The 57671-nt window shown below is 69.3% G+C and carries 44 protein-coding genes and 1 other RNA gene (2 of these 45 only partly in view); 12 read left to right on the top strand and 33 right to left on the bottom strand.

The window, feature by feature from the left end; translation table 11 throughout:
- Both FWJ24_RS04005 and FWJ24_RS04000 read right to left on the bottom strand, forming a co-directional pair.
- On the bottom strand, positions 1–2361 hold the 5' portion of the coding sequence (locus FWJ24_RS04005) for an AsmA family protein (protein WP_166443577.1). Its footprint begins 1326 nt before the window's first position; 2361 of the gene's 3687 nt are visible here — the first part of the coding sequence; its start codon is at positions 2359–2361; its stop codon lies off the left edge, out of view.
- Positions 2362–2442: 81 nt separating this feature from the next.
- On the bottom strand, positions 2443–3846 hold the full coding sequence (locus FWJ24_RS04000; RefSeq protein ID WP_150286454.1) for an FAD-binding oxidoreductase: 1404 nt from the start codon (positions 3844–3846) through the stop codon (positions 2443–2445).
- A 176-nt stretch (positions 3847–4022) separates the two neighbouring features.
- Between FWJ24_RS04000 and FWJ24_RS03995 the strand changes: the two genes are divergently transcribed.
- The 4 genes from FWJ24_RS03995 to FWJ24_RS03980 all read left to right on the top strand — a co-directional run bounded on the left by FWJ24_RS03995 (position 4023) and on the right by FWJ24_RS03980 (position 8086).
- Positions 4023–6425: an ATP-dependent helicase gene (locus tag FWJ24_RS03995; RefSeq protein ID WP_150286453.1), complete on the top strand. Its 2403-nt coding sequence runs from the start codon at positions 4023–4025 to the stop codon at positions 6423–6425.
- Between the two features lie 130 nt (positions 6426–6555).
- Positions 6556–6753 (top strand): type II toxin-antitoxin system HicA family toxin, encoded by a 198-nt coding sequence (locus FWJ24_RS03990; RefSeq protein WP_150286452.1) that lies wholly within the window; start codon positions 6556–6558, stop codon positions 6751–6753.
- Between the two features lie 9 nt (positions 6754–6762).
- The gene (locus tag FWJ24_RS03985; protein WP_150286451.1) at positions 6763–7059 is read left to right on the top strand and encodes a type II toxin-antitoxin system HicB family antitoxin; all 297 of its coding nucleotides are present in this window, start codon (positions 6763–6765) and stop codon (positions 7057–7059) included.
- A 64-nt stretch (positions 7060–7123) separates the two neighbouring features.
- A complete protein-coding gene (locus FWJ24_RS03980) occupies positions 7124–8086 on the top strand; it encodes a 50S ribosomal protein L11 methyltransferase (RefSeq protein ID WP_150286450.1) in 963 nt (320 codons plus the stop codon).
- Positions 8087–8158: 72 nt separating this feature from the next.
- On the opposite strand, the gene FWJ24_RS14905 is transcribed toward FWJ24_RS03980, so the two are convergent.
- Both FWJ24_RS14905 and FWJ24_RS03975 read right to left on the bottom strand, forming a co-directional pair.
- Complete coding sequence (locus FWJ24_RS14905; protein WP_281291937.1) at positions 8159–8284, bottom strand: hypothetical protein; 126 nt, start codon at positions 8282–8284, stop codon at positions 8159–8161.
- 12 nt (positions 8285–8296) lie between these two features.
- Complete coding sequence (locus FWJ24_RS03975; protein WP_150286449.1) at positions 8297–8533, bottom strand: hypothetical protein; 237 nt, start codon at positions 8531–8533, stop codon at positions 8297–8299.
- 327 nt (positions 8534–8860) lie between these two features.
- On the opposite strand from FWJ24_RS03975, the gene FWJ24_RS03970 reads away from it, so the two are divergent.
- Both FWJ24_RS03970 and FWJ24_RS03965 read left to right on the top strand, forming a co-directional pair.
- A complete protein-coding gene (locus FWJ24_RS03970) occupies positions 8861–10705 on the top strand; it encodes an aminopeptidase P family protein (protein ID WP_246155497.1) in 1845 nt (614 codons plus the stop codon).
- Positions 10702–11898, top strand: a complete 1197-nt coding sequence (locus FWJ24_RS03965) for a multidrug effflux MFS transporter (protein WP_150286448.1) — start codon at positions 10702–10704, stop codon at positions 11896–11898. The genes FWJ24_RS03970 and FWJ24_RS03965 overlap by 4 nt, the downstream gene beginning before the upstream one ends.
- On the opposite strand, the gene ligA is transcribed toward FWJ24_RS03965, so the two are convergent.
- The 21 genes from ligA to rnpB form a co-directional block, all read right to left on the bottom strand.
- Positions 11879–13978, bottom strand: coding sequence for an NAD-dependent DNA ligase LigA (ligA, locus tag FWJ24_RS03960; protein ID WP_150286447.1), 2100 nt, complete (start codon positions 13976–13978; stop codon positions 11879–11881). The genes FWJ24_RS03965 and ligA overlap by 20 nt on opposite strands.
- Entirely contained in the window at positions 13979–15688 is a 1710-nt protein-coding gene (gene recN / locus FWJ24_RS03955) for a DNA repair protein RecN (RefSeq protein WP_150286446.1), read from the bottom strand.
- A 15-nt stretch (positions 15689–15703) separates the two neighbouring features.
- Positions 15704–16597, bottom strand: a complete 894-nt coding sequence (locus tag FWJ24_RS03950) for an outer membrane protein assembly factor BamD (protein ID WP_425468891.1) — start codon at positions 16595–16597, stop codon at positions 15704–15706.
- Positions 16598–16827: 230 nt separating this feature from the next.
- On the bottom strand, positions 16828–17781 hold the full coding sequence (gene lpxC / locus FWJ24_RS03945) for a UDP-3-O-acyl-N-acetylglucosamine deacetylase (protein WP_150286445.1): 954 nt from the start codon (positions 17779–17781) through the stop codon (positions 16828–16830).
- Positions 17782–18064: 283 nt separating this feature from the next.
- Positions 18065–19777 carry a cell division protein FtsZ gene (gene ftsZ / locus FWJ24_RS03940; RefSeq protein WP_150286444.1) on the bottom strand — a complete coding sequence of 571 codons (1713 nt, stop codon included), beginning with the start codon at positions 19775–19777 and terminating at the stop codon, positions 18065–18067.
- A gap of 49 nt (positions 19778–19826) precedes the next feature.
- Positions 19827–21155 carry a cell division protein FtsA gene (ftsA, locus tag FWJ24_RS03935; protein ID WP_150286443.1) on the bottom strand — a complete coding sequence of 443 codons (1329 nt, stop codon included), beginning with the start codon at positions 21153–21155 and terminating at the stop codon, positions 19827–19829.
- Entirely contained in the window at positions 21152–22039 is an 888-nt protein-coding gene (locus tag FWJ24_RS03930) for a cell division protein FtsQ/DivIB (RefSeq protein ID WP_166443575.1), read from the bottom strand. Before FWJ24_RS03930 ends, ftsA begins: the two co-directional genes overlap by 4 nt.
- Positions 22036–22962, bottom strand: coding sequence for a D-alanine--D-alanine ligase (locus FWJ24_RS03925; RefSeq protein ID WP_150286441.1), 927 nt, complete (start codon positions 22960–22962; stop codon positions 22036–22038). Before FWJ24_RS03925 ends, FWJ24_RS03930 begins: the two co-directional genes overlap by 4 nt.
- A gap of 18 nt (positions 22963–22980) precedes the next feature.
- A complete protein-coding gene (murB, locus tag FWJ24_RS03920) occupies positions 22981–23922 on the bottom strand; it encodes a UDP-N-acetylmuramate dehydrogenase (RefSeq protein ID WP_206110775.1) in 942 nt (313 codons plus the stop codon).
- Positions 23922–25331 carry a UDP-N-acetylmuramate--L-alanine ligase gene (gene murC / locus FWJ24_RS03915; RefSeq protein WP_150286657.1) on the bottom strand — a complete coding sequence of 470 codons (1410 nt, stop codon included), beginning with the start codon at positions 25329–25331 and terminating at the stop codon, positions 23922–23924. The genes murB and murC overlap by 1 nt, the downstream gene beginning before the upstream one ends.
- Positions 25332–25413: 82 nt before the next feature.
- The gene (gene murG, locus FWJ24_RS03910) at positions 25414–26514 is read right to left on the bottom strand and encodes an undecaprenyldiphospho-muramoylpentapeptide beta-N-acetylglucosaminyltransferase (RefSeq protein ID WP_150286440.1); all 1101 of its coding nucleotides are present in this window, start codon (positions 26512–26514) and stop codon (positions 25414–25416) included.
- Positions 26507–27685 carry an FtsW/RodA/SpoVE family cell cycle protein gene (locus FWJ24_RS03905; protein ID WP_150286439.1) on the bottom strand — a complete coding sequence of 393 codons (1179 nt, stop codon included), beginning with the start codon at positions 27683–27685 and terminating at the stop codon, positions 26507–26509. Before FWJ24_RS03905 ends, murG begins: the two co-directional genes overlap by 8 nt.
- 35 nt (positions 27686–27720) lie before the next feature.
- Positions 27721–29109, bottom strand: a complete 1389-nt coding sequence (gene murD, locus FWJ24_RS03900; RefSeq protein WP_150286438.1) for a UDP-N-acetylmuramoyl-L-alanine--D-glutamate ligase — start codon at positions 29107–29109, stop codon at positions 27721–27723.
- A 46-nt stretch (positions 29110–29155) separates the two neighbouring features.
- Positions 29156–30238, bottom strand: coding sequence for a phospho-N-acetylmuramoyl-pentapeptide-transferase (gene mraY, locus FWJ24_RS03895; RefSeq protein ID WP_150286437.1), 1083 nt, complete (start codon positions 30236–30238; stop codon positions 29156–29158).
- 12 nt (positions 30239–30250) lie between these two features.
- Positions 30251–31693: a UDP-N-acetylmuramoylalanyl-D-glutamyl-2,6-diaminopimelate--D-alanyl-D-alanine ligase gene (locus FWJ24_RS03890; protein ID WP_150286436.1), complete on the bottom strand. Its 1443-nt coding sequence runs from the start codon at positions 31691–31693 to the stop codon at positions 30251–30253.
- Positions 31690–33183, bottom strand: coding sequence for a UDP-N-acetylmuramoyl-L-alanyl-D-glutamate--2,6-diaminopimelate ligase (locus FWJ24_RS03885; RefSeq protein ID WP_150286435.1), 1494 nt, complete (start codon positions 33181–33183; stop codon positions 31690–31692). The genes FWJ24_RS03890 and FWJ24_RS03885 overlap by 4 nt, the downstream gene beginning before the upstream one ends.
- 31 nt (positions 33184–33214) lie before the next feature.
- A complete protein-coding gene (locus FWJ24_RS03880; protein WP_150286434.1) occupies positions 33215–35044 on the bottom strand; it encodes a peptidoglycan D,D-transpeptidase FtsI family protein in 1830 nt (609 codons plus the stop codon).
- A 10-nt stretch (positions 35045–35054) separates the two neighbouring features.
- The gene (gene ftsL, locus FWJ24_RS14700; protein WP_206110774.1) at positions 35055–35633 is read right to left on the bottom strand and encodes a cell division protein FtsL; all 579 of its coding nucleotides are present in this window, start codon (positions 35631–35633) and stop codon (positions 35055–35057) included.
- Positions 35630–36682: a 16S rRNA (cytosine(1402)-N(4))-methyltransferase RsmH gene (gene rsmH, locus FWJ24_RS03870; protein WP_150286433.1), complete on the bottom strand. Its 1053-nt coding sequence runs from the start codon at positions 36680–36682 to the stop codon at positions 35630–35632. The genes ftsL and rsmH overlap by 4 nt, the downstream gene beginning before the upstream one ends.
- The gene (locus FWJ24_RS03865) at positions 36679–37176 is read right to left on the bottom strand and encodes a division/cell wall cluster transcriptional repressor MraZ (RefSeq protein ID WP_342788596.1); all 498 of its coding nucleotides are present in this window, start codon (positions 37174–37176) and stop codon (positions 36679–36681) included. Before FWJ24_RS03865 ends, rsmH begins: the two co-directional genes overlap by 4 nt.
- Before the next feature lie 318 nt (positions 37177–37494).
- An RNA gene (gene rnpB, locus FWJ24_RS03860) (RNase P RNA component class A) lies at positions 37495–37871 on the bottom strand.
- 214 nt (positions 37872–38085) lie between these two features.
- Between rnpB and FWJ24_RS03855 the strand changes: the two genes are divergently transcribed.
- Together FWJ24_RS03855 and FWJ24_RS03850 are read left to right on the top strand one after the other, a co-directional pair.
- Positions 38086–38376, top strand: coding sequence for a glycine zipper domain-containing protein (locus tag FWJ24_RS03855; RefSeq protein WP_150286431.1), 291 nt, complete (start codon positions 38086–38088; stop codon positions 38374–38376).
- Between the two features lie 107 nt (positions 38377–38483).
- Positions 38484–39317, top strand: a complete 834-nt coding sequence (locus FWJ24_RS03850) for a peptidoglycan recognition protein family protein (protein ID WP_150286656.1) — start codon at positions 38484–38486, stop codon at positions 39315–39317.
- 9 nt (positions 39318–39326) lie between these two features.
- On the opposite strand, the gene metH is transcribed toward FWJ24_RS03850, so the two are convergent.
- The 4 genes from metH to ettA form a co-directional block, all read right to left on the bottom strand.
- Entirely contained in the window at positions 39327–43064 is a 3738-nt protein-coding gene (metH, locus tag FWJ24_RS03845; protein ID WP_150286430.1) for a methionine synthase, read from the bottom strand.
- A 13-nt stretch (positions 43065–43077) separates the two neighbouring features.
- Positions 43078–43986 (bottom strand): methylenetetrahydrofolate reductase [NAD(P)H], encoded by a 909-nt coding sequence (metF, locus tag FWJ24_RS03840; RefSeq protein ID WP_150286429.1) that lies wholly within the window; start codon positions 43984–43986, stop codon positions 43078–43080.
- Positions 43986–45044, bottom strand: a complete 1059-nt coding sequence (locus FWJ24_RS03835) for an ArsR/SmtB family transcription factor (RefSeq protein WP_425468890.1) — start codon at positions 45042–45044, stop codon at positions 43986–43988. The genes metF and FWJ24_RS03835 overlap by 1 nt, the downstream gene beginning before the upstream one ends.
- Positions 45045–45275: 231 nt before the next feature.
- Positions 45276–46928: an energy-dependent translational throttle protein EttA gene (ettA, locus tag FWJ24_RS03830; protein ID WP_150286428.1), complete on the bottom strand. Its 1653-nt coding sequence runs from the start codon at positions 46926–46928 to the stop codon at positions 45276–45278.
- A 179-nt stretch (positions 46929–47107) separates the two neighbouring features.
- Here ettA and fliK point away from each other — a divergent pair, with 179 nt between their 5' ends.
- Both fliK and FWJ24_RS03820 read left to right on the top strand, forming a co-directional pair.
- Positions 47108–48514, top strand: a complete 1407-nt coding sequence (fliK, locus tag FWJ24_RS03825; protein ID WP_150286427.1) for a flagellar hook-length control protein FliK — start codon at positions 47108–47110, stop codon at positions 48512–48514.
- On the top strand, positions 48511–48792 hold the full coding sequence (locus tag FWJ24_RS03820) for an EscU/YscU/HrcU family type III secretion system export apparatus switch protein (protein ID WP_150286426.1): 282 nt from the start codon (positions 48511–48513) through the stop codon (positions 48790–48792). The genes fliK and FWJ24_RS03820 overlap by 4 nt, the downstream gene beginning before the upstream one ends.
- Positions 48793–48795: 3 nt before the next feature.
- Here FWJ24_RS03820 and FWJ24_RS03815 read toward each other — a convergent pair whose 3' ends face one another.
- A complete protein-coding gene (locus tag FWJ24_RS03815) occupies positions 48796–49221 on the bottom strand; it encodes a GlcG/HbpS family heme-binding protein (RefSeq protein ID WP_150286425.1) in 426 nt (141 codons plus the stop codon).
- 234 nt (positions 49222–49455) lie between these two features.
- Between FWJ24_RS03815 and FWJ24_RS03810 the strand changes: the two genes are divergently transcribed.
- Entirely contained in the window at positions 49456–51186 is a 1731-nt protein-coding gene (locus FWJ24_RS03810) for an ethylbenzene dehydrogenase-related protein (RefSeq protein WP_150286424.1), read from the top strand.
- A gap of 13 nt (positions 51187–51199) precedes the next feature.
- Positions 51200–52297 (top strand): 2Fe-2S iron-sulfur cluster-binding protein, encoded by a 1098-nt coding sequence (locus FWJ24_RS03805; protein WP_150286423.1) that lies wholly within the window; start codon positions 51200–51202, stop codon positions 52295–52297.
- Positions 52298–52300: 3 nt separating this feature from the next.
- On the opposite strand, the gene FWJ24_RS03800 is transcribed toward FWJ24_RS03805, so the two are convergent.
- The 3 genes from FWJ24_RS03800 to FWJ24_RS03790 form a co-directional block, all read right to left on the bottom strand.
- Positions 52301–54364 (bottom strand): HAMP domain-containing protein, encoded by a 2064-nt coding sequence (locus tag FWJ24_RS03800; protein WP_150286422.1) that lies wholly within the window; start codon positions 54362–54364, stop codon positions 52301–52303.
- Complete coding sequence (locus FWJ24_RS03795) at positions 54361–55158, bottom strand: PstS family phosphate ABC transporter substrate-binding protein (protein WP_150286421.1); 798 nt, start codon at positions 55156–55158, stop codon at positions 54361–54363. The genes FWJ24_RS03800 and FWJ24_RS03795 overlap by 4 nt, the downstream gene beginning before the upstream one ends.
- Before the next feature lie 71 nt (positions 55159–55229).
- On the bottom strand, positions 55230–57671 hold the 3' portion of the coding sequence (locus tag FWJ24_RS03790; RefSeq protein ID WP_150286420.1) for an efflux RND transporter permease subunit. The gene runs 702 nt beyond the window's last position; only the last 2442 of its 3144 coding nucleotides appear in the window; its start codon lies off the right edge, out of view; it ends in the stop codon at positions 55230–55232.

Here is a 57671-nt window from a genome sequence, read left to right as displayed (position 1 = left end):
CGCAAAATCGAGGCTGATCTCGCCGCTGGCCGGCGCCGCGTCGAGCCGTGCCTCGAACCGGGTGAGCGTGATCTTCGCGCCCTCGGAGAAGACGCGGCCATGGATTTCCGCCGCAACATTGTCCGCCACGGGCGGGCTTGTGCCGAAAGCCGCGAGAAGACGGCGCAGATCGGCCGTTTCGGCGCTCAGCCGGCCTTCGAGCGGGTTGGCGCGGAAGGGGTTGTAGCCGCCGTCGAAGCGGAAGCCGAGCCCCGCGACCTCGCCGCCGACCGAGCCCGTGATCTCCCGGCGCGGATCGCCGCCGGCTTTGAAACGCAGCGTGCCCTGCCCCGCCGCCGCGCCGGATGATCCCGACTGGCCGCTGATCTGGGCGAGCAGGCGCGCGCCGTCCGGCGCCGCGATCTCCCCCTCCGCCTCCACGGCGAGGTCGCCGCTCCGATTGGTCGAGCGCGTCCGGGCCGAGACGCGCGTCCCGCCGAGCACCCCGTCCACCGCGAGGTCCCAGGCGCTCGCGCCGCTTTCGCCGGTCAGGCGGATATTGGCCACGGCCAGCGCCGGTTCGAGCAGCGCCGCCCGGCGTTGCAGCGCCGCGATCTCGGGCCGCGGCAGCACCGCGCCGGCGAGCCGCGCGAGATCGCCAAGCCGCTCGGCGTCAAGCTTGGCTGTCAGATGGGTGGCGCCCGGACCGATCGTTCCCGAAAGCGTGAGCACCTCTCCCGCCCGGCCGGTAAGGCGGAATTCGTGGAGCGACACCGTACCGCCTGAGCGGTCGAGCGCGACCCGCAGACCGCCGAGTTCGGCCTGGTCGAGCACCAGCCGCTCCACCGCGAGCCGCGTCGCGATCTCGAGGCCGGCCACCGGCTTCAGCGGTTCGAGCGCGGCGAGCACGCGGGCATCGAAGCGCCGCGCGGCGAGGTCGAGCGTCAGCCGGGGCAGTGCACTCTGCCCGGCGGCGGCCGGCCGGACATCGCCGCGGCCGGCAAGCGCGCCGGCGCTGCTGTCGAGCGTCAGTGTCTGGATCGCGATTCCCTCCGCCCCCCCGGCAAGCCGTGCCGCGAGACGGCCTTCTGCGGGCAAGCCGGCGGCGATATCGGCCCCGCGCAGCCAAGCGATGAGCCCGCCGAGTTCGCCGCTTTCCACCGCCAGCTCGCCCTCCAGCGGCTGGGTCGCATCCGGCGTACGGGCGAAGCGCAAAGCCGTCGCACCCGGCAGCCGCGCCGTCAGCCGATGCAGGATCGGCCCCGCACTGCCGACGGATATCGCCGCTGCGAGATCGTGGACAACCGCGCCGCCGGCCTGAAGCGCGCCGATATCGAGAGCGAGATCGAGATCGAAGGGCAGCGGCCGGCCGCCACCCTGCGCCAGGGCCAGCAGCGCGGCGCGCAGATCCACCGGTCGCGCGCGCGGCGGCAGGTCGGCGGGCGGCGGCGTCAGATCGAGGCGCTTGGTCGCGAGCGCCAGGCTGAGGCGCGGCCGTGGCGCGGCGAGATCGGCCTCGCCGCGGCCGGTGAGTTGGAGCGCGCGCTCGCCGTCGCCGATCGTCAGCGTCACCGGCTCGGCGCTGACGCGGTGCGTGTCGGCAATTACGCGCAGCGATCCCTGCACCGGCACCTGTGCCGCGCCCGCACCGCTGCCGAGAATCGGGTTGCCGTTGAGCGTGACGAGCCCGTCGTAAAGCGGCCGCCCCGGCACGCCGGGCAGCGCGACGATTCCGTCGATCCCGGCGCGGAGCGCGAGGCTGCGATCCTCGATCAGGCCCTTGATTCGCGCCCGTCCCTGCTCCAGACGCCCGATCTGGGCGTGGAATTCCCGCCCGAGGCCGGGATCGGTCACGTCGATCCGGAACGGTCCGGCAAGGCTCGGCGCCTCGATCGTCACGTCATGGGGCGCGCCCCGCGCGCCCACCGCGCCCTCGACGAGGCGGAGCCCGCGCAGCATGAGCCGCTCGATTCCGATCTGCCCGAACCCCGGCCCGGCGCCGGCCTCCGGCCGCGCCGCGATCTCCCCCGCAAGCGCGGCAAGCGCCGAGCGGTCGATCTCGGCATTGTCGGCGCGCGCGCTCGTCACCGTCACCCGGCCGGAGAGGAGAGCCGTGGCCGAGAGCGTCACCGTCAGCCGCTCGGCTCGTGCGACCGGCGCGCCTTCCGGCCCGAATTCGACCCCGCCGGCATCGAGTTCGGGCGTCGGTAGCAGCGAGACCTGGAGCGGCCCGGCGATGCGCGCCTCGATCCCCGTCCGCTCGCGGATCAGCGCGGCGACGCGGCCGCGCTGGCTGTCCCAGTCGATCACGAAAGGGCCGACCATCAGCGCGATGAGCGCGATGGCGACAAGCGCGGCGACAGCGGTCACGATGTCACGCACGGCGATGCGGCCTCCGTTCGCCCCCTCCATAGCGGCATCGCGCGCCAAGCGGAATGCGGCGGCGCCGAGAATCCTGCCGGATCACGGCCGAAGCGTGACGATCTTGCCGGGGTTGAGGATTCCCTCCGGATCGAGCCCGCGCTTGATGACACGCATCGCCTCGAGCGCGCCGGCGCCCAGTTCGGCATCGAGATATTTCATCTTGCCCTGGCCGATGCCGTGTTCGCCGGTGCAGGTGCCCTCCATGGCGAGCGCACGCGCGACGAGGCGGCCGATGAACCCTTCCGCCTTGCGGATTTCCTCGGGATTCGCCGTGTCGATCAGCGGCAGGCAATGGAAATTCCCGTCCCCGACATGGCCGACGATCGGCGCGATCAACCCGGTTTCAACGATATCGGCCTTGGTCGCCTCGATGCATTCCGCGAGCCGCGAGATCGGCACGCAGACATCGGTCGAGATGCCGCGCGTGCCGGGCCGCAGCGCCACCGCCGCCCAATAGGCATCATGCCGCGCCTGCCACAGCCGCGTGCGCTCCTCGGGCCGGGTCGCCCATTCGAACGGGCCGCCGCCGCATTCCGCCGCGATCTCGCCGAACCGCGCCGCCTGCTCGGCAACGCCCGCCTCGGTACCGTGGAACTCGACGAACAGCAGCGGCGTCTCCGGCAGCGCGAGCTTCGCATGCGCGTTGCAGGCGCGGACCTGCACCTCGTCGAGCAATTCGATCCGCGCCACCGGCAGCCCGGTCTGGATGGTCATGATCGTCGCGTCGGCGGCGGCGCGGATATCGGGGAAGGGGCAGACCCCGGCCGAGATCGCCTCCGGCAGGCCGCTGAGCTTCAGCGTGATGCGGGTGACGATGCCGAGCGTGCCCTCCGAGCCGACGAAGAGTCGGGTCAGGTCGTAGCCGGCGGAGGTCTTCTTGGCGCGCTGCGCGGTGCGGATCGTCTCGCCGGAGGCGAGCACCGCCTCGAGCGCCAGGACATTGTCCTTCATCGTCCCGTAGCGGACGGCATTGGTGCCCGAGGCGCGGGTCGCGACCATGCCGCCGAGCGAGGCATCGGCGCCGGGATCGATCGGGAAGAACAGCCCGTGGGATTTGAGATGATCGTTGAGTTCCTTGCGCGTCACCCCCGGCTCGACCACGCAATCGAGATCCTCGGGATGCACGGCGATGATGCGCTTCAGGGCGGAGAGATCGATCGAGACCCCGCCATAGGGCGCGTTGACATGCCCTTCGAGCGACGAGCCGGTTCCGAACGGGATGACCGGCACCCGCCGCGCGGCCGAGAGCCGCACGATCTCCGCCACTTCCGCCGCATCCTCCGCGAACACGACGATGTCCGGCGGCTGGTTTTCGAGCCAGGTCAGCGTATGCGCATGCTGCCGCCGCACGGCCTCGCTGGTCACGGCGCGGTTGCCGAACCGGGCCTGGAGGTCGCGCGTCAGCGCCGCGATGGTCGTCGGGTCGGGACGCGTGGTGATCATGGAAAACTCCTTCGCGCCGAGCTTGGCGGAAGCGGCACGCGACGGCAAGCTCGGCGGCGCAATCGCATCGAGGCGGCATGCACAGGCGTTCGCGCTGCGAATCAGCCAGAATGGTTGCATGTGCCGACATCCCGCGCCATGTCCGGCGGGCGGATGCGCTATCGTGAAGGTTGGCCGTGTCGAACCCGTTCTCGCTTGATCGCTGGTCGGAAGACCCCGCCCCCCGCGCGCCGGATCCGGACGGCGGCGGCATTGCCGCGCGCGCCCGCGCGGCGGCGGGCCGGCAGGCCGGACATCTCGAAGGGCTCAACCCCGAACAGCGCGCCGCGGTCGAGACCACCGAAGGGCCGCTCCTCGTGCTTGCCGGCGCCGGCACCGGCAAGACCAAGGTGCTCACCGCCCGCATCGCCCATATCATTGCCGCCGGGCTCGCGCGGCCGAACGAGATCCTGGCGATGACCTTCACCAACAAGGCCGCGCGCGAGATGAAGGAGCGTGTCGGCCATCTCATCGGCGGCGTGGCCGAGGGCATGCCCTGGCTCGGCACCTTCCACGCGATCGGCACCAAGCTCCTGCGCCGGCACGCCGAGATCGTCGATCTCCGGCCGGATTTCACCATCCTCGACACCGACGACCAGATCCGCCTCCTGAAGCAGATCCTCCAGGCCGAGAATATCGACGAGAAGCGCTGGCCCGCCCGCGTGCTCGCCGCGATGATCGACGGCTGGAAGAACCGGGCGCTGCCGCCGGAAAAGGTTCCCCACGGCGAGGGCATCGGCTTCGCGGGTCGCGGCAGCGCGTTCTACGCGCTCTATCAGGAGCGGCTGAAGACGCTGAACGCGGTCGATTTCGGCGATCTCCTTGTCGAGACCATCCGCCTGTTCCGCGACAATCCCGAGGTGCTGGCGCAATACCAGAAGCGTTTCCGCTACATTCTCGTCGACGAGTATCAGGACACCAACACCGCGCAATATCTCTGGCTGCGGCTGCTGGCGCAGGGGCGGCGCAACATCGCCTGCGTGGGCGACGACGATCAATCGATCTATGGCTGGCGCGGCGCCGAGGTCGACAACATCCTGCGCTTCGAGAAGGATTTCCCCGGCGCGAAGGTCATCCGCCTCGAGCGCAATTACCGCTCGACCGGGCATATCCTCGGCGCGGCCGCGCATCTCATCGCCCATAACGAGGGCCGGCTCGGCAAGACGCTGTTCACCGAGGGCGAGGCGGGCGAGCGCGTGAGCGTCGCCTGCGCCTGGGATTCCGAGGAAGAGGCTCGCCAGGTCGCGGACGAGATCGAGGCGAGCCAGGTCAAGGGCCACCGGCTCGACGAGATGGCGGTTCTGGTGCGCGCCTCGTTCCAGATGCGCGAGTTCGAGGAGCGCTTTATCACCAACGCGATCCCCTACCGCGTCATCGGCGGCCCGCGCTTCTACGAGCGCGCCGAGATCCGCGACGCGCTCGCCTATCTCAAATGCGTCGCGAGCCCCGCGAACGACCTCGCCTTCGAACGCATCTTCAACACCCCGAAGCGGGGTCTCGGCGATGCCGTGCTGGCGACGCTGCACGCCCATGCGCGCAGCCAGCGCATCCCGCTGATGCAATCGGCACGCATGCTGATCGAGACCGAGGAACTGAAACCGAAGCAGCGCGCCACCCTGCGCGACCTGATGGCGGCCTTCTCCCGCTGGTCTGCGCAGATGGAAACCCTGCCCCATCACGAACTCGCCGAGCTGGTGCTGGAGGAATCCGGCTATACCGACATGTGGAAGAAGGACCGCTCCGCCGATGCGGCCGGCCGGCTCGAGAACCTCAAGGAACTCGTCCGCTCGATGGAGGAATTCGAGAATCTCGCCGGCTTCCTCGAGCATGTCGGCCTCGTGATGGATGCCGCGGCGAGCGAGGGCGGGGACCGCGTCTCGATCATGACGCTGCACGCCGCCAAGGGCCTCGAATTCGAGACCGTCTTCCTCCCCGGCTGGGAGGAGGGCGTCTTCCCCCATCCGCGCGCGCTCGACGAGCAGGGCAAGGCCGGCCTCGAGGAGGAACGCCGCCTCGCCTATGTGGGGCTCACCCGCGCCAAGCGGCGCGCCAAGCTCTATTTCGCCGCCAATCGCCGCATCCACGGCCTGTGGCAGGCCTCGATTCCCTCGCGTTTCATCGATGAGCTGCCTGCGGCCCATGTCGAGGTGCAGGATGGCCAGGGCACCTATGGCGTGCAGGACCGCCGGATCCATGGCGGCGGGCATTCCCGGTTCGACCGCGCACAGCCATTCCAGGCTTCGAGCTATTCCACCCCCGGCTGGCAACGCGCGCAGGCCGCGGGCCATGCAGGCTTCCGCCCCTCCTCGGCGCCGCCGGACCCCGCGCGCTTCGGCGCACGCGGCGGCCCCAGGCAGATCGAGGGCCGCGTCCTCGCCTCATCGACCGGCGAGCCCTCGCGATTCGCGGTCGGCGATCGCATCTTCCACATCAAGTTCGGCCCCGGCTCGGTAGCCGGGATCGACGGCAACAAGCTCACGGTCGATTTCGACAAGGCCGGCCGCAAGATGGTACTGGAGAGTTTCGTGCAGGCGGCGTGAGGCGACAGCAAGAGAACACCTTATTCACAGTCAAGGACGGCGCGCGTATTATTTTTCGCGTTTTTTCTTGTTTCTCATCGCTCTGTGTCGTGTCAGTTAGTAGACGCTTCGTCGAATCAGGAGCGTCGCCATGCCCTCCGTCCCCACGAGTTCCCGCGACATTATCCGTCGCCTTCGCACCGAGGGCTGGAAGTTGCTGCGGATCGAGGGCTCGCACCATCACTTCGGCAAGCCGGGCCTGACGCTGATCATCACGGTGCCGCATCCGAAGAAGGATCTGCCGATCGGCACTGCGCGGCGTATCGCCAAGATCGCCGGCTGGGTGTAAACAGCGGCCATGAGTCACTACCTCGCCCTGATCGAAGAAAGTGACGGAAACACCGCCTTTGGCGTGTGGTTTCCGGATGTGCCTGGCTGTTTTTCGGCGGGGGACAGCTTCGAGGAAGCCTTGCACAACGCGCCGGAAGCTCTCTCCGTGCATCTCGTTCTGCTGATCGAGGCCGGCGGCGAGTTGCCCCGCCAGCGCTCCCTCGCCGAATGGCGGGCCGACCCTGCGCTGGCTCAGGAACTCGGAACCCACATCGTTGCGGCGATCCCGCTGCCGCCCCTCGCCTTCCGCCCAGCCGCCGAGTAAAGCGCTGCCGAAGGCCTCATGGCCGCCCGAACCGATTGCGAGGATGCCCCGGAGGCGCAAAGCCATGCCCCCCCCCCTCATCGCCCGCCTCCTCACCGACGAGGCCACCGCCACCCGCCTCGCGGACGAATTCTCCGAGCGGTTCGAGCCCGAGGAACTCGCGGCCTCCGCGTTCGAGATCGCGGATGACGCGGCCCTACCGGTCGCCTTCCGGCGGCCGGACCGGCCCGCCGCCGGCCGCGAGGGCCCCATGGGCACGCTGCTGCCCGACAGCGCGGCGCCCTGGCAGGCGGAACTGGTCTTTGCCGGCGCCATCGACGAGGCGGCGATCCGCGCGCTGGTCGCCGAGATCGCCGGCGCGGAAGCCGGTCAGGCCCTCGTTTTCGAGCGGATCGAGGCGCGGGACTGGATCGCGGCGTCGCTGGAGGGGCTGGAGCCCGTTTCGGCCGGGCGCTTCACCATCCATGGCGCGCATGACAGGGCCGCGCGCCGGCCCAACCGCGTCAATATCGAGATCGAAGCCGCCCTGGCCTTCGGCACCGGGCATCACGGCACCACGCGCGGCTGCCTCCTCCTGCTCGATTCGCTGCTGAAGCGGCGGCGCCCGGCGGCAATCGTCGATATCGGCTCCGGCACCGGGGTGCTGGCCATGGCCGCCGCCGCAATGCTGAAGCGCCGCGTCCGTGCCGGCGAGATCGACCCCGATTCGGTGCGGATCGCCCGCGCCAATGCCCGGCTGAACGGCGTGCCGCATCTCGTCCGCCCCGTCGTGGCCGCGGGGCTCAAGCACCCGGCGCTGCGGGCGCGCGGCACCTATGATCTCGTCTTCGCGAATATCCTCGCCGGTCCGCTGAAGCGGCTCGCGCCCGAGATCGCCGCGGCCACCGCGCCGGGCGGGCATGTCATCCTTTCGGGCATGCTCGCGGGCGACGTGCCGGGCATGCGCGCGCGCTACGGCGCCTTCGGCTTCCGGCTGCGGCGCCGCATCGATCTCGAAGGCTGGTCGAGCCTGCTGCTCGCCAAATGAAAAGGCCCCGGAGAACCGGGGCCAAGTCGCCATCGCTGGCTGATCAAGTCGCCGTTGCCGGCCGGGCCGGGCTTACTCGCTGCCGAGCAGGCCGGGATGGGCCGCGTTGAGCCGGCGCTGCAGCGCGCGCGCCTCGACGATCACGTCGCGGACGAAGCGGCTCTGCGCCAGGACCCAGGTGAACAGGGTCATGAGCATGGGATATTCCTTTCAGCGGTTGAACGGCAGGTCGCGCGCGGCGATGTCGCTCTCGGAAGCGGTCTCACGCAGCCGGAGACCATAGGCGATCTCGAGCCGGGCAATCTCGCGCTCGGCGCGGCGGCGGCGGCTCTCGATCATCGCCTCGCCGATGCGGGCCCAGAAACCCTTGCGCGCGGCGGGAGCGGTTTCGGCGCCATCGGTGCCGGCAAGCGGCAGGAGGGCGTTGGAAAAAGTCAGGCTGGCCATCATCATCTCCTGTGTCAGGGCGCCGGATCGGGGGGAGACCGGCGCATCGGACTAGGCACTGGGTATGCAACCAAAGTAGTTGATTGTTGCGCTGCAACAAGAGAGGATCCTGCAGGCTTGATATGCGCTAAACGCAATTCTTTGTTAATTTCCTTAACCGGCTGCGCGTTTTTTGCATATTTTCGTCACAATCTGCCCAGACCGCACGCCCCCTGCCCTGCATGCGGCAAGAGAGGCGCATCGGAGCCACATTCCCGCCCAAACGCACCGGACCGGCTTGAAGCGGCCGGACGAAGCCCCTAGTTTCGCGGCAACGAAGAGGCACGCTTGGCCGGTTCCCGTTTCCAATCCTTCACCGCCGCCGGCCGGCCCGATCTCTCGCGGGCCCGGCTCGCCGCGCTGCGCGGCGAAATGGCCCGCGCCGGCCTTGCCGGGCTGCTGGTGCCGCGCGCCGACATCTTCCAGGGCGAATACATCCCCGAGAGCGAGAACCGGCTCGGCTGGGCCACCGGCTTCACCGGCTCGGCCGGGTTCCTGATCGTGCTCGCGGAAAAAGCGGCGCTGTTCGTCGATGGTCGCTATACCGCGCAGGCCAGCGCCGAACTTGACCCCGCCGTCGTGCACGCCATTCCGCTCGCCGAAACAGCGCCGGAAACCTGGCTGCGGGCCAACACCGCGGCGGACGCGCGCATCGGCTACGATCCGGCGCTGTTCACCCCGCGCGGCCTGAAGCGGTTCGCCCGCGCCGCGGAAGAAGGGCGCTTCACGCTCGCCCCGCTTGCCGCGGACCCCTTCGCCGCGATCTGGCCGGAGCGCCCCGCCGCGCCGAAAAGCCCGGTCGTCGAGCACCCGCTCCGTTTCGCGGGCGAGGACAGCGCCGCCAAGGTCGCGCGGTTGCAGCAGGCACTGGCCGCCGAGGGGCTGACCGGGCTCGTCGTCAGCGAGTGCCCGTCGGTCAACTGGCTGTTCAATCTCCGTGCGGGCGATGTGCCGCATCTGCCGATCCTGCGCGCCTTCGCGCTGGTCCCCGCCGCCGGCCGGCCGCTTCTTTTCGCCGATCCCGTGCGGTTGGCGCCGCCGCTCGCCGCGCGCCTCGCCACCCTGGCGGACATCGTGCCGCCGGAAGCCCCGCCCGGCGACGGCCGCGCCGAACTCGTCGCGCGCCTCGCCCCGCTTGCGGCGGGGGGCAGGCGGATCCGCCTCGACGAGGAGAGTGGCGCCGTGCTCTTCGCCCGCGCCATCGAGGCGGCGGGCGGCATCGCCGATCCCGGCGCCGATCCGCTGGCGCTGATGAAGGCGCAGAAGAACGCCACCGAACTCGACGGCGCGCGCGCCGCGCATCTGCGCGACGGCATCGCCATGGCGCGCTTCCTCGCCTGGCTCGCGCGCGAGGCGCCGGCCGGCGGCATCACCGAGATCGACGCGGTGATCGCGCTCGAGGGGTTCCGCGCCGCCGACCCCGCCCTCGTCGACATCGCCTTCCCCACCATCGCCGGCGCCGGCGCCAATGCTGCCCTGCCGCATTACCGCGTGAGCGCAGCGACGAACCGGCCGCTCGCCCCCGGCCTGTTCCTGATCGATTCCGGCGGCCAATACCGCGACGGAACCACCGACATCACCCGCACGATCGTGATCGGCAGCGCCGGCCGGGCGATGCGCGCCGCCTTCACCCGTGTGCTCAAGGGCATGATCGCCCTGTCCCGCGCCATCTTCCCGAAGGGCACGAGCGGCGCGCAGATCGACGCCTTCGCCCGGCAGTTCCTCTGGGCCGCCGGCCAGGATTTCGATCACGGCACCGGCCACGGCGTCGGCAGCTTCCTCTCGGTGCATGAGGGGCCGCAGCGCATCTCGAAGCTCGGCACCGCGCCGCTCCTGCCGGGCATGATCCTCTCCAACGAGCCCGGCTATTACCGCGAGGGGCATTTCGGCATACGCATAGAGAACCTCGTAGCGGTCACGCCGATGGCGCCCGCCGGCGCCGAACGCGCGATGCTCGGCTTCGAGACGCTGACCCATGTGCCGATCGACCGGGCGGCGATCGTGAAATCCATGCTGACCCGCGCCGAGCGCGCCTGGCTCGACGCCTACCATGCCGAGACGCTGGCGCGCCTCGCGCCGCATCTCGCGGGAGCGGATCTCGCCTTCCTCGAAAAGGCGTGCCAGCCGCTATGAGAACGCGCGCCGAGGCCGGTTCCCGCGGCTTCCTGCTGCTGCTCGTCGTGCTCTCGATGCTCGGGCCGCTGACGCTCAACATTCTCGTGCCGTCGCTGCCGGGGCTGCCGCTGGCGCTCGGCACCTCGAAGGAGAGCGCCCAGCTCGTGCTCTCCCTTTATCTGTTCGGCATGGCGCTGAGCCAGCTCCTGCTCGGCCCGCTGGCGGACCGGTTCGGCCGCCGCCCGGTGATCCTTGCCGCGCTCGCGCTCTATGTCGCGGCGAGCCTCGCCGCCTTCGCCGCGCCGAATATCGAGATCCTGGTCATCGCGCGCGTGGTGCAGAGCTTCGGTGCCACCGCCGGTCTCGCCCTCGGCCGCACGATGATCCGCGATCTCCATGACCTCAATTCCGCCGCGAGCCTGATCGGCTACGTCACCATGGCGATGGTGGTTGCGCCGATGGTGGCCCCGCTTGTCGGCGCCACGCTCGACGAGGGGCTGGGCTGGCGGGCGATCCTCGCCTTCTGCGGCGGGCTGGGGCTGATGAGCCTCGCGCTCGCCTGGCGGACGCTGCCGGAGACGCGGCCCGCGAGCCTCATCGCCACGACCGGGGCCGAGGTGGCGCGACGCACGCTGCGGCTTGTCGGAAACCGGCACTACATGGCCTATTGGGGCGCCTCCGCCTTCTGTTCGGCGCTGTTCTTCGGCTTTCTCGGCGCCGCGCCCTATCTGATGATCGAGGTGATGGGCTATTCGAAGAGCGCCTACGGATTGTGGTTCATGTCGCTCTCGTTTGGCTACATGCTCGGCAATTTTATCTCCGGCCGCGCGGCGCGCGCCGCCGGGATCGACCGGCTGATCCTCTGGGGCAATGCGATGGGCCTCGTCGGCGCCGTGGCCATCCTGGTCCCAGCGCTGCTCGGCATTCTCCACCCGCTCGCCCTGTTCGCCCCGGCGATGATCACCTCGTTCGGGAACGGGCTGGTGCTGCCGAACGCCATCGCCGGCGGCGTCGGGGTCGATCCGGAAGCGGCGGGGGCCGGATCGGGGCTGATGGGGTTCGGCCAGGTGGGAATCGGCGCGGTGGTGAGCTTCGCCGCCGGCAAGGCCGCGCAGGATTCGGCGCTGCCGCTGGCGCTGATGATGCTCGCCTGCGCGCTGGCCGCCTTCGCCGCCGGCCGGCAGGCGGGAATCAGCCGCCGATCAGCGTGAGCCATTCGGCCTCGCTGATCACCTTCACGCCCAGTTCCGCGGCCTTGTCGAGCTTCGAGCCGGCGCCGGGCCCGGCGACCACGAGATCGGTCTTCTTCGAGACCGAGCCGGCGACCTTGGCGCCGAGGCTCTCGGCGCGCGCCTTCGCCTCGTCGCGGGTCATGCGTTCGAGCGTGCCGGTGAAGACCAGGGTCTTGCCGGCCACCGGGCTTTCCGCCGCCGGCCGCTCCGCCGGCAGGATGGTGAGTTCCGCGACGAGCCGCGCCACCATGGCCCCGGTTTCCGGCCGGGCGAAGAAATCCGCCAGCGCCTGCCGGACCGAGGGGCCGATCTGGTCGATGGCCTGCAACTCGGCCTCGGCATCCGCCTCGCCCGCGGCGATCCGCCGGGCGAGGCTTGCAAAAGCCGGCCAGTCGCCGGCGGCGCGGGCGAGGATCTTCGCCGTCGTCTCGCCGACATGACGGATGCCGAGCGCGAAGATGAAACGTTCGAGGCTGATCGTCCGCCGCGCCGCGATCGCTGCGAAGAGATTGGCGACGCTCGTCTTCCCGAACCCCTCGAAATTCTCGATCTTCTGGAGTGAGGTCTCGTTGCGCGCCTGAAGCGTGAAGATATCCGCCGGCTCGCGCACCCGCAGATGCTCGACCGGGCATTCGTAGAAGAATTCGATCTGCTTTTCGCCGAGGCCCTCGATGTCGAAGGCGCGGCGCGAGACGAAATGCCGCAGATGCTCGATCCGCTGCGCCGGGCAGGCGAGTTCGCCCGAGCAGCGTCGCACCGCCCCCTCCGCACCGCTGCCCGTCGCCTCGATGCGCACGGGACTGCCGCAGACCGGGCAATGCGCCGGGAAGATGTAGGGCTGCGCGCCCTCGGGTCGCCGCTCCGCCACAACCTCCACCACCTGGGGGATGACATCGCCGGCGCGCTGCACCACCACGAAATCGCCGACCCGCACGTCGAGCCGGGCGATCTCGTCGGCATTGTGCAGCGTCGCATTGGCGACGACGACGCCGCCGACCGTCACCGGTTCGAGCTTGGCCACCGGGGTCAGCGCACCGGTCCGTCCGACCTGGATCTCGATGGCGTTGAGCCGCGTCACCGCCCGCTCGGCCGCGAATTTATGCGCCACCGCCCAGCGCGGCGCTCGCGCGACGAAGCCGAGCCGGCGCTGGAGCGCGAGATCGTCGACCTTGTAGACCACGCCGTCGATATCGTAGCCGAGTTCGGGCCGCGCGGCCTCAATGGCGCTGTAATGCGCAAGCAGCGCCTCGACATCCGGGCAGCGCCGCATCAGCGGATTGGTCGGAAAGCCCCAGCGCGCGAAGGCGGCGACCATGCCGGATTGCGTCATGGCCGGCATCGCGCTCATCTCGCCCCAGGCATAGGCGAAGAAGCGCAGCGGCCGTCCCGCCGTCACCGCCGGGTCGATCTGGCGCAGCGAGCCGGCGGCGGCATTGCGCGGATTGGCGAAGACCTTGCCGCCCGCCTCCGCCTGCCGGGCATTGATCGCCGCGAAATCGGCGTGACCGAGATAGATCTCGCCGCGGATCTCGGCGATCGCCGGTGCCTCGGCCGGCAGCTGCGCGGGGATGCCGGTCGAAGCGAGAACCGCGCGGATATTCGCAGTCACGTCCTCGCCCTCGGCGCCATCGCCGCGCGTCGCGGCATGGACGAGCGCCCCGCTCTCGTAGCGCAGCGACAGCGAGAGCCCGTCGATCTTGGGCTCGGCGGTGAAGGCCAGTTCCTGCTCCGCCGGCCAATCGAGGAAGCGCCGCACGCGCGCCACGAAATCCCGCGCCTCCTCCCCGGAGAAGACATTGCCCAGCGAGAGCATCGGCACCGCATGGCGGATCTTGGCGAACTTGCCCGAGGGCGCCGCCCCCACCGTCCCGCCCGCCATTGACCGCAGCGCCGGATGCTCGGCCTCCAGCCGCTCCAGCCGCCGGCGCAGCGCGTCGTATTCCGCGTCCGATATGACGGGCGCGTCCTCCTGGTGGTAGCGCCGGTCGTGCTCGGCGATCTCGGCCGCGAGTCGGGCATGCTCGGCCGCGAGCGCGGGAGGAACCGGCACCCCCGCCATTCACGCCTCCAGCAGCCGCCGCGCGGCGGCCCGGGCCTCGTCGGTGATCGCCGCACCGGAGAGCATGCGCGCGATCTCCTCGCGCCGCGCCTCGGGCGCGAGCCGGATGACGCGGGTCGCGAATCGCATCGGGGCACGCTCCTCCTCCGGCGTCCCCTCGCCCGCTGTTACCTCGCCCGCTGTTACCTCGCCCTTGGCGATGTGGAAATGATGCGCGGCGCGCGCCGCCACCTGCGGCGCATGCGTCACCGCCAGCACCTGGACATTGCCGGCGAGCCGGGCGAGCCGCGCGCCGATCGCATCCGCGACCGCGCCGCCGACGCCGGTATCGATCTCGTCGAACACGAGGGTCGGCGCCGAACCGCGATCGGCGAGCGCCACCTTGAGCGCGAGCATGAAACGGGCGAGTTCGCCGCCCGAGGCGACCTTCATCATCGGTCCCGGCCGCGTGCCGGGATTGGTCGCGACATGGAATTCAACCCGGTCGATGCCGCTGGCGTCGAGCCGGGCCGGGTCGCTGTCGATCTCGGTCGAGAAGCGGGCGCGTTCGAGCTTCAGCGGCGGCAATTCGGCCGCGATCGCCGCGTCGAGCGCCGCGGCGGCGTGGTGCCGCTTGGCCGAGAGCGCCTCGGCCCGCGCCCGCAGCAGCGCCTCCGCCTCGCGCGCCCGCGCCTCCAGGGCGGCGAGCTGCGCCTCGCCATGGTCGAGCATGTCGAGATCCGCGGCATGGCGCACGGCGAGCGCGGCGAGTTCATCCACCGGCACATGGTATTTGCGCGCCGCCGCGCGCAACGCGAAGAGCCGCTCCTCGATGCGCTCCAGTTCGCGCGGCTCGAATTCCGAATCGCGCAGCGCCCGTTCGAGACCATCCTGCGCCTCGTCGAGCGCGGCGAGCGCCGTCTCCAGCGCGCTGACCGCTCCGGCCAGCGCCTCGCCACCGCCATCGCGCCGGCGCTCGATCCGCCGCAGCGCCGCGAGGATCACCGGCCCCGGCGCCCGCTCGCCGCTGATGAGATCGGCGGCGTCGCGCAGATCGACGATCGTCTTTTCCGCCTGCATCATCGCCTGCCGGCGCGTCGCCAGCGCCTCCTCCTCGCCGGGTTCCGGCGCGAGGGCGTCGAGTTCGGCCGCCGCATGGCGCAGGTAATCCGCCTCGCGCCGGCTCGCCTCGAGCCGCGCCGCGGCCTCCGCCGCCTGCCGCGCCGCCTCCCGCCAGCCGGCATGGAGCCGCGCGAGATCCGCCACCTCGTCCTCCAGCCCCGCGAACCCATCGACCAGCGCGCGATGCGCCGCCGGGTCGATCATGGCGCGGTCGGCATGCTGGCCGTGGATCTCGACGAGAGTGGCACCGATCGCGCGCAGCACCTGCACGCCGGCCGGCTGGTCATTGACATAGGCGCGCGAGCGCCCGTCGGCGAGCTGGATGCGGCGCAGGATGAGTTCGCCCTCCGCCGCGAAACCAGCCGCGGCGGCAAGCGCGCGGGCCGGATGCGCCGCAGGCACGTCGAACATCGCAATCACCTGGCCCTGCACGGCGCCGTGCCGCACCAGCGCGCCATCGCCGCGCGCGCCGAGCGCAAGCGCCAGCGCATCGAGCAGGATCGACTTGCCCGCGCCGGTCTCGCCGGTCAGGACCGACAGCCCCTCGGAGAATTCAAGATCGAGCCGGTCGATCAGGACGATGTCCCGGATCGAGAGGCTGAGCAGCATCGCCGCCGGCCGCGTTCAGAGGCCGATGACGCGCGAGAAGCCGCGGAACTGCCGGCTGATCCACGAGCCGGTATCCTCGCGCGGCTTGGTGCCCTGCGACTCGAGCAGCGCGAAAGCATCCTTGTACCAGGGGCTGTCCGGGAAATTGTGCCCGAGAACGGCCGCCGCGGTCTGCGCCTCGTTGACGATGCCGAGGCCCATATAGGCCTCTGTCAGGCGCGAGAGCGCCTCCTCGACATGCCGCGTGGTCTGGTATTTGACGATCACCTCGCGGAAGCGATTGATCGCGCCCGTGAAGTTGCGCCGCTTGAGGTAATAGCGGCCGATATCCATTTCCTTGCCCGCGAGCTGGTCGCGCGAGATGCGGATGCGCTCGCGCGCATCGTTGGCATATTCGGAACTCGGCCATTTGCGAACGAGATCCTCCATCACCTGAAGCGATTTCTCGGCGCGCTCCTGGTCGCGGTTGATGTCGAGAATCTGGTTGTGATAGCTCATGCCGACGAGATATTGCGCGTAGGGCGTCTCGGGGCTCGCCGGATAGAGCTGCACGTAGCGGCGGCCGTGGTTGATCGCCTCCGCATAATCGCCGCCCTCATAGGCCGCGAAAGTCGAGAGCAGCAGCGCCTTCTGCGACCATTGCGAATAGGGATATTGCTTGTCGAGTTCGACGAATTTCTTCGTCGCGCCCCCGAAATCGCGGGCTTCGAGCCGGGCGAGGCCGTCATTGTAGAGCACGTCGGCGCGCTCGTCCTTGCCGATATCGCTCTTGGGGCCCTTGTCCTCGAACGGATTCAGCGAGGAGAGCGTCTCGCAGCCGCCGAGCCCCAGCGCGATCGCGAGCCCCGCCGCCAGCCGCACGAGCCGCATGCCGGAAGGCTGCGTCTCCGAAATCGTCCTCGACCCCATCCTGGCCTCACGCTGACCGGTCACGGGCGCGCCTTTCGGCACGGCAGCGACACCACTCCACCCCAATCGGGCTCTTTTGCGGGAAGATGCCTTGCGATGCAAGAGCATGCCGGCCGCTTCGCGGGATTGTCGTTAACTGCGCTCGCGGCGATATTATGGCACGAACCCGCCCTGCGCCATCGGGAACACGCCTGGGGCAGTCGTCCGCGAGGCTTCCGTCAAGGATGGCTTCAGTTGAGATCGGGCGCGAAGGCCGCGAGCGGCTGGAGCACGTCGCCGACGCCGCGTGCCGGACGCCGGACCGGCGTCTCGATGATCGCATGGGCCGAGCGGTCCGAGAACAGCGCGTCGAGCACCATGACATTGAGCTTGTGGCCGGGACAGAGCGCCTTGTAATGCCCCTGGATGGCATAGCCAGCGAGGGCGAGATCCCCGACCGCATCGAGCAGCTTGTGGCGGACGAATTCGTTGGGGAAGCGCAGGCCTTCCGGATTGACGACGGCATCCTCGCCGACCGCGACGGTATTCTCGAGCGAAGCCCCCAGCGCAAGCCCCGCCTTCCAGAGCCGCTCGACATCGCGCATGAAGCCGAAGGTGCGGGCGCTGGCAATCTCGCGGCGATAGCGCCCCGCATCGAGTTCAAAGCCGTAGGATTGCCGGCCGATCACCGTGCTGTCGAACACGATCTCGGCATCAAGTCGGAAGCCGTGATCGCGCGGCAGCAATTCCGCCACCGCATTGCCGAGTTCGACCCGCACTGGCTTGAGAACCTTCACGACCTTGCGCGTCGCGCCGAGACTGCGCAGCCCCACCTGGTCAATCGCCTCGACGAAGAGCCGGGCGGAACCGTCGAGGATCGGCATTTCCGGCCCGTCCACCTCGACGAGAACATTGTCGACGCCGAGCCCGGCCAGCGCACTCATCAGATGCTCGACCGTCGAGATCGAAGCGCCGGCCCCGTCGCCGATCACGGTGCAGAGATCGGTGTTGCAAACCGAATGGTAGCGCGCCGGGATCTGGCGCTCGCGCCCATTCGGGAGATTTGTACGCAGGAAGGTGATGCCCGACCCGGCTTCCGCCGGATGAAGGAGAACCTGCGCGGGACGACCCGAATGAACACCGACGCCTTCGATGACAATCTGATCGGCCAAAGTGGTTTGTTTCACGTCATTCTTCCCCTGCATGCGAGGCCCCACCTCGATGCCGACGCATTGATCCGGTCCGTGCCGGAACGCCACCCGCTACCAGAGCCGGGATACCTCCCCGATCAGCAATTGCAAAATCACTGATTCTTACGCTCTGTAACACGCGTCCGCCACAAACAGGGGAAGAAGTGTTCTTAAAAAAACAATTTTATATCAGATGCTTATGCAATCACTCCATACGCTTTGCCATCGGCCTGCCGCAATCCAGGGCAGGCCGGGACGTAATATTCAGTTCACCGCTTTTTCATTCCACCGTCACAAATCACTTCGCCTGGCGGCGCAGGAAGGCGGGAATTTCCAGCTGGTCGTCCTCGAAGGATCGGGTCGGGGCAGGCACCCTGCCATGCGCGTCGAGGCTGCCCTGGGCCGGCCGGTAGGGCTGGGCGGCGGCGGGGGCCGGCGCGGCCGGACGCTTGGCATACATCTGATGCGTCGCGCTCGGCTGGGCCGGGACCTCCGCCGGAGGCGCGGCCGCCGGAGCCGGCTCGGCATGTTCGTCCTCGCGGCGGACGCCGAGCCCCACGGCGGCGAGGCGCTGCATCAGCGTCATGCGCTTCTCGGCCGGCGCCGGCGGCGCGGCGACGGCCTCCTCGCGCGAGGCCGAGAGCATGGCCTGTGCCGGGCGCGGCAGGTCATCGACGCTCGGCATGCGCGGCGGCCGGACCGGCGCCCGCTCCGGAACCGGCGGGATGAAGGGTTCGTCGGCCTGGGCAGGCTCCTCGGCCGGCGCCGGCGCTTCCATCACCGGCTGGGCGAAGAAGGCAGCGCGGGTCTGCACGGCCTCGACGACGAGGTCATGCGCCATTGCGACCGGCTCCGGCTGCGGCGGAACCGGCGCGGCCGCAACCGGCTGGACGGGCGCCGGCTGCACATGGACCGGTTGCATCTGGGCCGGCTGGACGGGCGCCGGCTGGGAGCGGCTCGCCATCTGCGCGCGCAGCCGGTCGGCCATCAGCGCCAGGCGCTGGTCGATCGTCGCGCCATGATCACCACCCTCCTCGCGGATGGTCGCCGGGTCGAGCCCGGTCGCAACCACCGACACCCGGATGATGCCGTCGAGGCTCTCGTCCTGCGTCGCGCCGAAGATGACGTTGGCGTCGACATCCACCTCCTCGCGGATGCGGTTGGCCGCCTCGTCAACCTCGTAGATCTTCATGTCGGCGCCGCCGGTGATCGAGATCAGCAGGCCGCGCGCACCCTTCATCGAGGTCTCGTCGAGGAGCGGATTGGCGATCGCTGCCTCCGCCGCCAGGATGGCGCGGTTCTCGCCGGAGGCTTCGCCCGTCCCCATCATCGCCTTGCCCATGTCGCGCATCACGGCGCGGACATCGGCGAAATCGAGGTTGATCAGGCCCGGCTTGACAATGAGATCGGTCACCGAGGCGACCCCCGAGAGCAGCACCTGGTCGGCCATGGCGAAGGCTTCGGCGAAGGTGGTCTTCTCGTTGGCGATGCGGAACAGGTTCTGGTTGGGGATCACGATCAGCGTGTCCACCGCCTTCTGGAGTTCACCGATCCCCGCCTCGGCGACCCGCATCCGGCGCTGCCCCTCGAAATGGAACGGCTTCGTCACCACCCCCACGGTGAGGATGCCCATCTCGCGCGCGACCCGCGCGATGACCGGCGCCGCGCCGGTGCCGGTGCCGCCGCCCATGCCGGCGGTGATGAAGGCCATGTGCACATGCGCGAGCTGGTCGCGGATCTCGTCGATCACCTCCTCGGCGGCCGAGCGCCCGACCTCCGGCTGCGAGCCGGCGCCGAGCCCTTCCGTGACCTGGATACCCATCTGGATTCGGCGCTCCGCCTGGCTCAGCAGCAGCGCCTGGGCATCGGTGTTCGCGACCACGAAATCGACGCCGGCGAGCCCGCAGCGGATCATGTTGTTGACCGCGTTGCCGCCCGCGCCGCCGACGCCGAACACGGTGATCCGCGGCTTGAGTTCCCGGATGTCGGGGGCTTTGATGGTGATCGTCATTGTTCTGCCTCTTCGCATCCGGCCGGAGCCGGGGTGAATTCCATACCCGTCAGAAACTGTCCCTGAGCCATTGCCCGACCCGGGCGATGTAGCCGCCGGTGCCGGTGAGCGGCAGGCCGCCCGCCCCGCGCCCCGCCTCGAAGCTCTCGCGCCCCGCGACCTGCGGATAGACGAGAAGCCCCACGGCGGCGGCGAAGGCCGGGCTCTTCGCCGCTTCCGGCAGGCCCTGCACGCCGACCGGCCGCGCGAGCCGCACCTGGGTGCCGAAGGCACGGCGCGCGAGATCGGCGAGCCCGCCGAGCTGCGCCGTGCCGCCGGTCAGGATCACGTGCTGGCCGCGGCTGATGCGGAAACCCGCCTTCTCCAGCCGCTCGCGCACGAAATCGATGATCTCGTCGGCGCGCGGCCGCACGATGCGGGTGAGATGGCCGAGCGGCATCGCATGGCTCTGGTCGCGGTCATCGGCGCCGACCTGGCGGATCGAGAGGATGTCGCGGCTGTCCGCCTCGGTCTCGATGCAGGAGGCGAAACGGCATTTGAGCTTCTCGGCATCATCGAGCCGCATCGAGAGCCCGCGCGCGATGTCGAGCGTGATGTAATTGCCGCCGACCGCGATCGCATCGGCATGGACGAGATGCCCCTGGTGGAACACCGCAAGGGAGGTCGTGCCGCCGCCGATATCGAGCACCACGGCGCCGAGTTCGGCCTCGTCGTCGCACAGCGTGGAGAGCGCGGATGCATAGGGGGTGGCGACCAGCGCCTCCACCGCGAGATGGCCGCGCTCCACCGCGAGCATCAGGTTATGCGCCGCGAGCGGATCGCAGGAGACGATGTGCAGATCGACGCCGAGCGTCTCCCCGACCATGCCTTTCGGCTCGTGGATGCCGGCCGCGCCGTCGAGCGAATAGCCGACCGGCAGCGCGTGCAGGATCGAGCGCCCCGCATCCTGCGCGTGGCTCGACGCGACCTCGATGACGCGGGTGATGTCGCGTTCGTCGACATTGCGGCGGTTGAGCATCACCCGGCCGGAGAAATGGTGCGAGCCGATCCGCCCGCCGGTGATGTTGACGAGCGCACTCGTCACCTGCACCCCGGCCATGCGCTCCGCGGAATCGACCGCGAGCCGGATCGCCTTCTCCGCCCCGGCGAGATCGACGACGGTGCCGCCCTTGATCCCGCGCGAGCGCTGGTGGCCGATGCCGAGGATCCGCATCCGGTGGGTGCGACCCGAAAGCACGTCCGAGCCCTCGACCGGGTCGAGCCGCGCGATCAGGCACACGACCTTCGAGGTGCCGACATCGAGCGTCGAGAGGATCGCGCTCTTGCTCGGCGGGATGGGGCGGATGCGCGGTGCAAGGATGGAAGGCGAACGCTTCATGCCCGCCCTCCCCATTTCCGGATCTTCTCGCGGATGACATCCTGGTGCTGGGCCGCCGCCTCCTCGGTGAGGCGGACGGTGATCCGGTCAGGCAGCCGCAGATCGATGGCGAGCACCGCGCGATCCGAGAGCCCCGAATCGCGCTCGACCGCGGCGAAGCTCCGGAGCGCCGCCTCGGGCTGGGATTCGGGCAATTGCACATCGACGCCGTTCTTGAGCTTCAGCGTCCAGCGCCGCTTCGAAACCAGAATGCCGGCGCGGATCCGGTCGCGCAGTTCCGGCACCGCCTCGATCAGCGTGACGAATTCCTTCACGCGCAGATTGGCCTCGGGCCCGACGACATGCGGCAGCCGCAGGAAGCGCGGATCGGTCAGCGCCTCGATCGCGGTGCCATCCTCGGCGATCACCTGCACCTTGCCGTCCTGCTGCCAGAGCGCATAGGGCACGCGCTCGCGGATCGCGATCACGAGCTGGTCGGGATAGAGTTTGGTCACCGACGCTTCGGCGATCATCGGCACGGCGGCAAGCCGGGCCTGGAGCGCCTTGGGGTCGAGGAAGGGCAGCGAGGCGCGCGGGGCGAGCCCGGACAGCGCGATCACCTCCTCCGGTGCGAGTTCGCTCGCCCCCGTCACCGTGACGTGACGGATGCCGAAGCCGAGCGCGCGGGCGATAAGATCGGAAGCATGGCCCTGCTCGGCGTGCATCTGGTCGTAATGGCCACCGATCACGAAGCCGCTCGCGCCGCAGGCGGCGAGGAACAGGATCGCCGCGGAGGAGCCGAGGCCGCGCGGGATATGGAGGCCGGTCGCGGCGCGGCGCCGGGCCGATCGATCGGCGCGCCAAAGCGCGAAGGTCTCGGCGATTCGGCCGAATCCTCCTGTCACCGATCGAGAGAGGCGTCCTCCACCATCCATTCCACGAGCTCGCCGAAGCTGAGGCCCCTATGGGCCGCGAGTTCGGGCACGAGCGACGTCTCGGTCATTCCGGGCTGGGTGTTGACTTCCAGACAGACCAGCCTGTCGCTGGTTTCGTCGTAACGGAAGTCGGCACGCGAGACGCCACGGCAGCCGAGCGCCTCATGCGCCCTCACTGCCATTTCTTGGACGCGCTGGTAAATATTTGGTTTAAGCGATGCGGGCAGGACGTGAATTGAACCGCCCGCAGCGTACTTTGCGTCATAATCGTAGAACGGCCCGGCGGTGGGCAGGATCTCGATCACATCGAGCGCCCGGGCGCCGTCGCGATAGCCCATGACGCCGCAGGTGAGTTCACGGCCGGGAATGAATTCCTCGACCAGCATCTCCTCGCCGAGCGGCCAATCGTCGCGGCCGAGTTCCTGGAGCGGATGCGTCCGCCCCTCCTTGACGATGAACACCCCGAAGGAGGAGCCGTTGGCCACCGGCTTCGCGACGAAGGGTGGCGTCATCGGATGCCGCTTCGCCAGTTCGAAGCGCGACACCGTCACGCCCTGCGCGACCGGAACCCCGGCCGCCGCCATCACGGTCTTCGCCCGGTCCTTGCGCATGGCGAGCGCCGAGGCGAGCACGCCGGAATGGGTATAGGGCAGGCCCATGATCTCGAGCAGGCCCTGCACGGTTCCGTCCTCGCCGAACGGGCCGTGCAGCGCGTTGAAGGCGAGATCCGGCCCGAGTTCCGTGAGCACCGCCGCCAGGTCGCGCCCGACATCGACCTCACTGACGCGATAGCCGCGCCCGCGCAGAGCGGCTGCGCAGGCGGCGCCGGATTTCAGGCTCACCGGGCGCTCGGCCGCCCATCCGCCCATCAGAACCGCGACATGCTTGGGCATGAACCCTCCTTCTACGGCTCAGGCGACCCCGATCCGTTTCACTTCCCATTCGAGTTCGACGCCGCTGCGGGCGCGCACGAGCCGGCGGATCTCCTCGCCGAGCGTCTCGATATCCGCTGCGCTCGCCCCCTCATGCGCGATGAGGAAATTCGCGTGCTTTTTCGACATTTCCGCCTTCCCGACGCGCAGGTCGAGCCCGCCGGCATCGCGGATCAGCCGCCAGGAGGAATGACCGGGCGGGTTCTTGAACGTGGAACCCGCCGTGCGGACCCTGGTCTCCTGATCCCGTTCGCGATGCTCCTGGACCCGGCGGTTGATGGCCTGGACCTCCTCCGGCGCGCGGGGAAAACCCTGCAGCAGCGCCTCGGTGAACACGAGATCGGCGGGGGCGCCGCAACTCCGGTAGGCGAATTTCATATCCTCCGGGCCGAGCGTCACGATGGCGCCGGCACGGGTCACGGCCTGCGCCGCCACGAAGCGCTCGCAGGTCTCGCCCTCGATCTCCGGATTGGTATTCGAGCGGGTGCCGGCATTCATGCGCAAGGCGCCGCCGATCGAGCCGGGAATGCCGAACAGGAATTCGAGCCCGCCGATCCCTGCTTCCGCCGCCGCGAGCGCAACCTTCCGATCCGCCGCGAAGGCGCCGGCGCGGATGCGGTGCCCCGGCTCGACCGCGATATGGCCGAACGCTCGCGGCGAGAAGCGGATCACCACGCCCGGCACCCCGCCGTCGCGGATGATCATGTTCGAGGCGAGCCCGATCACCGTCACCGGCACTTCCGCCGGCAGGTTGAGGAGGAAATAGGCGAGATCCTCGACATCCGCCGGGGTAAACAGCGCCTGCGCCGGGCCGCCGACGCGCAGCCAGGTGAACGGCGCCAGCGGCTCGTTGGCGATGAGCCGCCCCCGCAGATCGGGCATGACCGCCCGGAGAGAGGGGGTGATATCCGCGAAACCCATCAGCCGGCCTCGCCCGCCGCCAATTCTCCCGGCAGGGCATAGGCCCATTGCGTGATGTTGCCGGCGCCGAGGAAGACGACGTAATCCCCCGGCCGCGCCAGCGCGCGGACATGGCCGGCGATGGCCTCCGGCCCGTCAAGCGCAATGACATGGCGATGGCCATGGGCGCGGATTCCGGCCACGAGGCCGTCGCGGTCGGCGCCGGGGATCGGCGCTTCGCCCGCGGCATAGGTCTCGGCCACCATCACGATATCCGCCTCGTTGAAGCAGCGAGAGAATTCGGTGAACAGCGAGGCGAGCCGCGAATAGCGGTGCGGCTGGACGATGGCGATCACCTGCCCCCCGGTCGAGGCGCGCGCGGCGCGCAGCACCGCCGCGATCTCCACCGGATGATGGCCGTAATCGTCGAAGATCGCGACACCGTTCCATTCCCCCGTGCGGGTGAAGCGGCGCTTGACGCCGCCGAACCCCGCGAGCCCGTGGCGGATGGTGCCCGGCGCGAGCCCGAGTTCATAGGCCACCGCGATCGCCGCCGTCGCGTTGAGCGCGTTGTGATGGCCGGGCATCGGCAGGACGAGATCGGAGATGCTGGTTTCGCGGCCACTCTTGCGGTCGCGGATCACGACACGGAAGCGGCACCGCCCGCCGGAAAGGTCGATATCCATCAGCCGCACATCGGCCTGCGGGTTCTCGCCATAGGTGATGACGCGCCGGTCCTCGATCTGGCCGACGAGTTCCTGCACCGTCTGGTGATCGATGCACATCACCGCGAAGCCGTAGAAGGGCAGGTTGTCGACCAGGGTCCGGAACGCCTTCTTGATCGCGTCGAACGTGCCGAAATGGTCGAGATGCTCGGGATCGATATTCGTGATGATCGCGATATCGGCCGGCAGCCGGAGGAAGGTTCCGTCGCTCTCGTCCGCCTCCACGACCATCCATTGCCCCTCGCCGAGGCGGGCATTGGTGCCATAGGCGTTGATGATGCCGCCATTGATCACGGTCGGATCGAGGCCGCCCCGATCGAGCAGCGTCGCGACGAGGCTCGTCGTCGTCGTCTTGCCATGCGTGCCGGCGATGGCGACGCAGGACTTGAAGCGCATGATCTCCGCCAGCATCTCGGCACGCCGCACCACCGGGATGCGGTTCGCCCGCGCCGCCATCAGTTCGGGATTGTCACGCCGGATCGCGGTCGAGACCACGACCACCGCCGCCCGGCCGAGATTCTCGGCGCGATGGCCGACGAAGCAGGTGATGCCCTTGTCGCGCAGGCGCTTGACATTGGCGTTGTCGGCGGCATCCGAGCCCTGCACCGTGTAGCCGAGATTGGCGAGCACCTCGGCGATGCCGCTCATCCCGATGCCGCCGATCCCGATGAAATGGATCGGCCCGGTCTCGCGCGGGATCTTCATGGCTGGCTGCATGGCGTCTCCGGCCGCGCGGGCCGGCCCTTTCGAAAGTCCCCGCCGGACCGGCGGGCATGGCACGCCGTTATCAGGCGGGCGCCAGAATGGAAAGAACCTCGCCGGCGAGCCGGGCGGCCGCGTTGCTGACGCCGATCGATTTCGCCGCCCCCGCCATGCGTTCGAGGCGGGCCGGGTCGTCCATCATGCGCTCGAGCAGCTCGGCGAGCGAAACCGGGGTGAAGCTCGATTGCGGCATCACCACGGCGCCGCCGGCCGCGGCCAGCACCTCGCCATTCGCGGCCTGATCCTGGTCGAGCGCGCCGGGCAGCGGCACCAGCACCGCCGGCCGGCCGATCACCGCCAGTTCCGAAACCGTCGAGGCGCCCGCACGGGCGATCACGAGATGGCTCTCGGCGATGCGCTTCGGCAGGTCGTCGAAGAAATTCTCGACCACATGCGCGATTCCGAGCTTCTCGTAGAGTTTGTTGACGCGGAACACGTCCTCGTCGCGCGCCTGCTGCGTGATATGGATCCGCGCCCGCGCCTCCTCCGGCAGGTTCTGGAGCGCGTTCGGCACCACGTCGCTCATCACCCGCGCGCCCTGGCTGCCGCCGAACACGATCAGGCGCAGCGTACCGCCGGGGGCGAGGGTCGGGAACGGCGTCTCGGCGGCGTGCAGAACCGGCCGCCGCACCGGGTTGCCGGTCAGCACGGTCTTGTCGGGGAAGGCGTCGTCGCGCAGCGGGAACCCGGTTGCGATCCGCGTCACGCGCGGCGCGAGGAAGCGGTTCGCGCGCCCCATCACCGCGTTCCCCTCGTGGATCATCGTCGGCAGGCCCTTGCGGCTCGCGGCGATCAGCGGCGGCACGGTCGGGTAGCCGCCGAAGCCGATCACCGCGCGCGGGCGGATCCGCGCAATCAGCGCGGCGGATTGCCGGTAGCCGCGGAACAGCCGCCAGGCGCCGCGGAGCCTGGCGCCGAGCCCACCGCCGGTCACGGTGCCGGCGACGATGGTGTGCACGTCGCCGGGGAAGCGCTTCACCCATTCCTCGACGCGGGTGTCGGTGACGAGTTCGGCGCGCACGCCCTTCTGGGCGAGCGCATCGGCCAGGGCCTCGGCCGGGAAGAGATGGCCGCCGGTGCCGCCGGCGGCGAGGAGAACCGGGCGCGATTGCGCGATCTCAGACATGGGCGATCCTTCCTTCCGGGAACGGCCTCGGCGCAAGCGCCGGGCCCGGCATGCGCTCCGTCAGCGCCGCCTTGGGCCGGCGGCGGGTGAGCGCGAGGAGAAAGCCCGTCACCAGCGCCATCGAGAGAAGCGAGGATCCGCCATAGGAGAGGAAGGGCAGCGTCATGCCCTTCGGCGGGATGAGGTTCAGGTTCACCGCCATGTTGATGAACGCCTGCAGGCCGAACAGCATCGTCAGCCCGGCGCCGGCCATGCGGCAGAAGGGATCGGCATTGCTGCGCGACACGATCAGCCCGCGCACCACGATGAAGCCGAACACGGCGACGACGGCCAGGCAGAAGACCGCTCCGAATTCCTCGCCGATCACCGAGAACAGGAAATCGGTATGGCTGTCCGGCAGCGAGCGCTTGACCACGCCCTCGCCCGGTCCGCGCCCGAACCAGCCGCCGGAGACCAGGCTTTCGAGCGCCATGTCGGTCTGGAACGTGTCGCCATTGCCCTTGTTGAGGAAGCGGTCGATTCGGTCCGCCACATGCGGCAGGAATTGATAGGCGAGATAGAGCCCGCCGGCGCCGACGCCGATCAGCCCGATCACCCACAGGATATGCAGCCCCGCGAGGAAGAACAGCGCGCACCACACCGCCGCGACGAGGATCGTCTGGCCGAGATCGGGCTGGCGGATCAGCGGCGCCACCACCAGCGGCAGGATCAGCAGCGCGATCAGCGTCGAGGGCATGTCGCGGCGCACGTGACGCTGCGAGAACGCCCAGGCCGCCAGCACGACGAAGGCGGGCTTCAGGATCTCGGAAGGCTGGAGGCTCATGCCCGGCAGGTTGATCCAGCGCCGCGCGCCCTTGACCTCGGCGCCGTAGAACAGCGTCGCGACGACGAGCGCGAAGCTGGCGATGAAGATGATCAGCGCCAGCCGCCGCACCTGGCGCGGATCGAGGAACGAGATCCCCGTCATGATCGCGCCGGCGACGAGCAGGAACATCGCCTGGCGGTTGACGAAATGGAAGGTCGGCAGCCCGAGCTTGTTCGCAACCGGCGGATAGGCCGCGAGCCCGAACAGGAACCCCGCCACCATCAGCGCCACGAACGAGAACAGCAGCCAGCGGTCGACCGTCCACCACCACTCGCCGAAGGCGGTGCGTTCTGCACGCGTGACCATCGCCCCTCCCTCGAAGAGCGGCGCCCCGCTCCCGTTCAGACCGCCGAAAAACCCGGCATCGCTGCAGCCAGCTCGCAGAAGCGCTGTCCGCGAACCTCGAAATTCGGAAACTGATCAAAGGAGGCGCAAGAAGGTGAAAGAAGAATTACCGGTTCGTTGAAATCCGATGTCATCGCGTCGCGGGCCGCCGCCGCAACCGCCGCCTCCAGCGTGCCGGCGATCTCGAACGGCACCGCGCCGCGCAGCGTCTCGGCGAAGGCCGGGGCCGCCTCGCCGATCAGATAGGCCCGCGCCACCCGCCCGAACAGCGGCCGCAGGCTCTCGATCCCCCCCGCCTTGGGCTTGCCGCCGAGGATCCAGAACACCCCTTGCGCGAAGGCCAGCAGCGCCTTCTCGGTCGAATCGGCATTGGTTGCCTTGGAATCGTTGATGGCGAGCGCCCGGCCGATCCGGCCCACCTGCTCCAGCCGGTGCGGCAGGCCAGGAAAGGTCCGGAGCCCGGCCTGGATTTCCGCCTCCGTCAGCCCCAGCCGCAGGCAGGCGGCGATGGCGGCGGCGGCGTTCTGCGCGTTGTGGTCACCGCGCAGCGCCGCAATGCCCGTCAGATCCGCGAGTTTGCGCCCATGCCCGCGCCAGGCGAAGATCTCGCGGCCGCGCACATGGATGCCGGCGCCGAGCGTTTCGGCGAGCGAGATCCGGATCGTCGGCTTGCCGGAATGCTCGAGCCGGACCGCGATCGCCTCGCAATGATCGTCGTCGACGCCGATGATCGCGGCATCCGCCGCCTGGACGAGCCGCTCCTTGATCGCGGCATAGCGTTCCATGTCGCCGTGCCGGTCGAGATGATCCGGCGTCAGGTTGAGCAGGATGCCGATCGTCGGCGCCAGCGCGGGCGCGAGGTCGATCTGGTAGGAGGAAACCTCGATCACATGCACGCGGCCCGGATCCGGCGGCGCCAGAGCCAGCACCGGCGTGCCGATATTGCCGCCCATCGCGACCTCCCGGCCGGCCGCGCCGAGAAGATGCGCGATCAGCGCCGTGGTCGTCGACTTGCCGTTGGTGCCGGTGACGGCAATGAAGGACGATGCCGGGGCGATCCGCCGCCGCTCGCGGCAGAACAGCTCGATATCGCCGATGATCTCCACCCCCGCCGCCTGCGCGCGCGTCACGCTCCAATGCGGCGCGGGATGGGTGAGCGGCACGCCGGGAGACAGGATCAGCGCCGCGATGCCCGCCCAGTCGATCTCCCGCAGGTCGCGGGCATCGAGCCCGGCGGCACGCGCCTTCGTGATGGCGGCCTCCGAATCGTCCCAGACGATGGTGGCTGCGCCCCCGGCGCGCAGCGCCTCGGCGGTCGCCATGCCGGACCCGCCAAGCCCGAACAGCGCGACCTGCCGACCGCGGAAGGTTTCAACCGGGATCATCGCCTCGCCCTTCTTCCTCGTTCCCGCCGGAGGCCGACCGGCGCGCTCAGCGGAGTTTGAGCGTCGCCAGCCCGATCAGCGCCAGGACCACCGCGATGATCCAGAAGCGGATCACCACCTGCGGCTCCTTCCAGCCCTTCTTCTCGTAATGATGGTGGATCGGCGCCATGCGGAAGACGCGTTTGCCCGTGAGCTTGAACGAGGCCACCTGGATGATGACGCTCATCGCCTCCAGAACGAAAAGCCCGCCGACGATCGCGAACACGATCTCGTGCTTGGTCGCGACCGCGACCGTGCCGAGCAGCCCGCCGAGCGCAAGGCTGCCGGTATCGCCCATGAAGATCTGCGCCGGCGGCGCGTTGAACCACAGGAAGCCGAGCCCCGCGCCGATCACTGCGCCGAGGATCACCGCGAGTTCGCCGCTGCGCGGCACGAAATGGATTTGCAGGTAGTTGGAAAAGATGGCGTTGCCCGAGAGATAGGCGATCACCCCGAACGTGCCGGCCGCGATCATCACCGGCACGATGGCGAGCCCGTCGAGCCCGTCGGTGAGGTTCACGGCATTGCCCGCCGCCACGATCACGAAGCTCGCGAAGACGAGAAAGAACAGGCCGAGCTGGATCAGCGTATCCTTGAAGATCGGCAGCGCCAGCGAATCCTGGAGCGCCGGGGGAAAGTTGCGCGCGATGAAATAGCAGGCGAGCCCCGCAATCAGCGCCTCCAGCGCGAGCCGCGCGCGTGACGAGAAGCCCTTGTGGGATTGCTTCGTCACTTTCAGGAAATCGTCGTAGAAGCCGATGGCGCCGAAGCCGAGCGTCACCCCCATCACGCACCAGACGAAGGGATTGGCGAGGTTCGCCCAGAGCAGCGTCGCCACCACGATGCCGGACAGGATCATCAGCCCGCCCATGGTCGGCGTGCCGCGCTTGAGGAGATGGCTTTCCGGCCCGTCATCGCGGATCGGCTGGCCCTTGCCCTGCTTGACGCGCAACAAGTCGATGATCGCCGGCCCGAAGAACAGCACGAAGAACAGCGCCGTGACCGTGGCCGCGCCGGCGCGGAAGGTGATGTAGCGGAAGATGTTGAGCGGGCCGAACGTGCCCGCGAGTTCCGACAGCCAGAAGAACATGCGCGCCCCGCCTTACGCTTCCGCCGGATCGGCGGCGATTTCCGGGAACCGCGCCCGCAACGCCTTGACGATCCGCCCCATCCTCGAGCCGAGCGACCCCTTGACCATCACCACGTCGCCGTGATGCACCGCGTCGAGAAGCAGCGGCTCGAGCCCTTCCGAGTTCTCCGCATACGCGCCCCGGCGCTCGGCAGGCAAGACGGAATAGAGCGTGCGCATCAGCGGGCCGGCGGCGAAGACAAGATCGATGTCGTTGTCGAGGATCGCCGGCGCGAGCCCGGCATGCAGCGCCGCCGCTTCGGGGCCGAGTTCGAGCATGTCGCCGAGCACGGCGATCCGCCGGCCGCGCGCCCCGCGCGCGATGCCGCCCGTCACCGCCAGCGCCGCGCGCATGGAGGTCGGGTTGGCGTTGTAGCTCTCGTCGATCAGCGTGAAAGCCCCGTCACCGATTCGCAGCGTTTCGCGCCGCCCGCGCCCCTCGACCGACCCGAAATCCCGAAGCGCGAGCGCGATCAGCGCGAGATCGGCGCCGATCGCATGCGCGGCGGCGAGCACCGCCAGTGAATTGCGCGCGAGATGCGCCCCGGCCGCGCCGATCCGGTAGGTGACCGGAGTTCCGAACACTGTGGCCGCGACAACCGAGAAATCCGGATCGAGACGGATATCGGTCAGCCGCACGTCGTTGTCCGCGCCCGCGCCGAAACGGATGATCCGGCCGGCGCGCCCCGCTCCCGCATGGGCGGCGAGGCGCGGCGCGAGCGGGCTGTCGCCCTCGATGATCGCCGTCCCGCCGGGTTCGAGCCCAGCGAAGATCTCGCCCTTGGCATCCGTGATGCCCTCGATGCCGTGGAACTGCGCGAGATGCACCGGCGCCACCGTGGTGACGATGGCAACATGCGGGCGGACCATCGCCGTCAGCGGCAGGATCTCGAAAGGGTTCGACATCCCGATCTCGAAGACGCCGAATTCCGTCGCCGCCGGCATGCGGGAAAGCGTCAGCGGCACGCCCCAATGGTTGTTGTAGGAGGCGACGGAGGCATGGGTGGCGCCGAGCCGCGACAACGCGAGCCGCAGCATCTCCTTGGTCGAGGTCTTGCCGACCGAGCCGGTCACGGCGATCACCGGCCCGCGCATCCGCGCCCGCGCCGCGCGGCCGAGCGCTTCCATCGCGGCGAGAGCGTCCTCGACGACCAGCAGCGGCGCCGCAGCGCCGTAGCGCCCGGCATGGGCGCGGGCCACCACCGCCGCCGCGGCGCCTTTTTCGAGCGCCATCGGCACGAAATCGTGCCCGTCATGGGTCTCGCCGCGGATCGCGAAGAACAGCGCCCCCGGCTCCAGCGTGCGGGTATCGATCGAGACCGAGCGGATCGGCGCCGCGGGCGGGTTCGTCAGGAGGCCGCCGGTGGCGGCGACGAGGGCCTCGGGGGCCCAGAGGGCGGGCGATGCGGCCGTCATGCGAGAACCTCGATCGCCGCGCGCGCGACATCATGATCCGAGAAGGGCAGCGTCTCGCCGCCAACGATCTGGCCGGTCTCGTGGCCCTTGCCGGCGATCAGCAGCGCATCACCCGGCCGGAGCAGCCGGACGCCCTGCGCGATCGCCTCGGCCCGGTCGCCGATCTCGAGCGCATCCGGCACCGCGGCGCGGATCGCGGCACGGATCGCGGCCGGATCTTCGCTGCGCGGATTGTCGTCGGTGACGATGACGAGATCGGCCTGCGCACCGGCGATCCGGCCCATGATCGGGCGCTTGCCGGCGTCGCGGTCGCCGCCGCAGCCGAAGACGACGATGAGCCGCCCGGTGACGAAGGGCCGCAGCGCCGCGAGCGCATAGGACAGCGCCTCCGGCTTGTGGGCGTAATCGACGAAAACCGGCGCGCCGCGCACCCGGCCGACGAGTTCGAGCCGGCCCGGCACGCCGCGCAGCGCCGCGAGCGCCGGGAACACCCGCTCCGGCGCCTCCCCCGTCGCCAGCGCCAGCCCCGCCGCCACCAGCGCGTTCTCGATCTGGAAGGCGCCGACGAGCGGCAGGATGACATCGTGGAAGCCCCCGCCATGTTCGAGTGTCATCCGCTGCCCCTCCGGCCCCGATTCGACATGCTCGACACGGATGAACTGCCCGCGCCGCCCCACGGTGAGCACCCGTCGCCCCGCGAACCCGGCCGCGACGGCGGCCTCCGCGCCGCGGTCGCCGTCGAGATTGATCACCGCCGGCGCCCCCTCGGGCAGGAGCGCCTCGAAGAGCCGCAGCTTGGCCTGGAAATAATGCGCGATATCGGGGTGATAATCGAGATGGTCGCGGCCGAGATTGGTGAAGCCGGCCGCCCTGATCCGCACGCCGTCGAGCCGGGCCTGATCGAGCCCGTGCGAGGAGGCTTCCATGGCGCAATGCGTCACGCCCTCGCGCGCGAGCCGGTCGAGATGCCGGTGCAGCGTCACCGGATCCGGCGTGGTCAATGCGCCGTATTCAGCGCCCTCGGGGCCGATCAGCCCGAGCGTGCCGAGCGAGGCGGCGCGACGGCCGCAGGCGGCATAGACCTGACGCGTGAACTCCGCCACCGAGGTCTTGCCCGCCGTGCCGGTGACGGCGATGAGCGTTTCCGGCTGGCCGGGATGCGCGAGCGCCGCGGCCAACGCCAACGCCCGGCGCGGTTCCGGGGTGCGGAGATAGAAGACCAGCCGGTCGAGATCGGCCGGCCGCTCGCCGGCGCCGATCACCGCGATCGCCCCGGCCTTGACGGCCTGCGGGATGAAGGCGGCACCGTCGGTGCGGGTGCCGGGCATCGCGAAGAACGCGAAGCCCTGGCGCACGGCGCGGCTGTCCGCGCTGACCCCGGCGATCGGGACATCGGAGAAATTGCCGGCATCGAGGCCGATGGCGGCGGCGAGGTCGCCCAGCGTCGGCGCGCGACGGCGGGCGGAGGAATCCGGATCTGGCTTCACCATGGACCGTCTACAAGCAGCCGATTGGGGCCGATTACTGGCGAAGCGGCATCGCACCGAGCCGCGCCACGAAGGGAAAGGGCTGCGCCGGGAGTTCGAACCGCGTCTCGATGCCGAGCATGGGGCCGATCCGCTCCAGGATTCTGCCGGTGACCGGCGCAGCGTTCCAGCCCGACGTCGCATAGCCATGCGTCTCCGGCAAGCCCTTCGGCTCGTCGAGCATCGTGAGCAGGATGTAGCGCGGCTTGTCCGCCGGCATCACGGCCATGAAGGCGGTCAGCAGCCGGTTCTTGGCATAGCGCCCGCCGATCACCTTCTCCGAGGTGCCGGTCTTGCCGCCGAGATAATAGCCGGGGATATCGGCCTTCGAGGCCGAACCCTTCTCGGCGTTGAGCCGCATCACATAGCGCATCATCTCGCTGGTCTCGGGCTTGATGACGCGGGTCGCGAGCGTCTCGGCCTCCTCGCGCGAGCGTTTGAGATAGGTGGGGGGGATGAGCCGGCCGCCATTGACGAGCGCCGCCGCCGCCATCGCCGATTGCAGCGGCGCTACCGCGAGCCCGTGCCCGAAGGCGATGGTGATGGTGTTGAGCTCGCCCCAGCGCGCCGGCTTGATCGGCTCGGCGCTCTCGGGCAGTTCGGTCTTGAGCCGGTCGAGCTGGCCCATCTTCTTCAGAAACGCCTTGTGCCCCTCGACGCCGACCGCGAGCGCCATGCGCGCGGTGCCGATATTCGAGGAATAGATGAAGATCTCGGGCACGGAGAGCACCCGGTTCTTGCCGTGATAATCGTTGATCTTGAAGCGCCCGTAGCGCAGCGCGCCGCGCGCGTCGAAGCTCGAATTGAGCTTCACCTTGCCCGAATCGAGCGCCATCGCCGTTGTCAGCGCCTTGAAGGTCGAGCCCATCTCGTAGACGCCGACCTGGAGCCGGTTGATATGCTCGGGTTTCAGCGCGTCGGCCGGGTTGTTGGGGTCGTAATCCGGCAACGATACATGCGCGATGATCTCGCCGGTATCGACATCGAGCACCAGCCCGGCCGCAGCCTTGGCCTTGTACTTCTCGATGGCGGCCACGAGTTCCTGGCGCACCGCATGCGTCACCCGCACGTCGAGCGCGAGTTCCACGGGCTTCAGCTCCGCCGCGCTCAGCGCGAACCCCGCGCCCTTGAGATCCTGGAGCCCCTGGCCGTCGATGAATTTCTCGATCCCCGCGATGCCGATATTGTCGATATTCGCGAAGCCGAGCACATGCGCCCCCACCGTGCCGTTGGGGTAGACGCGCTTGTTCTCCGGCAGGAAGCCGAGGCCCGGAATGCCGAGGCGATGGATCTCGGCCTGCTGCTTCGGCGTCGCCTCGCGCTTGATCCAGACGAATCCCGCCTTCTTCGCGAGCTTTTCCCGCAATTCGCGGCCATCGAGTTCCGGGAACACGGCGTTGATCAGTTCCGCCGCCTCCTCCTTGTCGATCACCTTGCGCGGATCGGCGAAGATCGACACCGTCTTGACATCGGTCGCCATCATCACGCCATGCCGGTCGATGATGGCCGGCCGGGCCGTGGAGATGGCGCCGGACGTCATCCTCCCGATCGTGCCGGTCTCGTCCGGCCGGAGCTGGATGGAGAGAATCCGCCCGGCGAGCACCGCGAACAGCGCGCCAAAGACGAGCGCCACGAGCAGGATGCGCGGGTCGAGCTTCTCGGGCCGCAGCACGAACAGATCGGCGAGGCGGAAGGCCGGTGCATCGCCGCGGCTCACCACCGCGCTCGGTGCGCCGCCCGCCGTGCGCGGCAACGAGCCGCGCCAGGCGGTGAGGCGGGCGGCAATCCGGGTCAGGTGGCAGGCGAGCGGCCGAGCGAATGTCATGGTCCCTCCCTCATCGGAACACGCCGCGCAGCCGGTCGAGCAGCGAGGGGCTCGCGGGCGCGGCGGGGGGCGGCGCGGCGCGCGCGACCTGCGGGCCACCGACATTGACGGGCGGCGTAAGCCGCGTCGGCGCGCCGGGCCTCGGGTTCGCACCCCGTGCCAGCGCCGCGCGGGCCGGAGCAGCGCTGGTCGAGGCGGCACCGGTGCGGCCGGCGGCGCGCGGCGTCGCGGGGGTGCGGGTCGCGGCGGCCTTCGGCACGGCGGGGGTAGCGATGGAACCGGTGAGCAGGTCCTCGATCCGGTCCTCCTCCGGCCCGCGCTGCGGGATATCCGCCGCGCGGACGATCTGGCGCATCGAGAGCGGCTGCATCGCGCCGAGCGGCGCGGCCAGGGCCTGCACGCGCTGGGGACGGTTCAGCAATTGCCATTCCGCCTTGAGGATCGCCACCGCGTCGCGCTCGCGCTGGAGTTCGGCCTCGCGCTTGCGCAGCCGCTCGGCGACGAGGATCGTCTCGTATTTCACCGTATAGGCCGCCGTTGCCGAGCCGATCAGCGCGACGAGCGCGAGCAGGTTGAGGAAGCGGATCATCGGCCGCGCCTCCCGCGGGGCTGGTGCGCCCGCTCCTCGGGCAGACCGGCCAGGGCCAGAACCGCCGCCTCCGGCGCCCCGGCCGGCGCCTCGGTCCGGGTGGCGGCGCGCAGCTTCGCCGAGCGGGCGCGCGGGTTGGCGCAGATCTCCGCCTCTCCGGCGACCTGCGGCCATTTGCCCTCGACGCGGAAGGTCGGGGTCGCGGCATGGACGATCGGCGCGTGACGCGAGCCCCCACCCCGGCCCGAGCGCGCGGCCAGAAAGACCTTCGCGATCCGGTCCTCGAGGCTGTGGAAACTGACGATGGCGAGCCGCCCGCCCGGAGCGAGCAGCCGCTCGGCGGCGTGGAGCGCCGCGGCCAGTTCGTTGAGTTCGTCGTTGACCGCGATCCTGAGCGCCTGGAAGCTCCGCGTCGCGGGGTGGATGTCGCCCGGCCGCGTCCGCACGATCCGCGCGACGAGATCGGCGAGCTGGCGGGTGGTGGCGAAGGGCGCCGCGCGCCGGTCATGAACGATCGCCCGCGCGATCACCCGTGCCATGCGCTCCTCGCCGTAATGGTAGAGGATATCCGCCAGCCGCGCCTCGGACGCGCCGTTGACGATCTCCGCCGCGCTCGGCCCCTCCCCGCCCATCCGCATGTCGAGCGGCCCGTCCTGGCGGAAGGAGAAGCCGCGGACCGCCTCGTCGAGCTGCATCGAGGAGACGCCGATATCGGCCACGACCCCGTCGAACGGCCCGAGCCCGGCGGCGGCGGCGGCCGCCTCCATCGCCGAGAACCGGGTTTCGACAAGGGTCAGCCGACCGGGATGCGCCGCGACGAGCGCCTGCCCGGCGCTGATCGCATCCGGATCGCGGTCGAGGGCGAGCACGCGCGTCTCCGCCGCCGCCGCGAGGATCGCGCGCGTATAGCCGCCGGCGCCGAAGGTCGCGTCGAGATAGAGCCCGCCGGGCCGGATCGCCAGCGCCGCCAGCACCTCGGTCAGAAGGACGGGGAGATGACGGGCCGGTCCGCCACCGGCTTCCCCCTGGGGGCCGCCGGGGCCCGTCATCTCTCCCCGCCTCCCGTCGCAGGGCCCGTTGCCCCCCTCGCCCCGGCTGCGCCGGAACCGGACAATTCGGCCCTGAGCTGGCGCAGCCTCGCATTGGCCTCCGCGAGATGCGCCGAAAAACGGTTCGGCTCCCAGATCCGGAACCGGTCGCCGAGCCCCACGAACACCGCCTCGCCCGTGATGCCGGCATGCGCCTTGAAACGCTCCGGCAGCGTGATCCGCCCCTCCGGGTCCGTCCGCAGCGTCTCGGCCCGGCCGAGCAGCGCGGTCGCGATCAGGTCCCGTGCCTCGGAATGGCTCGGATACCGCGCGATCAGCGCGTCGATCTCGCGCAGGAAGGCATTCCCGCCGCAATCGAGCGCCGGAACCTCCAGGGCCGGGTGAACGAACAATCCCGGATGGAGGTCGGCCTCCAGCACCGCCCGGAACGGCGCCGGGACCGAGATCCGGCCCTTGCCGTCGAGTTTCGCCGGATAGGTCGACAGAAAACGCATCACGCAACGCCCCGGCTTCCGCGTGGCCGGCCCGGCCGGCGCGCGGCGCCCCATGGACGGGCTCATACCCGCCCCACCCGTCATGACATGTTGGGCTGATTTGGGGTAACATGGGACTACATGGGCGTCAACGCGGAACTGCGCTCGCGCCACCCGCCGCGCACGCACGATTCAATTCAACAGAGAGGCGTTAAGGAAGGGTTCTGGTAGGGTTAAGCCGCCCGCAAGGCCGTGAGGCCGGCCTGGCGCCGCCCGGAAATACCGGAAACACCCGGCGGGGAAGCGGCGCCGAGTCGCTGCGCCGGCGGGAAGAAGGAAAGGACCAGCCGGCCTGTAAGCCGGGTTCTGTAGGGCCCCGCCTTGCGGCAGAACGTGGCGGCCATTCATCTGGGACCGCGCTCGCGCGCGGCCTCGGGCAACCAACCCGGGCGGCGGGCCGGAGAAGGCCCCGCGGCGAACCGCGCGCCGCCCCTATTCGGTCTTGCTCCCGGTGGGGTTTGCCCTGCCACCGCCGTTGCCGGCGGCGCGGTGCGCTCTTACCGCACCCTTTCACCCTTGCCGGGGCATGCCCCGGCGGTCTGCTTTCTGTGGCACTTTCCCTGGGGTCGCCCCCGGCGGCCGTTAGCCGCCACCGTCTCTCCGTGGAGCCCGGACTTTCCTCGAGGCAAATGCCCCGCGGCCGCCCGGCCGGCTGGATCGGTGGTGTTAGGCGCGCCGGGGCTCACGCGTCAAGGAAATGCCGCACTTGCCGGTGCAGCATGCAAACTGGCTCCGGAATCCGGGCCGGGCCTTTAAACAATGCATTCCCGCGCCGCTGTGCGCTATCGCACTTGAGGAATCCGGCGCCGCGTGGAAGAAGATCGATTGCCTAGTTCGGGGCCGAAGGTCCGGTCGTACAGGGAGAAAACCATGCGAAAGATGTATTCGATTGCCGCCATCGCGATCGTGGCTGCCGGCCTTGGCGCCTGCACAGCGCGTGAGGAACGGGTGGGAGGCGGCGCGCTGCTCGGCGCCGGCGCCGGCGCGCTGATCGGCGCCGCGGCCACCGGCCGCGCGGGCGGCGCGCTCGCGGGTGCGGCGATCGGCGCCGTCGGCGGCGCGGTGATCGCGGATGCGACCCGGCCGCGCCGGCAATGCGTTCGCGTGCGCTACGACGTGTACGGCAACGCCTATTGCACGCGCTACCGCTACCTCGACTGACGCGGATCCGCACGGCTTGAAACCCGGCATGGCGGCGCTACCCTGCCGCCATGCCTGATTCCCCCGCGATCCCCGGTTGCCCCGAGCCTCCCGGCCTCACCGCAGACATGCCGGCCGCGGGATGCTCGGATTTTGGGACGGCCATCCCGGATTCCCCGGTCGCTGATCGGCTCCATCCCTCGCCCAACCATGGCCCGCGGCGCGGGGTTGCACGGCCGGATGCGATCATCCTGCATTACACCGGCATGCGCGACGCAGCCTCGGCGCTGCTCTGGCTCGCCAATCCGCTCTCGGAAGTCTCCTGCCATTATTTCGTGTTCGAGGACGGGCGCGTCTGGCAGATGGTGCCGGAGAGCCGCCGCGCCTGGCACGCGGGAAAGAGCATCTGGGCCGGCGAGACCGACATGAACTCGCGCTCGATCGGCATCGAGATCGCTCATCCGGGCCACGATCTCACCCCCCTGCCGGATGGCGGCCCGAACCCGCTGCCGCCGCCCGGCCCCTCCTTCCCCGAGGTGCAGATCGCCACCGTGATCCGTCTCGCCGCCGATATCAAGGCACGCTGGGGCATCGCCGATTCCCGCATCCTCGCGCATTCGGATATCGCGCCGGGGCGCAAGATCGACCCCGGCGAGACATTCCCCTGGGCGCGGCTGGCCGAGGCGGGGCTCGGGCTCTGGCCGGCGGATGTCGGCGCCGACCACGGGACGCGACAGGCACCCGCGCCCGTCTTCCGCCCCGGCGACGAGGGGCTGCCGATCCGGGCCCTGCAGGCCATGTTCGCGCGTTTCGGCTACGGGATCGAGATCACCGGCGTCTATGACCGGCGCACTTTCGATGTCGTCGCCGCCTTCCAGCGCCATTGGCGGCAGGAATGCGTGGACGGGGTTGCGGACGGGGAGACACTGGCGATGCTGCGGGCCCTCTGCGCCGCCGGCTAGCTCCCGGCCTCACTCCGCCGCGACCACATAGGCCGCCGGATCGTAGTTGAGGATGGGCGCGAGCCAGCGCTCGACCTCCCGGATCTCCATGCCCTTGCGGGCGGCATAATCCTCGACCTGGTCGCGCTCCACCTTCGCCACCCCGAAATAATGGCTCTCGGGATGGCTGAAATAGAGCCCGGACACCGAAGCGCCCGGCCACATCGCGAAACTCTCGGTGAGCTTCACGCCGATGCGCCGCTCCGTCTGGAGCAGGTCGAAGAGCTGGCGCTTCTCGGTATGGTCGGGCTGGGCGGGGTAGCCCGGCGCCGGGCGGATGCCGGCATAAGGCTCGCCGATCAGCTCCTCCGGCGTGTAGCTTTCGGCGGCGCCATAGCCCCAGAACTCGCGGCGCACCCGCTCGTGCATCCGCTCGGCGAAGGCTTCCGCGAGCCGGTCTGCCAGCGCCTTGGCCATGATCGAGGAATAATCGTCGTTGCGGCCCTTGAGCTTGTCGGCGATGCGATCCTCGCCGATCCCGGCCGTGACGACGAAGGCGCCGAGCCAATCCGGCTTCACGCCCGCCGGCGCAACGAAATCGGACAGGCAGAGATTGGGCCGCCCGTCGCGCTTGGAAAGCTGCTGGCGCAACCCGTGGAAGGTGGTCAGCGTCTCGCTGCGGCTCTCGCCGGTATAAAGGCGGATATCGTCGCCCACAGCATTGGCCGGCCAGAAGCCGATCACCGCCTTGGCCTGGAACCAGCGCTCGTCGATGATGCGCCTGAGCATCGCCTGCGCATCCTCCCAGAGGCCACGCGCGGCCTCGCCCTGCTTCTCGTCCTCCAGGATGGCGGGAAACCGGCCCTTCAGCTCCCAGGTCTGGAAGAACGGCGTCCAGTCGATATAGCGGGCGATTTCGGCGAGATCGTAGGTCCGGAACACCCGCGTGCCGGTAAAGGTCGGCTTCGGCGGCGTGTAGCCGGCCCAATCGAGCTTCATCGCATTCTCGCGCGCCTTCGCCAGCGGCAGGCGCGCCTTGTCCGCCTCGGCGCGGGCATGGGCTTCGGCCACCTTGGCGTATTCGGCGCGGATCGTGGCGACGTAATTGTCGTTCATCTCCGGCGAGAGCAGCGAGGAGACGACGCCCACCGCGCGGCTGGCATCCGTGACATAGACCGTCTGCCCCCTGGAATAGGCCGGATGGATCTTCACCGCAGTGTGCACGCGGCTCGTCGTCGCGCCGCCGATCAGCAGCGGAATCGCGAACCCCTCGCGTTCCATCTCGCTCGCCACATGCACCATCTCGTCGAGCGAGGGGGTGATGAGGCCGGAAAGGCCGATGATGTCTACCTTTTCCTTGCGCGCAGTTTCGAGAATGGTCTGGCTCGGCACCATGACACCGAGATCGATGACCTCGTAATTGTTGCACTGGAGCACGACGCCGACGATGTTCTTGCCGATGTCGTGGACATCGCCCTTCACCGTCGCCATCAGCACCTTGCCGGCAGCCGGCATCTCGGCGAGGCCGGAGGCGCGCTTCTCCGCTTCCAGATAGGGCTGGAGATAGGCAACGGCCTGTTTCATCACCCGCGCCGATTTCACCACCTGCGGCAGGAACATCTTGCCGGCGCCGAACAGGTCGCCGACGACGTTCATCCCCGCCATCAGCGGCCCCTCGATCACATGCAGCGGCTTCTCGGCCTGAAGCCGCGCCTCCTCGGTGTCGATCTCGATGAACTCGGTGATGCCGTTGACGAGCGCATGCTCCAGCCGCTTCTCCACCGGCGCATCGCGCCAGGCGAGATCGGCGGTGCGGGCCTGCGCCTGACCGTCGCCCTTGAAGCGCGACGCCGCTTCGAGCAGCCGCTCGGTCGCGTCCTTGCGGCGGTTGAGGACCACGTCCTCGCAGAGTTCGCGCAGCTCGGGATCGAGATTGTCATAAACCGCGAGCTGGCCCGCATTCACGATCCCCATATCCATGCCGACCTTGATCGCATGGTAGAGAAACACGCAATGCATCGCCTCGCGCACCGGCTCGTTGCCGCGGAACGAGAAGGAGAGGTTCGAGACGCCGCCCGAGATATGGGCATGCGGCAGGTTCTCGCGGATGAACCGCGTCGCGTCGATGAAATCGACGCCGTAATTGTCGTGCTCCTCGATGCCGGTCGCGACCGCGAAAACGTTCGGATCGAAGATGATGTCCTCGGGCGGAAAACCGACCTGCTCGGTGAGGATGCGATAGGCGCGCGCGCAGATCTCGGCCTTGCGCTGGTAGGTATCGGCCTGCCCCTTCTCGTCGAAGGCCATCACCACCACCGCCGCGCCATAGGCGCGCACGGTCCGGGCCTGCTCGATGAACTTCGCCTCGCCCTCCTTCATCGAGATCGAGTTCACGATCCCCTTGCCCTGGATGCATTTCAGGCCCGCTTCGATGATCTCGAATTTCGAGGAATCGATCATCACCGGCACGCGGGCGATGTCCGGCTCGGCAGCGATGAGGTTGAGGAACTCGACCATCGCCCGCTCGGAATCGAGCAGGCCTTCGTCCATGTTGATATCGATGACCTGCGCACCATTCGCGACCTGGTCGCGGGCCACGTCGAGCGCATCTGCGAGCCGGCCCTCGCTGATCATCTTGCGGAAGCGCGCCGAGCCGGTGACATTGGTACGCTCGCCGACATTGACGAACGGGATGGTCTCGTCGAGCACGAAAGGCTCGAGCCCGGAAAGCCGCAGCAGCGGCCGGATCTCGGGAAGGGCGCGCGGCGCCTTGCCGGCCACAGCCCCGGCGATCGCACGGATATGCGCGGGCGTGGTGCCGCAGCAGCCGCCGACGATATTGACGAGCCCGCTCTCGGCGAATTCGCCGATCAGCGCCGCCGTTGCCTCCGGGCTCTCGTCATAGAGGCCGAATTCGTTGGGCAGGCCGGCATTGGGATAGGCGCAGACGAAAGTGTCCGCAACCCGGGCGATCTCGGCGAGATGCGCGCGCATCTCGCGGGCGCCGAGCGCGCAATTGAGCCCGATCGAGAACGGCTCGGCATGGCGCAGCGAATGCCAGAACGCCGTCGGTGTCTGGCCGGAAAGCGTCCGGCCGGAGAGGTCGGTGATCGTCCCGGAGATCATCACCGGCAGGGCGTTGCCGGTCTCCGCGAACAGCCGCTTGGCCGCGAAAACCGCCGCCTTGGCGTTGAGCGTGTCGAAGATCGTCTCGATGAGGATGAGTTCGGCGCCGCCATCGATGAGGCCGCGGATCTGCTCGCCATAGGCCACCGCGAGATCGTCGAAGGTCACGGCGCGGAAGCCGGGATTGTTGACATCGGGCGAGATCGAGGCGGTGCGGTTGGTCGGGCCCACCGCGCCGGCAACGAAGCGCCGCCGGCCATCCACCTCTGCCGCCTGCGCGGCAGCCTCCCGCGCGAGGCGCGCCCCCTCGCGGTTCAGTTCATAGGCGAGCGCCTCCATGCCGTAATCGGCCTGGGCGATCGAGGTCGAGGAGAAGGTGTTGGTCTCGACGATATCCGCGCCGGCGAGGAAATATTCGCGATGGATGGCGCGGATCGCATCGGGCTGGGTGAGGATCAGGAGGTCGTTGTTGCCCTTGAGCGGATGGTTCCAGCTCCGGAACCGCTCGGCCCGGAAATCCTCCTCGGAGAGCTTGAGATTCTGGATCTCGGTGCCCATCGCGCCGTCGAGCACGAGGATGCGCGCGCGGGCGGCGGCTTCGAGCGCGGCGCGGATTTCGGCGCCATCGGCGGTGAAGGTCATGCTCGTCTCCCGCTCACGCCGCGAGCGCCGCGGGCCGGGGCCGCATCCCCAGCATATGGCAGATGGCGAAGACGAGATCGGCCCGGTTCATCGTGTAGAAATGGAACTCGGACACGCCGCGGTCGAGCAGGTCGAAAACCTGTTCCACCGCCACCGCCGCCGCGACGAGGCGTCGGGTCTCGACATCCTCGTCAAGCCCCTCGAAGCGCTGGGCGAGCCAGGCCGGCACCTCGGTGCCGCAGCGGGCAGCGAAGCTTGCAGCCTGTCTGAAATTCTGCACCGGCAGGATCCCCGGCACGATCTCGATGCCGATCCCCGCCTTCCGCACGCGGTCGAGATAGCGGAAATAATGGTCGTTATCGAAGAAGAACTGTGTGATCGCCCGCGTCGCGCCGGCATCGACCTTGCGCTTCAGCAGGTCGATCTCCGCCTCGACCGACGGACTGTCGGGATGCTTCTCGGGATAGGCGGAGACCGCCACCTCGAAATCGCCGATGCGCCGGATGCCGGCCACCAGATCGGCCGAGCCCTGGTAGCCCTCGGGATGCGGTGCGAAAGCGGCGCCGATCCCCTCCACCGGGTCGCCGCGCAGCGCGACGATGTGCCGGACACCGATCTCCCAGTAATCGCGGATGATGGCGTCGGTCTCGGCCTTGGTCGCCGCGACGCAGGTCAGATGCGCGGCCGGCTTGAGGCCGGTCTCGTCGAGGATGCGTTTCACCGTCTGGTGCGTGCGCTCGCGCGTCGAGCCGCCGGCGCCATAGGTCACCGAGACGAAGCGCGGCGCAAGCGGCGCCAGCCGCTCGATCGAGGCCCAGAGCGTCGCGGCCATCGCCTCGTTCTTCGGCGGGAAGAACTCGAAGGAGATGCCGAGCGGCAACGTGTCCGGGCGGCGGCTCGAGCGGACGGGAAAGGCGTTCATCACGCAACCTCGCGATGGGGGGACGAAGAACCGGGGACGGCACGCAGCGGGAAATCCCCCTCGATCCGGGTGTCGCGGCCGAGCCAGAGCGAGACGGCGAGCTTGGCCTCGGCATCGGGTCCGGGGCGCAGCAGCCGGCTGGCCTCGCCCGCGAGCCCGGCCTCGGCGAGGAAGGATTCGATCTCCGCCGGCGAGAAGCCGAGCCGGCGATGGGCATGGCGCTCGCGCAACGCCTCCTCCTGATGCGGCGCGAGATCGACGATCAGCAGCCGCCCGCCGGGCCTGAGCGCCCGCGCGGCCTCGCGCACGGCGCGGGCCGGATCGTCGAGATAATGCAGCACCTGATGCAGGATCACGAGATCGAAGCGCTGGAGATCCGGCGGCAGGGCATAGGCGTCGCCCTGCCGGAGCTGGACATGCTTGAGGCCAGCCGCATCGAGATTGACGCGCGCGACCGCGAGCATCGCCGGGCTGACATCGAGCCCCACCGCGCGGGAAGCCCCCGGCGCCAGCATTTCGAGCATCCGCCCGGTGCCCGTGCCGAGATCGAGCACCGCCCCGGCAGGTTCGCCGCCGAGCAGAGCGAGGATGGCCGCCTCGACCTCGGCCTCCGGCACATGCAGCGCGCGGATGCGGTTCCAATCCGCCGCATGCGCCGCGAAATAGGCGGCGGCATGGCTCCTGCGCTCGGCGCGCACCGCCTCGAGCCGCCGCCGGTCGCCGGCGAGGATATCATCCGCCGGATCGAGCGCCGCGACGATCCCGGCGCGCAGCGCCTGCGCCACCGGCTTCTCGGCGAAGCGGAAGAAGGCCCAGGCGCCCTCGCGATGGCGGTCCACCAGCCCGGCCTCGACCAAGAGCTTGAGATGCCGCGAGACGCGCGGCTGCGATTGACCGAGAATGGTCATCAATTCCGTGACGGTCAGCTCCCCGTCGGCAAGCAGCGCGAGAATCCTGAGGCGGGTCGCCTCCCCGGCGGCTTCGAGCGCGGCGAGCATGGCGCCGAAGCCGAAGTCGCCCGGCCCGGCCTGGGGCTCCGGGAGAACAGCATCATGCATGGAGGCGGCCCTGGAAAACGACATAAAGATATGTTTATGTCATTCTATCTGGCAATGCAAGCCTCTTGGATGCAAGCCGTCTGGCGGAGCGACGAACGCGGGGAGACGATCACTTCCGGATTCCATCTCCACAGAAGAGGTAGGCCGGACGCGCGGCTTCGCCTTGGGCCTGACTAGGGATACCCTGACAGACCCGGCATGACATTGTGCAACGGATCGGCTTTCGCCGGCTTACCTTGCGAACTTGCGATACTTGATGCGCTTCGGCTCCACGGCATCCGCCCCCAGCCGCCGTTTCTTGTCCTCGATGTAATCCGAGAACGAGCCCTCGAACCATTCGACATGGCTGTCGCCCTCGAAGGCGAGGATATGCGTCGCGATGCGGTCAAGAAACCAGCGGTCATGGCTGATGATGACGGCGCAGCCGGCATAATCCTCGAGCGCCTCTTCCAGCGCGCGGAGCGTATCGACATCGAGATCGTTGGTGGGCTCGTCGAGCAGCAGCACATTCGCGCCGGATTTGAGCATCTTGGCAAGATGCACGCGGTTGCGCTCGCCGCCCGAGAGCATGCCGACCTTCTTCTCCTGATCGCCGCCCTTGAAGTTGAAGGCGCCGCAATAGGCGCGGGAATGCATCTGCTTCTTGCCGAGATAGATCACCTCCGCGCCGCCGGAGATTTCCTCCCAAACGGTCTTCTTGTCGTCGAGCGCGTCGCGGGACTGGTCGACATAGCCGAGCTTGACCGAATCCCCGATCCGGATCGTGCCGCCATCGGGTTTCTCCGCGCCGGTGATCATGCGAAACAGCGTCGTCTTGCCGGCGCCGTTCGGCCCGATCACGCCGACAATACCACCGGGAGGCAGCTTGAACGACAGATCCTCGATCAGGAGCTTGTCCTGGAAGCCCTTGTTGAGATGCTCGAAATCGATGACGTTGCCGCCGAGCCGCTCGGCGATCGGGATGATGATCTGCGCGGTATCCGGCGCCTTCTCCGCGGCCTTGGCGACAAGCTCCTCGTAGCGCTGGATGCGCGCCTTGTTCTTGGCCTGCCGCGCCTTGGGCGAGGCCGCGACCCATTCCTGCTCGCGCGCCATGGTGCGCTGGCGGGCGGCATCCTCGCGGCCTTCCTGCTCGAGCCGCTTCTGCTTCTGCTGGAGCCAGGAAGAATAATTGCCCTCGTAGGGAATGCCCCGGCCGCGATCGAGTTCGAGGATCCAGCCGGTCACGTTGTCGAGGAAGTAGCGGTCATGGGTGACGATCAGGATCGCGCCCGGATATTCGCGTAGGTGCGCCTCGAGCCAGTTCACGGTCTCGGCGTCGAGATGGTTGGTCGGCTCGTCGAGCAGCAGCAGTTCCGGCGCCTCCAGCAGCAGCCTGCAGAGCGCGACCCGGCGCTTCTCGCCGCCGGAGAGCTTGTCCACGGCCCAATCGTCCGGCGGGCAGCGCAGGGCGTCCATCGCCTGATCGACCTTGGAATCGAGGTCCCACAGGTTCTGGCTGTCGATCATGTCCTGGAGCTTCGCCGCCTCCTCGGCGGTCTCGTCGGAATAATCGGCCATCAGCGCGTTGTAGCGGTCGAGGATCGCCTGCTTTGCCGCGACGCCGAGCTTCACGTTCTCCCGGACATTGAGGCTGTTGTCGAGCTGCGGCTCCTGCGGCAGGTAGCCGACGCGCGCGCCCTCCGCCACCCAACCCTCGCCGGTCCATTCCTTGTCGATCCCGGCCATGATCTTGAGCAGGGTCGATTTACCGGCGCCGTTGACGCCGAGCACGCCGATCTTGGCGTCCGGGTAGAAGGAGAGGTGGATGTTGTCGAGCACCTTCTTGCCGCCCGGATAGACCTTGGTCAGGCCGCGCATGTGGTAGATGAACTGACGGGACATCGTGCCTCGCGAACAGGGATCGGGGCGCCCTCCGGCGCCGGAAAGGGGGGACGGCGGGGGTTGTAGGCGAGCGGGCCGGCAACCGCAATGCCATGCGGCGCTTTTCGCCACCGCGCGCAACGAAGCCGAAACGCTTGCCGTGGCAGGATGCGCCATCCTTCATCCGGGCATCACGGGCCATGCCGATATCCGCCATCACCCTCGCCAAGATCCAGGAATTGAAGGCGGAGAGCCTCACCGCCTTCATGTCCGCGGTCGAGCCGGTGGAGGGCGCGGCGCGGCTCAACGCCCGCGCCGGGGATACGCCGCAGGGCAGCCTGCAATCCGCCGCCGCCGCGATCCGCGCGGTGATCGTCACGCCGCCCGAGAACGGCGTCGCGCGGGTGATGATCGCCGGCGGGCTCGTCGATGTGATGCTGCCGCCGGATCTGCTGCGCCAGGGGCTTGCCAATCCGGCGCTGTTGCGGGCGGGCGCGTCGCTCGCCTTGCCTGCCGATATTCCCGCCCGCCCGGTGCCGGGTCCGGCGACCATGGTCAACGTGCAGGCGCAGAGCCAGCCCGCGGGGCCCAGCGTCGGCCCGGCCCCGCAATTCGCCGGCGCCTTCCCGCATGGAACGCTCGGTGCCGCGATCGCGCGGCTCGCCGGCATCGCCTTCCCCCAGGGCGAGCCGGCCGGAGCCGCGATTCCCGCGCGCGGCAAGGCCGCGCCGGCGCTGCGGCCCGGGCTCATCGCGCGGCCTGTGCTGCCCGAGATCGCCGAGGCCGTGCAGCGCGGCGCCGCCCGCCAGATCCCGCTCGGCGCCGCGATCGAGGCGCTGCTCGCCGCATCGGAGGGCGAAACCAGTCTACCGCCGTCGCTCGCCGCCGCCTTGCGGGCGCTGGCCGCCGGGCGCGCGCTTCCGCATGCCTTGGGCCATGCCGAAGGGCTCGAACGCGCGATCCGCGCCTCCGGCCTGTTCCTCGAGGGCGCGCTGGCTCGGGGCGAAGCGCCGGCGGATCTCAAGAGCCAGCTCCTGCGCCTGCGTGCCGAGGCCGCGCGGAACCCCGAGCACGCCCGCGCAGCCGAGATGCTGCGCGCGGCGGACGGCGCCCTCGAGCGCGTGAAGCTGATGCAGCTCGCCTCGCTCCCCGAACATCCCGAGATCCGCCTGACCGACGAGCGCGGTGCGCCGCTGCGGCTCGCGCTCCAGATCCCGCTCGCGACGCAAGGGCACGAGCGGCCGCAGACCGCGATGCTCGGGCTCGTGATCGAGCACAACCCGTTCGCGGCGGAGCCGCCCGCCTACGCGGTCGAAAACGAAGGCAACACCGAGGCCGAGGAAGGCTTTCCGTGGAAGATCCGCGTCGCGCTCGACCTTGAGGAGACCGGACCCGTCCAGGCCGAGATCGCGCTGCGCGGTCAGGCAGTGGCGGTGACGCTCTGGGCCGAGCGCCCGGCGACCGCCGGCACCGCGCGCGCGGAGATCGGCGCGCTCCACGCTGCCCTGACCGACGCCGCCTTCGAGGTGACACGGCTCGATGTCAGGGACGGCATGCCGCTGAGCCGCCCGGCGCGCCACGCGCCGATGCTGGACCGCCGGACATGACAAAACCCGAGCAGCAGCGCCTCGCGGTCGCGCTCCGCTACGATTTCGGCGACGGCGCCCCGATCGTCACCGCCAAGGGGCGCGGCGAGGTGGCCGAGCGGATCATCGCCACCGCGGCCGAACACGATATCGCCATCGAGAAGAACCCGGTTCTCGCCACCGCCCTGTCGCAGGTCGAGCTTGAGACCGAGATCCCGGTCCCGCTCTACAAGGCCGTCGCCGAGGTGATCGGCTTCGTGCTCCGCACCGGCCGGCTCCAGCGGCCGGTGCGGGAATAACGGCTATGCGCCGGGATCGGCGGTGAGGCCGGCGGCCTCGATGCCTGCAACCGCGGCCGCCTCGTCGTTGTCGGACGTGTCGCCCGAGATCCCGACCGCGCCGATCACGGCGCCGTTCTCGCGGATGAGCACGCCGCCCGGAACCGGGACCAGCGCGCCATCGGCGACATGCATGACCGACTGGATGAAGAGCGGCCGCTCCATCGCCATCTTCATCAGGCTCCGCGAGCCGACCCCCGCCGCCAGCGCGCCATGCGCCTTGCCATAGGCGACCTCCGCGCGCTTGAGCGGGGTTCCGTCTTCGGTTAATACAACCTTTCGTTGTGCGCGCGCGTCGAGAACAACGATGGAGAGCGGCTTGAACCCGCGCTCGCGGGCAAAGGTCAGGGCGGTGTCGGCGATTTTTCTGGCCTGGGCGAAGGTGGTCATGAGCCTCTCCGGAACGGGAACCCGCCGCGTTCTAGCGGCGCCGGCGCCTCCTGTCAGCCGCCGCGCGGCGGAACGCACAGGCGATGCAACCCTGCGGCGCGGCGCACACGCGGGAACAGTGCATCGCGTTAACCATGATGATTCATCAACGGGGACGAATTCCGTGGGATCGGAACGTCATTTTGGCTAAATTGCGCCTTAACGGTTCATTTACCCTAACAGGGGGGGGCGATCATGGTGCAGCCAGATATCGAAGCTGGAGCAGATGGGGCCGAACCGTCCCGAGGGCGGCCCCGTCTGCCGCGAACGGATCTCGGCACCTTCCTGCTGCATTGGAGCATGGCGATCGCCATGGTCCTGGCGATGATCACCGGCTTCCGCATCGCATGGGACGGCGCCAATGCCGTGTTCTCGCGCCTTGTCGCGCCGATTCTGCTCCAGGGCGATGTCTGGACCATCCATTTCTACGCGGCGCTGACGATGTTCGGGCTGGCGAGCGCGTATCTCGTCTATCTCAACCGCGCCGCGCTCACGGGCCGCAACGCGCTGGCGCGGCTCCGCCTTCTGGTCGTCGAGGCGCCGGCGCGGCTGAAATGGCAAGCCTTCAATGTCTCGATGCATTGGGGCTTCTATCTGCTCACGCTCGCGATGATGGCCACCGGCATCCTGCTCTATCTCGGCTGGGGCGGGCTGGTGGTGGATATCCATGCCGCCCTGGCGATCGCGCTCGTCGCCTATCTCGTGATCCATATCGTCGGGCATTTCATGCAGGGCGGCTGGCAACAGCTCCTGCGCATCTTCCTGCCCGCACGGCTGGTCGCCGGGCCGCTCGCGAAACCCCGCCCGCTTCTCGCCGCGCTCGCGATCGGCGCCATCGCCTCCATCGCCATCGCCGCGATGGATCTCGGCACGCGCGACCGGCTCGTCGCGCCGAAGATCGCGGTGGCGCCGGTGCTCGACGGCGAACTCGACGATCCCGCCTGGAAAGGCATGGTGCCGGCGCGGGTGCGGACCCAGCAGGGCTTCAACCTTGCGGGCGGGCGCGGCGAATCCCTGGTCGAGATCCGCGCCGCCCATGACGGCGACACGATCTATTTCGCCTTCCGCTGGCAGGATCCGACGCGGTCGCTGAAGCGCCTGCCGGTGATCAAGCGCGCGGATGGCTGGCACCTGCTGCACAACCACGCCGACATCGCCGACGAGAGCGCCTATTACGAGGACAAGTTCGCGGTGCTCTTCGCCCGCACGGATGCCTTCGGCGGCGGCGTGACGCATCTGGGACCCAAACCGCTCGATACCCTTCCCGGCGCGCTCAACGGCCGCGGGCTCCATTACACAACCGATGGTTCCTATGCCGATATGTGGCAATGGAAAGCCTCCCGCGGCGGCCATCTCGGCAAGGTGGACGACATGCATTTCGGCCCGCCCTATCCCGCCAATGCCCGCCAGCAGGCGGGAACGGAACGCTATTCAGCCGGCTATCTCCAGGATCCCGGCAAGGCGTTCTACGCCTACAATTACAAGGGCGAACCGCCCGGCGGCTATCGCGGCCCCGTCACCGTGCCGCGCCTGCCGAAGGATTATCGCGCCATCGTCGCGCGGATGGGAACGATCAACCTCGACGTCAATGTCAGCGACGACGAGGGCGCCCAATGGTGGATGTTCGAGGCCGAAACGCTGCCCTATTCCGCCGAGCTGGATGCCGCCATTCCCGTCGGCACCGTGCTGCCCGGCGTCATCATCGGCGGAACCTACGAGGGCGACCGCGCCGACGTGAGCGCCGCGCCGAAATGGAAGGATGGCTGGTGGACGCTGGAGGCGAAGCGCTCCCTCAAGGGCAGTGGCTCGAAATTCGACATCGACTTCACCGAGGGCAAACCGGTCTATCTCTGGGTTTCGGTCTTCGACCACAACCAGACGCGCCATACCCGCCATGTGCGGGGGGTGCGGCTCGACATCCGCTGACGGAGCGGATGCCATGAGTGGAAAGCGCAACCTCACCATCAATGGCCGCACGATCCAGGCCAGCCCCGGCGCGACTCTGATCGAGGCCGCGCTGGAGGCGGGCATCGTCATCCCGCAGGATTGCTGCACCGGCCAGTGCGAGACCTGCCGCGTCACGCTTCGCGGCGGCACCGTCGACGCCGCCGGCACCGAGGAAGACGGCACCATCCTCGCCTGCCAGGCGCGCGTGAGCGGCGATGCCGAGATCGGCTTCGAACCGGTGCCTCTCGCGATGAAGACCGGCGGCACCGTCACCGCGATCCGCAATCTCGGCGGGGAGATCCTGGAGATCACGGTGGAGACCAGCAAATCCGTGCCCTATCTCCCCGGCCAATACATGAAGGTCGCCTTCGCCGGGTTTCCGGAGCGCGATTACAGTCCGACGCTGACGCTGGACGGGCTGCGCGAGATCAACCAGCTCATCTTCCATATCCGCCAGATGGATGACGGCATCGTCTCCTCGGCGCTTGGCGGGCGCATCGCGCCGGGACGCAAGGTCCGCGTGCGCGGGCCGTTCGGCAACGCCTATCTCCGCCAGGGCGAGGGGCGGATCGTGCTCGTCTCCTCCGGCACCGGCTTCGCGCCGAACTGGTCGATCGCGGTCGCCGCACGGCTCGGCCAGCCGCACCGGCCGCTGCATGTGATCGCCTCGACGCGCGACCCGCGCAACCTCTACATGCGCCCGGCGTTCGATTGGCTCGCCCGCCACGGCGCGGCGGAGGCCATTCTCACCGCTTCCGGTGCCACCCCGCTGCCGCCGGCCCGCACCGGCCGCGCCATCGAGCATCTACCCGCGCTGCGGCCGGGTGACACGGTCTATGCCGCCGGCTCCGGCGAGATGGTGGCGAGCATCAAGGCGCTCGCCCGCGCGGCGGGGGCGGCCTGCTATGCCGATCCGTTCCTGCCCTCGGGCAACGACATGCCGCTGGGGATGAAGATCGTCCGCTTCCTGACCGGCAACCGGCCGAAGCCCTCGCCGGTCCATGCCCAGATCGAGAGCCTGGCGGCGGGGCTCGCCGAACCGGCGCCGGCCGGCGAGGCGTTGCGGCGCGACGCCGCCGCGCGGCGCTGAGCCTCAGGCCACGACATCGCGCACGAAGGCGCGCACGCTGCCATCGATCGCGCGGGCATCATCGGCGATGCGCCGCGCCGTGGCGACGAAATCGGCCGAGACCTCCTGCGCGCTCGCGAGATTGCTGCGGAGCTGATCGACCGAATCCGCGAGCGCAAGCAGCGCGCTGGCTGAATGGCCGAGCCCATCGGCGATCTCCTTCGTTGCCGCGTCCTGCTCCTCGATCGCGACCGAGATCTCCTTGGCCTCGCGCAGCGCGACGCCGAGATCGTCCTTGACGGCGCCGATCGCGTCGACCGCGCCATCCGCCACCGCGCCGAGCCGGCCGAGCGCCTGCGTCACGAGTTCCGAAGCCTCGCCCGCACGCTGGGCGAGCGCGCCGATCGTCTCCGAGAGCGGAGAATAGCCGCCCTCGCCTGCACCGCCCGCCATCGCCTCCATCGCGGCGCGCAGGCCGATCCGCGCGATGTCGGCGGTCAGCGATTGCACGACATTCATTGCGTCCTCCGCGCCACGCGCGGCACTCGTGACTTCGCCGAGCCGATCCTCGACCTGCCGGGCGCGGCTCTCGCCCTGATGCATGACGCCCGAGGTGGTGCGCACGCGCCGGGCGATCTCCCGGATCGTCTTCGACATTTCGCGCGTGGTTCGGCTGACGGCGGTGGCGCGCGTCGCCGTCGCCCTCGAGGCATGGCGGATCGTCTCGACCTGGGCCTCGGCGCGCCGGGCCGCCTCGTCGAGCGCGGCATTGGTCTCGCCGAGCGCGCGCACGGTATCGGTGATGTCCTTCATCACCACGGCCATGCTATCCTCGAAGCGCCCGACGGCGGCGTCGAGCACCAGCCGGCGCTGGTTGATGGCGTCGATCCGCACCATTTCCTGGCGCATGCGGTCGCGCTCGGCGAGCGCCACCTGCATCGAGGCCACGGCGCGCGCGATCTGCCCAACCTCGTCGAGCCGCCCGGTATGCCGGACCTCGACGCGCCATTCGCCGCCGGCGACGCCGTTGACCGCCTGCGTGATCTCCGAAAGCGGCCGCGTCAGATGCCGTCCGAGGCCGACGAGCAGCAAGAGGATGATCAGCATCGACAGCCCGCCGATCGAGAACAGCGTCTGGCGCGTGCGCTCGAACTGCGCGCGGCCGATCTCCAGGATCTCGTTGCGGAAGCGCTGAACCTCGTCGAGCCGATGCACGACGCAGATCCTGAGCAAGGGAAAGGTCTCGCGGCAGCGCCCGACCGAGGCGAGATCCGGCACCCCGAGCAGCCCGTCCGCCCCCGCCGGCGTGAACTGGAGCAGATCCGCATCCGAGCCGGCGATCGAGATCACACGCATTCCGACAACCAGCGCCACGACCGATTTCGTGATATCGGCGAATTCGAGCAGCCGCGGCTCGCTGCGCTCGAAGACGCGAAACCCGATCAGCAGCGCCACCGGCTCGCCGAAATCATCGAAGACAGGCAACGCCACCAGGGCGCCGTATTCGTCCTGGACCGGCGAAATCAGCATCGCCGCGAGCGCCGGATCGAACAGCCCGACATGGCGGAACGCCACCGGAGCGGCAGGATCGGCATTGCGCAGCAACGCCGAAAAGCTCTGCCGGAACTCGTGCAGCTCCAGCGCCCGGCTGGCCGCGACCAGTTCGGCGCCGGTCTTGTCGGAGCCCAGCACGTTGAGTTCGGCATCCAGCACCAGCGCGCCCGTGAACCCGGCGCGCACGATCTGCTTGCCGATCTCCTCGGCGATGGCAACATCGTTGCGGTGGCGGATCGCGGCCTGCGTCGTCCGGAACCCCGCGACCGCGCGCAGCGAATCCTCGAGCCCCTGAACCATCCCGATCAGCCGATATTGCACCAGCCCGATCTCGGCATCCATGCGCTCGGCGGTCTTCTGGCGGGCGAGCACCTCCACCGTCGCACCCTCGGCATCGAGCTGCGATTCCATCTCGCTCAACGTAACGCCGAGCAGGGCCGCGAAGCCGAATCCGGCCGCGAGAACGACATAGAGCGCCCAGCGAAAGGCGATGGAGCGCCCGAAGGGCCGGATAAGACGCTGGATCAGGTTCATCTCCGGACGGGTCTGCCGCCGGCCTCTCTGATGATCGCCTGCGCCTTCTGCGCGTTGAAATAGCGGATGAAATCGCGGATCTCGTCGTCGATCCGCTCCGGCATATAGACCAGCGCCAGCGTGACGATCGCCGGATAGCCGGGGTCGAGCGGCCGCCGGCCATCGACCCGCACCACCGGCATCGTCGCTGCGGCGGCGCTGGAATAGGGGCCGAAGCCGATGGCGCCGGCATTCTCGCGGATCGAATCGAACGCCTCCTGCGTCGTCAGCGCAAGCTTGGAACGGGCGGTGATCTTCACGTCGCGGAAGTCGGGAAACGCGGTCCGCAGAACCTGGAGGGTCGAATCCGCCTCCTCGCGCCGCACGATGCGGATCTTCAGCGGCGGACCGCCAAACGGCGCCCATTCGCTCTCTTTGCCGGAGAAGATCGCGGCGAGCTGGGCGGAGGTGAGGCCGATCTCCCCGACACCGGGATGGACATAGAAGGCGGAGGGAATCTCGAAGATCGGCACCGAGACGAGGCCGCTCTGCGTCTCGGCCGCGGTCAGCGGCCGCGCCACCCGGCCGAGACGTTCCCGGCCGGTGCCCACCGCCGCAATCGCGCCGCCCGAACCGATGCTCGGCGGCACCAGGATCTTCGTGCCCGGATGCTCCGTCGTGTAGGCGGCTGCCACGGCGCGCAGGATTTCGAGCCCGTCGCCGGTTCCGACGACATTAATCTCGCCGGCGCGCGGCGCCGCAAGGCCTCCGAACAGCCCCGCGATCAGCACCGGAATGAGGAAAAGCACGCGCATGTCGATCCGTCCGCACGAGGATCCGCTTCAACCATCCTAGTGCGGAATGGTAAACGAATCGTCAGGCTGGCTCATTCGGCCGGATGCGCGCGGGCGCCCCCCTCCTCCGGCTTCGCGTCGCGGCGGGCGAAGCGCTCCTGAAGCTCGGCGATGCGCTCGGCGATCGTCGAGCGCGGCGCCGAGAACCGCCCGACGAGCAGGAACACGGCCGGAACGAGGAACAGCGTCATCAGCGTCGAGAGCCCCGATCCGCCGATGATCACCCAGCCGATCGTCGAGCGCGCCTCGGCGCCGGCGCCGGTCGAGACGGCGAGCGGAACCGCGCCGCAGATCGTGGCGATCGAAGTCATCAGGATTGGCCGGAGCCGCATCTCCGAGGCTTCGAGCACCGCGTCATAAACCGAGAGCCCGCGCTCCCGCAGCTGATTGGTGAACTCGACGATGAGGATGCCGTTCTTGGTCATGATGCCGATCAGCAGGATCATACCGATCTGGCTGTAGACATTGAGCGTCTGCCCCGTCGCCACCAGGATCGCGAGCGCGCCGGTCAGTGCCAGCGGCACGGTGACCATGATGACCGCCGGCGCGATCCAGCTCTCGAACTGCGCGGCGAGCACCAGGAACACCACCAGCAGCGCGAAGCCGAAGGTCATGGCGAGCGAGGAGCTTGCGCGCCGGTATTCCTTGGACTGGCCGCCATAGCTGATCCGCGCCTCCGCCGGCAGGTTCTCCCTGGCGATCCGGTCGAGCGTGTCGAGCCCCTGCCCGAGCGTCACACCCGGCGCGAGCGAGCCCTGAATGGTGATGGAGCGCAGCCGGTCGTTGCGGTTGAGCCGCTGGGGCCCCGCGATCTCTGCGAGGGTCACGAGATTGGAGAGCGGCACAAGCTGGCCCGAACTGGTCTTGACGAAGACGTTCTTGAGATCGTCCGGCCGCATCCGGTCCTGCTGGCGGGCCTGCATGATGACGAGATATTCGATACCGCGATCGACGAAGGTGGAGACCTCGCGCTCGCCGAACATCAATTCGAGGCTGCGCCCGATATCGTCGATGGCGATGCCGAGATCGGCGGCGCGGGCGCGGTCGATCCGGACGCGGAGATCGGGCTGGCGCTCGTTGTAATCGCTGTCGAGATTGCGGAAGATCCCGGCCGCATTCGCCTTCTCCAGGACGATGTCCCGCCAGGCGGCAAGGGTCGGGAAATCCGGGCCGCCGATGATGAACTGGAGCGGCTGCTGGAAGCCGCGCTGCCCGAGCGAGGGCGGATTGATCGGGAAGACGCGCGCGCCCGGCACCGCCTGCACCCGCGCCAGCAATTGCTGCTGCAAGTGCTGCTGCTTGATGCTGCGCGCCTCCCACGGCGCAAGCCGGGCGATGATCAGCCCGGAATTGACCGGCGCCGGCCGTTGCAGCCCCGGCGCGACGATGGTCAGCATCGTGGAGATCACGCCCTGATCGGCATAGGGCTTGAGCATCGCCTCGACCTCCTTCACCCGCTCGCGGGTGTAGGAGAGCGAGGCGCTTTCCGGCGCCGTGATCGGAATGATGATCGTGCCCCGATCCTCGACCGGTGCGAATTCCTTCGGCACGATCGCGAAGAGCTGCACCGCCGCGGCCGAGATCACCACACCGACGGCGATGACGATGAGCGGCGCCGCAAGCGCGCCGCGGAGCATGCTTCGATAGCCCCGGTTCATGGCGGCGAAGGCCGGCTCGGTAACGCGATGCACCCAGCCGTGATGCTGGGTCAGCAGCTTCGAGCACAGCATCGGCGTCAGCGTCCGGGCGACGACGCCGGAGAAGAAGATCGCCGTCGCGAGCGTGATGCCGAATTCGCGGAAGAGCTGCCCGGTCTGCCCGCTCATGAAGGCGATGGGCACGAACACGCTCATCAGCGTGATCGTGGTCGCGATGACGGCGAAGCCGATCTCGCGGGCGCCGATGAAGGAAGCGAGCAGCGGCGGCTCGCCCTCCTCGATGCGGCGATGCACGTTCTCGACCTCGACGATCGCATCGTCGACGACGATGCCGATCGCCAGCACCACCGCGAGCAGCGTCAGCACGTTGATCGAGAAGCCGAACATCCACAGCACGGCAAAGGTCGGGATGATCGAGACCGGAATTGCGGTGGTGGCGACGAGCGTCGAGCGCCAGTCGCGCAGGAACACGAGAATGACGAGCACGACGAGCGCGATGCCCTCGGCCAAGGTCGTCAGCACGCCGTTGATCGAGGCGCGGATGAAATTCGCCTCGTTGTAGAGCACCTGCGCCGTGGTCCCTTCCGGGAAGGCCGGACGGAGCAATTCAAGCTCCGCCGCCACCGCCTCGGCCACCGAGAGCGTGTTGGCGGTGGATTGCCGGATGATGCCGAGCCCGATCGCGGTCTTGCCCCCGGCGAAGAACTCGAAGCGCTCGTCCTCGGCGCCGACCTCGACCCGCGCCACCTCGCCGAGCCGGACCTGATAGCCGTTGCGGCTCGCGATCACGATCCGCGCGAATTCCTCCGCCGAACC

The organism is Rhabdaerophilum calidifontis, from assembly GCF_008641065.1.
GTDB lineage: Bacteria > Pseudomonadota > Alphaproteobacteria > Rhizobiales > Beijerinckiaceae > Rhabdaerophilum > Rhabdaerophilum calidifontis.
This window is presented reverse-complemented; position numbering and strand designations above follow the sequence as displayed.

Excerpts from the sequence above, each read along its gene's own strand:
- FWJ24_RS04000 (WP_150286454.1), bottom strand. The coding sequence starts at position 3,846 with ATGATCACCACGCGTCCCGACCCGACGACCATCGCGGCGCTGACGCGC.
- FWJ24_RS03990 (WP_150286452.1), top strand. The coding sequence starts at position 6,556 with ATGCCCTCCGTCCCCACGAGTTCCCGCGACATTATCCGTCGCCTTCGC.
- FWJ24_RS03985 (WP_150286451.1), top strand. The coding sequence starts at position 6,763 with ATGAGTCACTACCTCGCCCTGATCGAAGAAAGTGACGGAAACACCGCC.
- FWJ24_RS03980 (WP_150286450.1), top strand. The coding sequence starts at position 7,124 with ATGCCCCCCCCCCTCATCGCCCGCCTCCTCACCGACGAGGCCACCGCC.
- FWJ24_RS14905 (WP_281291937.1), bottom strand. The coding sequence starts at position 8,284 with ATGCTCATGACCCTGTTCACCTGGGTCCTGGCGCAGAGCCGCTTCGTC.
- FWJ24_RS03975 (WP_150286449.1), bottom strand. The coding sequence starts at position 8,533 with ATGGCCAGCCTGACTTTTTCCAACGCCCTCCTGCCGCTTGCCGGCACC.
- FWJ24_RS03965 (WP_150286448.1), top strand. The coding sequence starts at position 10,702 with ATGAGAACGCGCGCCGAGGCCGGTTCCCGCGGCTTCCTGCTGCTGCTC.
- ligA (WP_150286447.1), bottom strand. The coding sequence starts at position 13,978 with ATGGCGGGGGTGCCGGTTCCTCCCGCGCTCGCGGCCGAGCATGCCCGA.
- recN (WP_150286446.1), bottom strand. The coding sequence starts at position 15,688 with ATGCTGCTCAGCCTCTCGATCCGGGACATCGTCCTGATCGACCGGCTC.
- FWJ24_RS03950 (WP_425468891.1), bottom strand. The coding sequence starts at position 16,597 with ATGGGGTCGAGGACGATTTCGGAGACGCAGCCTTCCGGCATGCGGCTC.
- lpxC (WP_150286445.1), bottom strand. The coding sequence starts at position 17,781 with ATGCAGGGGAAGAATGACGTGAAACAAACCACTTTGGCCGATCAGATT.
- ftsZ (WP_150286444.1), bottom strand. The coding sequence starts at position 19,777 with ATGACGATCACCATCAAAGCCCCCGACATCCGGGAACTCAAGCCGCGG.
- ftsA (WP_150286443.1), bottom strand. The coding sequence starts at position 21,155 with ATGAAGCGTTCGCCTTCCATCCTTGCACCGCGCATCCGCCCCATCCCG.
- FWJ24_RS03925 (WP_150286441.1), bottom strand. The coding sequence starts at position 22,962 with ATGCCCAAGCATGTCGCGGTTCTGATGGGCGGATGGGCGGCCGAGCGC.
- murB (WP_206110775.1), bottom strand. The coding sequence starts at position 23,922 with ATGGGTTTCGCGGATATCACCCCCTCTCTCCGGGCGGTCATGCCCGAT.
- murC (WP_150286657.1), bottom strand. The coding sequence starts at position 25,331 with ATGAAGATCCCGCGCGAGACCGGGCCGATCCATTTCATCGGGATCGGC.
- murG (WP_150286440.1), bottom strand. The coding sequence starts at position 26,514 with ATGTCTGAGATCGCGCAATCGCGCCCGGTTCTCCTCGCCGCCGGCGGC.
- FWJ24_RS03905 (WP_150286439.1), bottom strand. The coding sequence starts at position 27,685 with ATGGTCACGCGTGCAGAACGCACCGCCTTCGGCGAGTGGTGGTGGACG.
- murD (WP_150286438.1), bottom strand. The coding sequence starts at position 29,109 with ATGATCCCGGTTGAAACCTTCCGCGGTCGGCAGGTCGCGCTGTTCGGG.
- mraY (WP_150286437.1), bottom strand. The coding sequence starts at position 30,238 with ATGTTCTTCTGGCTGTCGGAACTCGCGGGCACGTTCGGCCCGCTCAAC.
- FWJ24_RS03890 (WP_150286436.1), bottom strand. The coding sequence starts at position 31,693 with ATGACGGCCGCATCGCCCGCCCTCTGGGCCCCCGAGGCCCTCGTCGCC.
- FWJ24_RS03885 (WP_150286435.1), bottom strand. The coding sequence starts at position 33,183 with ATGGTGAAGCCAGATCCGGATTCCTCCGCCCGCCGTCGCGCGCCGACG.
- FWJ24_RS03880 (WP_150286434.1), bottom strand. The coding sequence starts at position 35,044 with ATGACATTCGCTCGGCCGCTCGCCTGCCACCTGACCCGGATTGCCGCC.
- ftsL (WP_206110774.1), bottom strand. The coding sequence starts at position 35,633 with ATGATCCGCTTCCTCAACCTGCTCGCGCTCGTCGCGCTGATCGGCTCG.
- rsmH (WP_150286433.1), bottom strand. The coding sequence starts at position 36,682 with ATGACGGGCCCCGGCGGCCCCCAGGGGGAAGCCGGTGGCGGACCGGCC.
- FWJ24_RS03865 (WP_342788596.1), bottom strand. The coding sequence starts at position 37,176 with ATGCGTTTTCTGTCGACCTATCCGGCGAAACTCGACGGCAAGGGCCGG.
- FWJ24_RS03855 (WP_150286431.1), top strand. The coding sequence starts at position 38,086 with ATGCGAAAGATGTATTCGATTGCCGCCATCGCGATCGTGGCTGCCGGC.
- FWJ24_RS03850 (WP_150286656.1), top strand. The coding sequence starts at position 38,484 with ATGCCGGCCGCGGGATGCTCGGATTTTGGGACGGCCATCCCGGATTCC.
- metH (WP_150286430.1), bottom strand. The coding sequence starts at position 43,064 with ATGACCTTCACCGCCGATGGCGCCGAAATCCGCGCCGCGCTCGAAGCC.
- metF (WP_150286429.1), bottom strand. The coding sequence starts at position 43,986 with ATGAACGCCTTTCCCGTCCGCTCGAGCCGCCGCCCGGACACGTTGCCG.
- FWJ24_RS03835 (WP_425468890.1), bottom strand. The coding sequence starts at position 45,044 with ATGCATGATGCTGTTCTCCCGGAGCCCCAGGCCGGGCCGGGCGACTTC.
- ettA (WP_150286428.1), bottom strand. The coding sequence starts at position 46,928 with ATGTCCCGTCAGTTCATCTACCACATGCGCGGCCTGACCAAGGTCTAT.
- fliK (WP_150286427.1), top strand. The coding sequence starts at position 47,108 with ATGCCGATATCCGCCATCACCCTCGCCAAGATCCAGGAATTGAAGGCG.
- FWJ24_RS03820 (WP_150286426.1), top strand. The coding sequence starts at position 48,511 with ATGACAAAACCCGAGCAGCAGCGCCTCGCGGTCGCGCTCCGCTACGAT.
- FWJ24_RS03815 (WP_150286425.1), bottom strand. The coding sequence starts at position 49,221 with ATGACCACCTTCGCCCAGGCCAGAAAAATCGCCGACACCGCCCTGACC.
- FWJ24_RS03810 (WP_150286424.1), top strand. The coding sequence starts at position 49,456 with ATGGTGCAGCCAGATATCGAAGCTGGAGCAGATGGGGCCGAACCGTCC.
- FWJ24_RS03805 (WP_150286423.1), top strand. The coding sequence starts at position 51,200 with ATGAGTGGAAAGCGCAACCTCACCATCAATGGCCGCACGATCCAGGCC.
- FWJ24_RS03800 (WP_150286422.1), bottom strand. The coding sequence starts at position 54,364 with ATGAACCTGATCCAGCGTCTTATCCGGCCCTTCGGGCGCTCCATCGCC.
- FWJ24_RS03795 (WP_150286421.1), bottom strand. The coding sequence starts at position 55,158 with ATGCGCGTGCTTTTCCTCATTCCGGTGCTGATCGCGGGGCTGTTCGGA.